Annotated in this window: 51 protein-coding genes, 2 tRNA genes and 5 pseudogenes (2 of these 58 cut by a window edge); 26 read left to right on the top strand and 32 right to left on the bottom strand. The window is 56.1% G+C overall.

Features of this window, described 5'->3' with window-relative positions:
- The 5 genes from J7655_RS13400 to J7655_RS13380 form a co-directional block, all read right to left on the bottom strand.
- Window positions 1-336 carry the 5' portion of a cytochrome b gene (locus J7655_RS13400; RefSeq protein ID WP_230924869.1) on the bottom strand. The gene continues 213 nt to the left of window position 1, outside the view, so the window shows 336 of its 549 coding nt (coding positions 1-336); it begins with the start codon at window positions 334-336; its stop codon lies beyond the left edge, outside the window.
- A 136-nt stretch (window positions 337-472) separates the two neighbouring features.
- A tRNA-Met gene (locus tag J7655_RS13395) sits at window positions 473-549 on the bottom strand.
- Between the two features lie 114 nt (window positions 550-663).
- Window positions 664-740: transfer RNA gene (locus J7655_RS13390), tRNA-Met, on the bottom strand.
- A gap of 197 nt (window positions 741-937) precedes the next feature.
- Complete coding sequence (locus J7655_RS13385) at window positions 938-1786, bottom strand: SDR family oxidoreductase (RefSeq protein WP_230924868.1); 849 nt, start codon at window positions 1784-1786, stop codon at window positions 938-940.
- 17 nt (window positions 1787-1803) lie between these two features.
- A complete protein-coding gene (locus J7655_RS13380) occupies window positions 1804-3189 on the bottom strand; it encodes a flavin-containing monooxygenase (RefSeq protein WP_230924867.1) in 1386 nt (461 codons plus the stop codon).
- 155 nt (window positions 3190-3344) lie between these two features.
- Here J7655_RS13380 and J7655_RS13375 point away from each other — a divergent pair, with 155 nt between their 5' ends.
- The gene (locus tag J7655_RS13375; RefSeq protein WP_230924866.1) at window positions 3345-4409 is read left to right on the top strand and encodes an AraC family transcriptional regulator; all 1065 of its coding nucleotides are present in this window, start codon (window positions 3345-3347) and stop codon (window positions 4407-4409) included.
- A gap of 396 nt (window positions 4410-4805) precedes the next feature.
- The gene (locus J7655_RS13370) at window positions 4806-5975 is read left to right on the top strand and encodes a tyrosine-type recombinase/integrase (protein ID WP_230924865.1); all 1170 of its coding nucleotides are present in this window, start codon (window positions 4806-4808) and stop codon (window positions 5973-5975) included.
- Window positions 5976-5986: 11 nt separating this feature from the next.
- On the opposite strand, the gene J7655_RS13365 is transcribed toward J7655_RS13370, so the two are convergent.
- Both J7655_RS13365 and J7655_RS13360 read right to left on the bottom strand, forming a co-directional pair.
- Window positions 5987-6184: a helix-turn-helix transcriptional regulator gene (locus J7655_RS13365; protein ID WP_230924864.1), complete on the bottom strand. Its 198-nt coding sequence runs from the start codon at window positions 6182-6184 to the stop codon at window positions 5987-5989.
- Between the two features lie 537 nt (window positions 6185-6721).
- Entirely contained in the window at window positions 6722-7702 is a 981-nt protein-coding gene (locus J7655_RS13360; protein ID WP_230924863.1) for a tyrosine-type recombinase/integrase, read from the bottom strand.
- Between the two features lie 578 nt (window positions 7703-8280).
- On the opposite strand from J7655_RS13360, the gene J7655_RS13355 reads away from it, so the two are divergent.
- From J7655_RS13355 to J7655_RS13330, 6 genes are all read left to right on the top strand, one after another.
- Window positions 8281-9318 (top strand): IS630 family transposase, encoded by a 1038-nt coding sequence (locus J7655_RS13355; RefSeq protein WP_230924862.1) that lies wholly within the window; start codon window positions 8281-8283, stop codon window positions 9316-9318.
- 2768 nt (window positions 9319-12086) lie between these two features.
- A complete protein-coding gene (locus J7655_RS13350; protein WP_230924861.1) occupies window positions 12087-13073 on the top strand; it encodes a competence protein CoiA family protein in 987 nt (328 codons plus the stop codon).
- On the top strand, window positions 13070-13720 hold the full coding sequence (locus J7655_RS13345) for a UvrD-helicase domain-containing protein (RefSeq protein WP_230924860.1): 651 nt from the start codon (window positions 13070-13072) through the stop codon (window positions 13718-13720). The genes J7655_RS13350 and J7655_RS13345 overlap by 4 nt, the downstream gene beginning before the upstream one ends.
- Window positions 13660-14091, top strand: a complete 432-nt coding sequence (gene tnpA, locus J7655_RS13340; RefSeq protein WP_230924495.1) for an IS200/IS605 family transposase — start codon at window positions 13660-13662, stop codon at window positions 14089-14091. The genes J7655_RS13345 and tnpA (J7655_RS13340) overlap by 61 nt, the downstream gene beginning before the upstream one ends.
- A gap of 76 nt (window positions 14092-14167) precedes the next feature.
- On the top strand, window positions 14168-15703 hold the full coding sequence (locus tag J7655_RS13335; RefSeq protein WP_338052652.1) for a UvrD-helicase domain-containing protein: 1536 nt from the start codon (window positions 14168-14170) through the stop codon (window positions 15701-15703).
- A 545-nt stretch (window positions 15704-16248) separates the two neighbouring features.
- A complete protein-coding gene (locus J7655_RS13330; protein ID WP_230924859.1) occupies window positions 16249-16896 on the top strand; it encodes a hypothetical protein in 648 nt (215 codons plus the stop codon).
- A 1655-nt stretch (window positions 16897-18551) separates the two neighbouring features.
- Here the strand turns inward: J7655_RS13330 and umuC are convergent.
- Window positions 18552-19799, bottom strand: coding sequence for a translesion error-prone DNA polymerase V subunit UmuC (gene umuC / locus J7655_RS13325; protein WP_230924858.1), 1248 nt, complete (start codon window positions 19797-19799; stop codon window positions 18552-18554).
- A gap of 4 nt (window positions 19800-19803) precedes the next feature.
- Window positions 19804-20235, bottom strand: coding sequence for a LexA family protein (locus J7655_RS13320; RefSeq protein WP_230924857.1), 432 nt, complete (start codon window positions 20233-20235; stop codon window positions 19804-19806).
- A gap of 204 nt (window positions 20236-20439) precedes the next feature.
- On the opposite strand from J7655_RS13320, the gene J7655_RS13315 reads away from it, so the two are divergent.
- The 5 genes from J7655_RS13315 (at window position 20440) to J7655_RS13295 (ending at window position 23598) form a co-directional block, all read left to right on the top strand.
- Window positions 20440-20886, top strand: coding sequence for a hypothetical protein (locus J7655_RS13315; protein ID WP_230924856.1), 447 nt, complete (start codon window positions 20440-20442; stop codon window positions 20884-20886).
- A 36-nt stretch (window positions 20887-20922) separates the two neighbouring features.
- Complete coding sequence (locus tag J7655_RS13310) at window positions 20923-21330, top strand: hypothetical protein (RefSeq protein WP_230924855.1); 408 nt, start codon at window positions 20923-20925, stop codon at window positions 21328-21330.
- A gap of 146 nt (window positions 21331-21476) precedes the next feature.
- Window positions 21477-22319 (top strand): hypothetical protein, encoded by an 843-nt coding sequence (locus J7655_RS13305; protein ID WP_230924854.1) that lies wholly within the window; start codon window positions 21477-21479, stop codon window positions 22317-22319.
- Window positions 22320-22567: 248 nt separating this feature from the next.
- Window positions 22568-23083: a hypothetical protein gene (locus tag J7655_RS13300; protein ID WP_230924853.1), complete on the top strand. Its 516-nt coding sequence runs from the start codon at window positions 22568-22570 to the stop codon at window positions 23081-23083.
- Window positions 23084-23130: 47 nt separating this feature from the next.
- Entirely contained in the window at window positions 23131-23598 is a 468-nt protein-coding gene (locus J7655_RS13295) for a hypothetical protein (protein WP_230924852.1), read from the top strand.
- A 186-nt stretch (window positions 23599-23784) separates the two neighbouring features.
- Here J7655_RS13295 and J7655_RS13290 read toward each other — a convergent pair.
- Both J7655_RS13290 and tnpB (J7655_RS13285) read right to left on the bottom strand, forming a co-directional pair.
- Window positions 23785-24354 (bottom strand): annotated as a pseudogene (locus tag J7655_RS13290) (transposase domain-containing protein); the annotation flags it as partial.
- 19 nt (window positions 24355-24373) lie between these two features.
- The gene (tnpB, locus tag J7655_RS13285; protein ID WP_058151328.1) at window positions 24374-24733 is read right to left on the bottom strand and encodes an IS66 family insertion sequence element accessory protein TnpB; all 360 of its coding nucleotides are present in this window, start codon (window positions 24731-24733) and stop codon (window positions 24374-24376) included.
- 392 nt (window positions 24734-25125) lie between these two features.
- Between tnpB (J7655_RS13285) and J7655_RS13280 the strand changes: the two genes are divergently transcribed.
- The 6 genes from J7655_RS13280 to J7655_RS13255 all read left to right on the top strand — a co-directional run bounded on the left by J7655_RS13280 (window position 25126) and on the right by J7655_RS13255 (window position 32180).
- Window positions 25126-25392, top strand: a complete 267-nt coding sequence (locus J7655_RS13280) for a metal-sensing transcriptional repressor (RefSeq protein ID WP_083431603.1) — start codon at window positions 25126-25128, stop codon at window positions 25390-25392.
- A 437-nt stretch (window positions 25393-25829) separates the two neighbouring features.
- Window positions 25830-27230 (top strand): cytochrome ubiquinol oxidase subunit I, encoded by a 1401-nt coding sequence (locus tag J7655_RS13275; protein ID WP_230927724.1) that lies wholly within the window; start codon window positions 25830-25832, stop codon window positions 27228-27230.
- Window position 27231: 1 nt separating this feature from the next.
- Entirely contained in the window at window positions 27232-28233 is a 1002-nt protein-coding gene (gene cydB / locus J7655_RS13270) for a cytochrome d ubiquinol oxidase subunit II (RefSeq protein ID WP_074915894.1), read from the top strand.
- Window positions 28217-29902, top strand: coding sequence for a thiol reductant ABC exporter subunit CydD (cydD, locus tag J7655_RS13265; RefSeq protein WP_230924851.1), 1686 nt, complete (start codon window positions 28217-28219; stop codon window positions 29900-29902). The genes cydB and cydD overlap by 17 nt, the downstream gene beginning before the upstream one ends.
- Window positions 29895-31565 carry a thiol reductant ABC exporter subunit CydC gene (gene cydC / locus J7655_RS13260; protein WP_230924850.1) on the top strand — a complete coding sequence of 557 codons (1671 nt, stop codon included), beginning with the start codon at window positions 29895-29897 and terminating at the stop codon, window positions 31563-31565. The genes cydD and cydC overlap by 8 nt, the downstream gene beginning before the upstream one ends.
- Before the next feature lie 198 nt (window positions 31566-31763).
- Window positions 31764-32180, top strand: a complete 417-nt coding sequence (locus J7655_RS13255) for a DsrE family protein (RefSeq protein WP_074915891.1) — start codon at window positions 31764-31766, stop codon at window positions 32178-32180.
- An 83-nt stretch (window positions 32181-32263) separates the two neighbouring features.
- On the opposite strand, the gene J7655_RS13250 is transcribed toward J7655_RS13255, so the two are convergent.
- The 7 genes from J7655_RS13250 to J7655_RS13220 form a co-directional block, all read right to left on the bottom strand.
- Window positions 32264-32731: a Dps family protein gene (locus J7655_RS13250; RefSeq protein WP_275948867.1), complete on the bottom strand. Its 468-nt coding sequence runs from the start codon at window positions 32729-32731 to the stop codon at window positions 32264-32266.
- 213 nt (window positions 32732-32944) lie between these two features.
- Window positions 32945-33133, bottom strand: a complete 189-nt coding sequence (locus tag J7655_RS13245) for a YgaP family membrane protein (RefSeq protein WP_179572903.1) — start codon at window positions 33131-33133, stop codon at window positions 32945-32947.
- A 42-nt stretch (window positions 33134-33175) separates the two neighbouring features.
- The gene (locus J7655_RS13240) at window positions 33176-33715 is read right to left on the bottom strand and encodes a rhodanese-like domain-containing protein (protein ID WP_179572904.1); all 540 of its coding nucleotides are present in this window, start codon (window positions 33713-33715) and stop codon (window positions 33176-33178) included.
- Between the two features lie 13 nt (window positions 33716-33728).
- A complete protein-coding gene (locus J7655_RS13235) occupies window positions 33729-34109 on the bottom strand; it encodes a rhodanese-like domain-containing protein (RefSeq protein ID WP_230924849.1) in 381 nt (126 codons plus the stop codon).
- Window positions 34106-35887, bottom strand: a complete 1782-nt coding sequence (locus J7655_RS13230; protein WP_230924848.1) for a SulP family inorganic anion transporter — start codon at window positions 35885-35887, stop codon at window positions 34106-34108. The genes J7655_RS13235 and J7655_RS13230 overlap by 4 nt, the downstream gene beginning before the upstream one ends.
- Window positions 35884-37626 carry a bifunctional protein tyrosine phosphatase family protein/NAD(P)/FAD-dependent oxidoreductase gene (locus tag J7655_RS13225; RefSeq protein ID WP_074915882.1) on the bottom strand — a complete coding sequence of 581 codons (1743 nt, stop codon included), beginning with the start codon at window positions 37624-37626 and terminating at the stop codon, window positions 35884-35886. The genes J7655_RS13230 and J7655_RS13225 overlap by 4 nt, the downstream gene beginning before the upstream one ends.
- 10 nt (window positions 37627-37636) lie before the next feature.
- Window positions 37637-38500, bottom strand: coding sequence for an MBL fold metallo-hydrolase (locus J7655_RS13220; protein ID WP_074915880.1), 864 nt, complete (start codon window positions 38498-38500; stop codon window positions 37637-37639).
- A gap of 187 nt (window positions 38501-38687) precedes the next feature.
- Between J7655_RS13220 and J7655_RS13215 the strand changes: the two genes are divergently transcribed.
- The gene (locus J7655_RS13215; RefSeq protein ID WP_074915879.1) at window positions 38688-39320 is read left to right on the top strand and encodes a LysE family translocator; all 633 of its coding nucleotides are present in this window, start codon (window positions 38688-38690) and stop codon (window positions 39318-39320) included.
- Window positions 39321-39507: 187 nt separating this feature from the next.
- Here J7655_RS13215 and J7655_RS13210 read toward each other — a convergent pair.
- The 4 genes and pseudogenes from J7655_RS13210 to J7655_RS13195 all read right to left on the bottom strand — a co-directional run.
- Window positions 39508-39984 (bottom strand): annotated as a pseudogene (locus tag J7655_RS13210) (IS3 family transposase); the annotation flags it as partial.
- A 34-nt stretch (window positions 39985-40018) separates the two neighbouring features.
- Window positions 40019-40375, bottom strand: a pseudogene (locus J7655_RS13205) (IS66 family transposase); the annotation flags it as partial.
- Complete coding sequence (locus J7655_RS13200; protein ID WP_230924847.1) at window positions 40344-40577, bottom strand: transposase; 234 nt, start codon at window positions 40575-40577, stop codon at window positions 40344-40346. The gene J7655_RS13200 and the pseudogene J7655_RS13205, both read right to left, overlap by 32 nt.
- Window positions 40578-40611: 34 nt before the next feature.
- Window positions 40612-41315: pseudogene (locus J7655_RS13195) on the bottom strand (IS3 family transposase); the annotation flags it as partial.
- A 296-nt stretch (window positions 41316-41611) separates the two neighbouring features.
- Between J7655_RS13195 and katG the strand changes: the two are divergent.
- Window positions 41612-43786 (top strand): catalase/peroxidase HPI, encoded by a 2175-nt coding sequence (gene katG / locus J7655_RS13190; RefSeq protein ID WP_420850880.1) that lies wholly within the window; start codon window positions 41612-41614, stop codon window positions 43784-43786.
- Window positions 43787-44010: 224 nt separating this feature from the next.
- On the opposite strand, the gene J7655_RS13185 is transcribed toward katG, so the two are convergent.
- A complete protein-coding gene (locus J7655_RS13185; protein WP_230924846.1) occupies window positions 44011-44307 on the bottom strand; it encodes a DUF4198 domain-containing protein in 297 nt (98 codons plus the stop codon).
- A 485-nt stretch (window positions 44308-44792) separates the two neighbouring features.
- Here J7655_RS13185 and J7655_RS13180 point away from each other — a divergent pair, with 485 nt between their 5' ends.
- The 4 genes from J7655_RS13180 to J7655_RS13165 all read left to right on the top strand — a co-directional run bounded on the left by J7655_RS13180 (window position 44793) and on the right by J7655_RS13165 (window position 48941).
- Window positions 44793-45623, top strand: a complete 831-nt coding sequence (locus J7655_RS13180) for a motility protein A (protein ID WP_230924845.1) — start codon at window positions 44793-44795, stop codon at window positions 45621-45623.
- The gene (locus J7655_RS13175) at window positions 45604-46386 is read left to right on the top strand and encodes an OmpA/MotB family protein (protein WP_230924844.1); all 783 of its coding nucleotides are present in this window, start codon (window positions 45604-45606) and stop codon (window positions 46384-46386) included. The genes J7655_RS13180 and J7655_RS13175 overlap by 20 nt, the downstream gene beginning before the upstream one ends.
- 383 nt (window positions 46387-46769) lie before the next feature.
- Window positions 46770-48116, top strand: coding sequence for a metal-dependent hydrolase family protein (locus J7655_RS13170; RefSeq protein ID WP_230924843.1), 1347 nt, complete (start codon window positions 46770-46772; stop codon window positions 48114-48116).
- A 39-nt stretch (window positions 48117-48155) separates the two neighbouring features.
- Window positions 48156-48941, top strand: coding sequence for a hypothetical protein (locus J7655_RS13165; RefSeq protein WP_230924842.1), 786 nt, complete (start codon window positions 48156-48158; stop codon window positions 48939-48941).
- 322 nt (window positions 48942-49263) lie between these two features.
- Here the strand turns inward: J7655_RS13165 and J7655_RS13160 are convergent, their stop codons facing one another.
- The 7 genes and pseudogenes from J7655_RS13160 to tnpA (J7655_RS13135) form a co-directional block, all read right to left on the bottom strand.
- Window positions 49264-50031: an EAL domain-containing protein gene (locus tag J7655_RS13160; protein ID WP_476748519.1), complete on the bottom strand. Its 768-nt coding sequence runs from the start codon at window positions 50029-50031 to the stop codon at window positions 49264-49266.
- Entirely contained in the window at window positions 49928-51448 is a 1521-nt protein-coding gene (gene tnpC / locus J7655_RS13155) for an IS66 family transposase (protein ID WP_230924840.1), read from the bottom strand. The genes J7655_RS13160 and tnpC (J7655_RS13155) overlap by 104 nt, the downstream gene beginning before the upstream one ends.
- Before the next feature lie 19 nt (window positions 51449-51467).
- A complete protein-coding gene (gene tnpB / locus J7655_RS13150) occupies window positions 51468-51827 on the bottom strand; it encodes an IS66 family insertion sequence element accessory protein TnpB (RefSeq protein WP_058151328.1) in 360 nt (119 codons plus the stop codon).
- A gap of 69 nt (window positions 51828-51896) precedes the next feature.
- Window positions 51897-52037, bottom strand: coding sequence for an EAL domain-containing protein (locus tag J7655_RS21100; protein ID WP_420850879.1), 141 nt, complete (start codon window positions 52035-52037; stop codon window positions 51897-51899).
- A gap of 29 nt (window positions 52038-52066) precedes the next feature.
- Window positions 52067-53293: pseudogene (gene tnpC, locus J7655_RS13145) on the bottom strand (IS66 family transposase); the annotation flags it as partial.
- A 61-nt stretch (window positions 53294-53354) separates the two neighbouring features.
- The gene (gene tnpB / locus J7655_RS13140; RefSeq protein ID WP_157831713.1) at window positions 53355-53690 is read right to left on the bottom strand and encodes an IS66 family insertion sequence element accessory protein TnpB; all 336 of its coding nucleotides are present in this window, start codon (window positions 53688-53690) and stop codon (window positions 53355-53357) included.
- Window positions 53687-54004 (bottom strand): IS66-like element accessory protein TnpA, encoded by a 318-nt coding sequence (tnpA, locus tag J7655_RS13135; protein WP_230924839.1) that lies wholly within the window; start codon window positions 54002-54004, stop codon window positions 53687-53689. The genes tnpB (J7655_RS13140) and tnpA (J7655_RS13135) overlap by 4 nt, the downstream gene beginning before the upstream one ends.
- A gap of 507 nt (window positions 54005-54511) precedes the next feature.
- On the opposite strand from tnpA (J7655_RS13135), the gene dinB reads away from it, so the two are divergent.
- Complete coding sequence (gene dinB, locus J7655_RS13130) at window positions 54512-55597, top strand: DNA polymerase IV (RefSeq protein ID WP_230924838.1); 1086 nt, start codon at window positions 54512-54514, stop codon at window positions 55595-55597.
- 191 nt (window positions 55598-55788) lie between these two features.
- Here the strand turns inward: dinB and J7655_RS13125 are convergent, their stop codons facing one another.
- Window positions 55789-56187 (bottom strand): META domain-containing protein, encoded by a 399-nt coding sequence (locus J7655_RS13125; RefSeq protein ID WP_230924837.1) that lies wholly within the window; start codon window positions 56185-56187, stop codon window positions 55789-55791.
- Window positions 56188-56190: 3 nt separating this feature from the next.
- Window positions 56191-56361: the end of a hypothetical protein gene (locus J7655_RS13120; RefSeq protein ID WP_143509038.1), read on the bottom strand. The gene runs 261 nt beyond the window's last position; only the last 171 of its 432 coding nucleotides appear in the window; its start codon lies off the right edge, out of view — the gene reads right to left on this strand; it ends in the stop codon at window positions 56191-56193.

Below are 56361 nucleotides of genomic sequence, written 5' to 3'. Positions count from 1 at the left end.
GAGGATCAGCCAGCCGGCCAGTGGTGCGCCGATCATCAGGGCATACAGCGCCGCATGCATCAGCTGGGCCGGTATGGCCTGCCAGGCAGGCAGTGCTGGTTCAATCCGGGGTGTTGGAGCGATCAGGCGAGCCAGCAGGCGCAGCCAGACCAGTGCAAAGACGCTCAGACCAAGCATGAAGTGCCATTGCTTGAGCAGTTCACGGGTGTCGCTGCCCTTGGGGAAATTCCCTTTGAGCTCGATGCAGGCATAAACGGCGGCGATCAGAAGCAGCATCAGCCAGTGCAGGGCAATGGACAGGCTGCCATAACGTAAGGGGGTGTTCTTCCAGTTCATCGGGGTTTCCTCGGTCAATCCGCTGCAACTGAGGCAGGTGCGTTGAGCATAGGCCCGCTTGGCTGAGGAGAAACTGAGGAGGATCAATGATCGCAAACGAAAAAGGCCACTCGATTGAGTGGCCTTTATCTGAAGGTGGTTGCGGGAGCAGGATTTGAACCTACGACCTTCGGGTTATGAGCCCGACGAGCTACCAGACTGCTCCATCCCGCGCCGGCCATTCTACGCTTGCTTAATATCTTGTCAATCGATTTGTTTCGTTTGATCGAAAAAGTTAATTCTCGCCAAAGCAAAAAGGCCACTCATTGAGTGGCCTTTTCGTGAAGCTGGTTGCGGGAGCAGGATTTGAACCTACGACCTTCGGGTTATGAGCCCGACGAGCTACCAGACTGCTCCATCCCGCGTCTGTGGGGCGGCATTCTACAGCCAGAAGCTGCGCTGTCAACCGCTAATTGCAAGAAAAGTGTTTTCAACTCAGGTGCTTAGCGTTAAACGTGCGTTGGGTTTTATGGCTCCAGACTAGGCCGCACGGGGTTCACAGCTGTGTGCTGAGGCGTGCCAGGTATCTGGTTTCGGCACGCCTTGGCCTTTACACAGCGCTTCATTTGAGCCACCACACGCCATCGACTTTCTGCGTCAAACCGCGCTCGGCCAGTGTATGCAGATAGCGCTGCATGCCTTTCTCCCCGCGCTTCTGCAACAGCCGAATGCTGCGCGGCAACAGGTTGGGAAAGAGCATGGCCAGGCTCGATAGCCAGGAGTCGCTGGCCTTGGGTGAGCGCTCCAGGCAGGGTTTGTCGATCATCAAGGCGACTTGCTCGGCAACATCCTCTGGTTGTTGGGGGGCGGTCATGAACTGCAAGGCATTGCCGCCGTCGATAGCCTCCTTGCGCAGCATCGGCGTATCGGTTGCCGACGGGTGGATGGAGCAGACATGGATGCCCTTGGCCTGCAGATCCAGGCCTATCGACAACATGGCGCCACGCAGGCCGAACTTGCTGGCGCTGTAGATGGGCGACTCGGGGGTGGGGAAGATACCGGCCACCGAGACCGTGGAGATGACCCGCGCATTGGCCGAACGCTGCAGCAGCGGGATGGCCAGGCGGGTCAGCACCAGCGGTGCGATCAGGTTGATGTTCAGCTCGCTGACGATGCTCTCCACCGAACGGCTGTCGAAGGGTTCGACCCGTACCACGGCCGCGTTGTTGACGAGAATGTCGAGACGACCAAATTTCGCCTCGACGCTGGCCAGCAGATGGGCGAGGGCGTCCTGGTCGGTGAGATCGGCGACGAAGGCCGTGGCTTTGTCGCCGAATCGCTTGGCCAATTCCAGCAAGCGTTGTTCCTGAACATCCACCAGTACCAGGTGCATGCCGCGTTGGCTCAGGCGTTCGCAAATGGCCTGGCCGATGCCACCGGCAGCGCCGGTGATGAGTACGACTTCATTCATGACAATCTTCCTCGGTGCTAGGCGGTTTGTGGCAGATCGACTGGCACGTAGCCGCTGTGTTGGCGCAGAACGCTGTAATAGCCTTCTTCCAGGTCGCTCCAGCCCATTTGCTGGCGCACCTTGCGCAGGTGTTTCTTGAAGGCATGCACCTCCAGGTACACCTCATGGCGCTGTGATTTGACGAAGTCGATGCCGCCGGAAAGGTCGGGATCGTCGTGGGCGATCAGTTGATCGAACTGGCGGGCGCGCTCGGGATGATGTAACTGGTCGCGCAGGTAGCAGGCAACGGCGTGGGCTTCGTTATCGAACAGCTTGTAAGCGCTGGAGTTGGTTTCCAGATAGCCGATGCCGAACAGGTTGTGGTGCTGGCGGCTGAAGATCGACAGGTACAGTTGCGGTCGCCCGCCTTTCCATTCGAAGTAGTCGGCGGCGTATTTGCAGCTCCACTTGTAGCCGGTGGCGTAGAGCACCAGGTCGAGCTGCTCGCGGCTGCCGTCCTTGAACACCACATGGTCGCCGTCGTAGTGCGAGACGTCCGGTTTCACCTGAATATCGCCATGCTGCAGGTAATGCAGCAATTGCGCATTGAGCAGCGGGTGGCTCTCGAACAGTTTGTGATCGGGTTTGGGCAGCCCGAAGCGGCGCACGTCGCCATTGATCACCCGCAGGATCAGCTGGAAGGCGATACGCGTCAGCCAGATCGGCAGTTGCGGGCCTTTCTCGCTGATCTCATCGACGGGCAGGCCGAACAGGTGCTTGGGAATCATGTGGTAGCCACGGCGCAGGCTGATGAAGGCTTTCTGCGCATAGGTGGCGGCGTCGCAGGCGATGTCCGCGCCGGAGTTGCCGGCACCGATGATCATGACCTTCTTGCCCTTGAATTCCTCGGCCTTCTTGTAGGTGACCGAGTGACGAATCTCGCCATTGAACTGGCCTTTGACCTCCGGCATGTTCGCATCCCAGTTGCAGCCGGTGGCGCAGACCACGGCGCGATACAGGCGTTGCTCGCCGCCGCTTAGGGTGACCAGCCAACGGCCATCGTCACGCTTGAACACCTTGTCTACCGAGGTGTTGAAGCGGATGTTGGCATACAGGCCAAAGGCATGGGCGAATGAATTGACGTACTCGAGGATCTGCCGGTTGCTCGGGTAGTCCGGGAAGTGCTTGGGCATCGGATAGTCGAGAAAGCCCGGGAGGTCGCGCGAGGAGATGAAGTGCGCGGACTCGTACATGGGGGTGCCCGGGTTGTCGATGTCCCACACGCCACCCACGCCGCTGTGGCGCTCGAACTGCTCGTAGCTCAGCCCCTGGCGCTTGAGGGCGCGGGCCATGCACAGGCCGCCGGGGCCAGCGCCGATGATGCAAACGGCATCGCCGCAGTCATGGATCTTCTCGTCATTCATGAGGGATATCCTCTGTTGGTCACTGTGGCCTCAGGTTATCCGTGCCTGAAATCTGCCATCAGGGCGCTGCTGGACAGCAAAGGGGGGCGAAACGGACAGCCTTTTTGTCGTTTATCATCGGCGCAGTTCGACGCTGCGATCAGGAACTCGTCGCCATGAAAGAAATTGCCGATCCCCGCTTTTCCAATGCCTCGGCTCCGGCTCACGTGTCACGCGCCTTGCTCAGGATCGTGGCCGAGCGTCAGGGCGATGCCGAGCGTGTCTGCCTGGGACTCGGCTTCATTCCTGCGGATCTGTTGCGCCCTGGCTTTCGTCTGTCGCATCGGCAGAGTTATCTGCTGGTGCGGCGGGTGATGGAGCAGGTCGGTGACAAGGGGCTGGGCCTGGCGGTCGGTGCGCGGCAAAGCGCGGTATCGCTCGGCCTGGTCGGGTTGGGCATGCAGGCCTGTGCGACGCTGGGGGATGCGCTCGAATTGGGCCAGCATTATCAGCGTCATGCCGGGGCCATGCTCGAACACGGCATGGAGGTGCAGGGCGATGGTGTCCGGGTGCTGCTGGCACCACTGTTCTACGAGCCCGATGTGCTGCCGTTCTACATGGAGGAAGCGTTCTCCAGTGCGCTGAGCATCGTGCGCCATCTCAGTGGCGCAGCCCTCAGACCGCGCCGGCTGCGCCTGGAGTACCCGCGCCCAGCGCATGCCGAGTTGTATGAGCGGTTCTTCGAGTGTCCGATGGATTTTGGCGATAGTGTCAATGCCATCGAGTTCGACGCGTCCTGGTTGGCGCTGCCGCTGGCGACAAGGGACGATGCCGTAGCTGCTGAGGTGGTCGAATTGCTCAAGGAAGCGCGCTGGATCGATCAGGAGCGTTCCGAGCTGATCGAAGGGCTGCAGCGTGAGGTGCGCAAGCAACTCGAGGCGCCGCCTTCGCTGACGCAATTGGCGCGCCAGCTCAATATCAGTGAGCGCACCTTGCGTCGGCGTATCGAGTCAGCAGGGCTGAGCTATCAGGGCATCATCGATGAAATGCGCCGCGCTCGCGCGCTGACCCTGCTGGCGCGCGCCGATCTCGCGCTGGCCGACGTGGCCCGGCAAACCGGTTTTGGTGATGTGCGCGATTTTCGCCGCGCCTTCAAACGCTGGACCGGCGTCGCCCCGCGCGAGGCGCGCAAGGCCTTGCTGCTGCAACTGCTCGAGATCGGAGCAGGCTCGCCTGGATGATGAGGCCGGTATTCAGGAGACGGCGGGGTGTATTGACTGGATGCCGGTGTATAAGACAGCGATCGTGCCAGCGGGCGTCGGGACGGATAACATGTCATCGGTTCAGGCGCTGATCGGCAGAAGCGCCCCCTGCAAGGCTAATGCTGCGCCTGAACGAGTGAGGTCAGGCGATTATGCTTTTTAAGGCTTGTGGCGTCAGTTTTGTATGAAGCAAAGGAAAATCATCCACGTTGACTGTGCATGTCGTGCGCTCTCATTTTTTCACGTTCGTATTACCCCCGCAGGGCGCTGGCTTCGGGCGATTTGGGTTCGCGGGTGTTCGCTGGTGTGCTGGGTCAGTCAGTGATAAAGCGGGTATTAAAGCGGGGGATTTTTAAAGTATGAGTGATACCCGCTATGCCTCTAACCGATGTCCAGATTCGCCAGGCTAAGCCCGGCGAAAAACCCCGCAAGCTCTCGGATAAGCGCGGGCTTTACGTTGAGATTCGTCCGACCGGCGCTAAGCTCTGGCGCTACCGGTACAAGATCGAGGGTAAGGAGAACGTGTTTGCCCTGGGAGAGTACCCCGAGATGAGCTTGGCCGAGGCCAGGACTGAGCGGGACAAAGCCCGTGGCCTGGTCAAACAGGGTCGACATCCTTCTCATGTACGGAACACCGCGCGGGCCAAGCAGACCCTAGAAAACCGCTCATCGTTCAAGGAGGTAGCGCTGGAGTGGATATCCAAAAAGAACGGCATCAGCGACAGCTACCGTGATCAGTTGACCCGAGCGTTCACCAAGAATCTGTTTCCTTACATCGGTCGGCTGCCCGTGCGCGATGTAACTTCAGCGCACCTGTTGGACTGCCTGCGGCGGATGGAGAAGCGGGGCGCGACTTACTATGCGATCTCACTCTGCAATTGGTTGTCGCAGATGTTTCGATTTGCGGTGCGAACATTACGTGCTGACGTGGACCCTGCAGCTGCGTTGTATGGTGCTTTTGTCCGGAAGCCGGTGGAACACAGTCAACCGATGACCCCTGAAGAGATAGCGCGGTTCCGCCGTGGGTTGGCTGGGTATGGTGGCTTTCGCACAAACACCATAGCCCTGGAGCTTATGCAGTTGCTGTTCCTGCGTACCGTGGAGATCCGGCGTGGGCGCTGGGAGCATGTCGATCTGGAGGCCGCAATTTGGGATATCCCGCCTGAGCTGATGAAGAAGCGGCGTCGTCATCTGGTGCCATTGCCTCCACGCGCTGTCGAGCTGCTGGTCGAATTGCGCACCATTACCGGTGGGCGCGGGCTCATGTTTCCTGGGCTGCGCCATCCAGACAGGCCGGTGGATGGCTCGACTTTCAACCGTGCGCTGGAGCGGCTCGGGATGAAGGGTTTCACCTGTCACGATTTCCGCGCAACTGCTTCAACCCATCTGTATGAGTCGGGCCTGTTTCGCAGCGAGGTTATTGAACTGCAGTTGGCCCATGCCGAGGACAACCAGACCAAGGCCGCGTACAACCACGCACAATATGTGCCTGAGCGAATAGAAATGATGCGATGGTGGCAGGATTTCTGCCTGGCTTGTGAATGAGTGAGGGCTGCCTAGGCAGCCCTTTTTCCTTTCTGTTCCTCAATCCACGCCTGTATCTCCAGTTGAGACCAGCGCGAGTAGCGCCCCAGCTTGATGGGCGCTGGAAATTCCTCGAACTGAAGCATCTCGTAGATCTTCGTCCTGCCCATGCCAACTTGGCTGATGACCTCCTTGATCGTGATGAGGCGGTCGAGTGGCTTCTGGCTCATAGGCCTTTCCCCCCCTTGCGATTTTTCATTTTCGTGGCTAGCTGGCTGAGCAGATGCTTATGGATGCAGCCAGCCAGTATGCTCTCTGGTAGCAGGTAATCTGTGGTCACCAGCGCGCCCGCGATATCGGATCGGGGCATTGCTAAGGCGCTTTTGCTGTATGTTGTCGGCATGTGGTACACCCGTTTATTAGAAACCGACACCCATTAAATAGCACTGCGAGCGTTCTTGGACGCGCTATCTGACCAGATCTTGGTCAGCATTAGGATTTGGTAGCGCCCGGGTGGGATTTGATTGAGTAGCCAAACAAATGTCACCAAGCGACACCAGAGCCCTTATGCCTCTTGGGTTGGCTGCTGGGGAGATAACCTCGCGTATTTGATACACGAAAGGATGGCCGCCATGACACTCGTACACGCCGTGACGGGGATTGTTGTTTTTGTAGTAGTAGTCGGAATTATCGGCTATGCCTTGGCCGACTATCTGGACAAAAAATACGGTACGGATCACCGCTAGCTGTCACCCTGCTCCCCGACCTCAATACCGCACCTTGAAGCTCGGAGAGTCCTCTGGTCGTAATCCGCGCCGGTCGTAAATTTTCGTCGTACTGATGTTGGCGTGTCCCAGCCACTGCTGAACTTTGGCGATGTCGGCCTCATGTTCCAGCGCGTTGGTAGCAGCCGTCTCGCGAAGCCCATGCACACCCAGTCCCGCGACCTCGATGCCAGCAGCTCGCGCATAGCGCCCAACCAGGGCATAGATGCCATCGGCACTCAGGCCTGAGCCAGTAGCTTTGCCGCGCAAAGGCATAAAGAGCGGTGCCGCCGGCCGCTCCAGGTGATGCCCAGAGACTTCCAGGTATGTGTGGATGCGCTCTAGGGCGACGGGATGCATGGGCAGGTAGCGCAGCTTTCCGCCCTTGCCATGGACACGCAGGTGCTTGATACCCCGACGCTCCTGGATGTCCTGGATGGTCAGGCGGGCCGCCTCCTCACGGCGAAGACCGTGGTAGAGCAACACCGCCAGAACAGCGCGATCACGCAGCCCCTGCAGGGTGGCCGGGTCCGGGGCTTCAAGCAGCGCCTTGGCCTGATGATCACCGAGGGCCGGCGTCTTACCTTCGTTACTTTCAATCTTCGGACGCTTCACCCCGTGCACAGGGTTTCCGCCTGCGACAGCGTTGGCATCGAGCAGGTGATCGAACAGGCTGGCCAGTGCCGCCAGCTTGCGGCGGATGGTGGCACCGGACAGACCACGCTGTTCCTGTTGACTGCGCCAGGCGAGGACATGGGCGCGGGTAACCGCGCGGAACTGATCTGGCGCGTGGATGCCAAGGAAGCTGCAGAAATCTTCGATGTCACCCTGGTAAGCGCGGCGGGTGCGCGGGTTGTCCAAGTTGGCAAACCACTCGGCTGCGGCCGGTACCTCAGCCAGACCCTGGAACTCGGCTGCAGTCAGCCGGCGCTCAGCGAGGGCAACATCCGAGGTGTGCCGGGGAGTAGGGAGCAGATAATTCATCCTGGAAGCCTTCAGTTAGCGGTGGCGGGAAGCGTGGTTTGTTAAGCATTGATAGCTCAACCACTTCTGCCAGCCTCTGACGAAAACACAAATACCGGATGCATCATTGGCAGCGGACGTATCGATCCCCACGAGCGCGCAATGAGCCCATCGCGGAAAAGGCAGAGAGAACTACCCGAGGATATCGCTGGGTCTGAGTTATCGCTCTCCCTGGATGGGAATCCTGTCGAGCGCATCTTTTTGAGGGGCACATATTAACGATAACGGTTTTTATCGTTAATTAATGGCTGGAGGCTACTGTTGGCCTGTTTTTGGAATGACTATCTGATTCCTACCAGGCGTGGCTCTGTGCTTTCAGTTAGGGACAGATCTCGTAGGTACTGAGCGTTGTTGTTAGGTTCTGTATGAAAAGTCGTCGAGCGAAGGTCAGGCGAGGCAAAAATGGGTGAGGAAGCGGAGTTTACGAGTTTACTTATACCGCCCGGCTATAGCGATATTTTTGCGATTTAGACACTTTGCAAGTCAGGTGATTCTATTAACCTGGCAAATAAATAGGGCATATCGGATAATCTGTCTCCATGAAAACAGATGCCCGCAAACTCAGCCCCCAAGAACAGCGTGAAAAGCGCGCCACGGCCCTGCGCATGCGTGAGCAGGGTTACACCTACAAGGCTATTGGCGAAGCGGTTGGTGTTCACCCCCGCACCATCGCTCACTGGGCGCAGGTCGCAGAACACAAAGGCGAAAAGGCTGCCATTGCCGGCGGCCAGCGCGGTGTGCGCCAGGGTGATCGCCGCAGTTTGAGCCCCAGCCAGGAAGTGCTGGTGCGCACCTTGATGACCGATAAGATGCCCGACCAACTCAAGCTCGGCTTTGCACTCTGGACGCGTGATGCCGTGCGAGAACTGATCCGCCAGCGCTGTGGTTTTCTCATGCCGGTTCGAACGGTTGGTGAATACCTCAAGCGTTGGGGCTACACCCCGCAGCGACCACTGCATCGGGCTTATCAGCAGAAACCTGAAGTGGTTCAGCGCTGGCTGGATAATGAATATCCACGCATCGCACAGCGGGCCAAGGCCGAGAATGGTGAGATTCAGTGGGGCGACGAAACCGGTATGCGCAGTGACAGCCAGGCTGGCCGCAGCTACGCCCCTATTGGCGAAACGCCAGTGCGCCAGGTCAGCGGCAGTCGCTTTTCCACCAACATGATTTCCACTGTGACCAATCGGGGCAAACTGCGCTTCATGCTGTATCGGGAAACGCTGACAGCCCCAGTGCTGATTCGCTTCCTGAGTCGCCTGATTCGCGATGCGCAGGGCCGCAAAGTGTTCTTGATTCTCGACAACCTGCGCGTACACCACAGCAAAAAGGTGAGCGCCTGGGTCGCTGACCGCAAAGAGCAAATCGAACTGTTCTTCTTGCCGGCATACGCCCCGGAGTTGAATCCTGACGAGTATTTGAATTGTGATTTGAAACATCAGATCTGTACGGGCTTGCCAGCGCGTAATCAGGACGAACTGGAAGGGCGTGTTCGCTCGGTCATGAGACGATTGCAATTACGCCCCCAAAGAATCCGTTCTTATTTCCGGCATCCACGTATCGCCTACGCGGCATGATTTGGTGTATTTGATTGCCGGGTTAATACCTCGGCTGCTGGGCAACAGGCTTCGAGAAGCTATCTGAGCATAATAGTGCGAATCATCTAGATGATTGTGACCCTATCTATTGTGATTGCATTAACTGAGGGCAATGCGGTCACTTTTCTCTGCAGCCGAGCAAAAACGGGTTTTTTCCGGTCACTCAAAAATCTCAAGGCCAGAAACCACGGGGCTTTAAGCGACTTTCCGGTCATTTTTTTCCGGTCACTTCAGCGTTTTTCCGGTTACCCCCGGGCAGTAGCTTTTAGATCTGGCCAGAAAGCGGTTTTTTTCCGGTCACTTCAAAATCTGAAAGCCAGGAGTGACGCGGGCTGCAGCCATTTTCCGGTCTATTTTTTCCGGTCACTTCAGCGTTTTTCCGGTTACCCCCGGGCAGTAGCTTTTAGATCTGGCCAGAAAGCGGTTTTTTTCCGGTCACTTCAAAATCTGAAAGCCAGGAGCGACGCGGGCTGCAGCCATTTTCCGGTCTATTTTTTCCGGTCACTTCAGCGTTTTTTCCGGTCACTTTTACCTACACCCCCCAAAAAAGCGGTTTTTTTCCGGTCACTTCAAAATCTGAAAGCCAGGAGCGGCGCGGCCTGCGGCCATTTTCCGGTCTATTTTTTCCGGTCACTTTTGCAACTGCGCACATATAGTCACAACCTAAAAAAGGCATACCTTCCCGCATATAATTATAAGAAAACGGCTTTTTTTGAGTAAAACCCCGTGTCGCGCAGCGTAGTGATGCTTTTCAGGATGGTGCCACGGTGTTGAGGCATGGGCTTGGGACTTTTGCTTGCTGGGGGATGATATTCGTGTGAATACCGGAGCAAGGCGGGGATGGTTATGAGTACAGCACATTTGCTCGGTGGGGGTCTACTTTCTCTCCTTGGATGTCTTGGGGTTGTGTGGGTGGTGTGTAAGGCCTACGGCTGGATCTTGGATGATGTCCGGTCTGACCTGAGGTCTGTTGCTGATCTGCATAGGCGGCTTCGAGGAGAAAAGAACTGATGGTGGAGGTTTACTGGCTGCCTCACGTTGGACCGTGGACGGATGCGGTGCATGGAGCGGTAGCGACGGGGATTGTCGTGATAGGAGCGGCCTGCGCTTTCGGTCTGGCGGTGCGTGCTTACCGCCTGGGTCTTCAGGCCCTGGTATGGATTCTTGGCAAATGATGATGGGTGAAGACTTGCTGTTTCGAGAGATAAGGCCTGGTGAGTATTGGCCGCCTGTGTTGCCGAACGGCAGATTCCGCGCTGTGCCCAAGGGTGCCCAGGGGGTGCTTGAGATTTTGGAGGTGACGGAAGATGGTTTGCGGTGCGAGGGTGTTAGTTTTGCCTGGTCAGAAATAGAGGGGATATCGATCTCTGGTGATCTTGTCTGCCTGCTGAGCACTAAATACATAACTGGCGGATTGAAATTTCACATTTCGATATGTTCTTTCATTGATAGACTTGGGAGTGTCTACAGGTTGATCAATGGTTACTCTGTTGGGTATTGCTTGATGAATAGGATTAAATTCGAACAGCAGGGTTGTTTGTATGAGCTTGTGTCGCGCAGCGGAAGAAATTAGATGTATAGTCCTTAGGTTTGATAATTTGCTTGTTTCCATAATGGTCGCCGCCCTACAAATCAACAGTAAACATCATGGATACAACAACGCAAACGCTCATTTTTTTCATCTGTTTAACGCTGGGGGTGATTGCGGTTGCCACAGCAATTGGCCTAGTGGTGGCCCAGAGCCTCGACGCCGAGTACCCGAAGAGGCGATCTATTGACTGATGACATGCCAGTGGATGATGGACGCGCTACCCCGCCTGATCCTGACTGAGTCGATTTGAGCTGAGGTCCGGTATGAGGCGCCGATCGAGTGCAAGAACGGCTGATTTGCTCGGTTTTTGTCAGGTGATGATTCTATCCAGTCCTGAATCGATTATTTTTTGGCCCCGTGATGCCATTGCTTTGGGCGCTTCAAGAAAGGCCTGCAGGGCCTCTTGCTGAGGTTTTGGCGATGAGCCTGTTGGGCGGGAGGGGTTGCCATAGAAATAACGACTGTGGGGCTCCTGTGGTGTTCTTCAAAAATCTTCGGCTCGATGCCTGGCGGCGAGTGTTGCAAATTTGAAGATGATCGAAAGACATAAAGTCGCCTCGACGCGAATTGATACCTAACTGAAGGCGTTCGCTCGACACGTAGAGATGGCGTCAGTAGGGTGTATCCGATTCCTGAGATTGGGGTTTATGCCAGTAAGGGACTGAGTTCAGCCGCCGCCATGATTAGGCTAATGCTGCTGCCCAAGGGAGCTACCATGCTGGGGCGTCACATTGAATCTGTAGCCGACGACATGCAGTCTTTTGTGGCGCTGTCGTAGTCTGGAACCATCGTGCTGCGGACATAGATCTCCGCAAAACGCGGCCTGCTGATTTGCCGCAACGCACAAAAGACGGCTGGGTAATTGCGCAGACTTGCCTACCCAATTGCATTCGACCTGACCAGTCATTTGCATTGAATTTGACCGGCATGCTGGCAGTGAACAACCAATGCAGCAGGTAACGATAGGCGGCTACCGGCCAGAAGCAGCCAGTCGGAGGTATCTAGAAAATGCGGGGAATTCACATCAGTGGTTTGTTGAGCAGGCGAATAGCCTTTTCACTAGGCCGCTGTACACTCGACAGCCTCAAGAAACACTACTTACCACTTGCCTGCCGTAAGGTCTGTCCTTAGCCGGATTTTTGGGAGGCACGCAGTCATGACAACTCAATTTAGCTCAATACAGTACGCTTACGCTCTAAATGGCCAGGGCACACTCACGCACATTAACGATGCCCTGCGCTCACACACTTACACTTGCCCAGGTTGCAAAAGCCCCCTCACCCCGGTATTAGGCGAGATCAACGCTAAGCACTTCCGTCACGCGGAAGAATGCTGCGCTCTCGAAACATACCTTCACAAGTGTGGCAAAGAAGCATTCTTCTATCGCTACCAGCAAGCTCTCAGCCAAGCTGTGCCAATTAGCTTAGAGTTAGAGCGAAGGATTTCCTGCAATGGTGCCCGTTTAGCCTTAGTCAGAGACAAAACAAGTCAATGCTTAAAATCAGTGCCCGCACGCTACAACATTACTAAGTTTTTCGATCTGGCAGAGTTGGAAAAACGCGATAAGACTACCGGTCTGCAACCAGACGTGATGTTGCGTGATACAGCAGGAAAAAGGCGCTGTTATATAGAGATTTGTGTTACGCACCCCTGTTCTCAGGAGAAGATTGATACCGGAATCCCCATACTTGAGTTTAAGGTTCAATCTGCCGCTGACATCCAGATGTTGCTTAGCGGGTCATATTCAATCAAGGATAAGCGCCTAAGCGTATTCAACTGGCGTCCGTCATCAAAAGTAGTGGATAGCTGTAGCGGTCTCTGCTCAATTGGTGACGTAGGGATGTCCGTCTGGAGCCTGAGTGATTCCGGCCGACTAAACGAAAAAATGATGCCTCTCGCTGAAGTGGACTTATTAACCAGCTCATACGTTAACACATGGCCTAGATCGCTAGGGGGGGCTGAGATGGCGGAGAACCTACGAGCTTTTATCCGTCATGCCGATCCTCGTACGCTATTTCCTAACTGCATTACGTGCCAACAAGCTGGCCGATGGGAGGACGGCTATCTGCAATGTCGCAGTAAAGCAAAGCAGGTTCCTTATACCGAAGCGCGTCAGTGCGCCAGCTACAAGGTTGAAGCATGACCAAAAGGCTGACTTGGGAGCAGAAAAATATTGTCAGCCATGACACCGGACATGCGTTGGTTAAAGCCGTACCTGGTAGCGGGAAAACAACTACCCTCGTAAAGCGCGTTGAACGGTTGGTCAAGACGGGGGCTGACCCTCGTTCCATTCTGATCCTGATGTACAACAAGTCTGCGCAGCTAGGCTTCACCGAGAAGTTGAAGACGGCATTGAAGTCGACCGCTATTCCAGAAGTTCGCACATTCCACAGTTTAGCTTTGAAAATCGTTGGTTACGGAGAGCGGCAACAGATAATCAAGAAGAAAGACCTCCTTACTCCGGGCGACTACCGCTATGAGCAACTTGTTAAGCAGGCTTATCGCCATGGCTTTGACCATGAGGCTAGTTACATTGCTCCCAGCGAAATTGAAAACTTCGAGCTGTTTATCGCACGTTGTCGGGCGGCAGTTGTAACTCCAGTTGATGCAGCTACAGATCCTACTTTCAGCAACATCAAGCGGGAGTTTATTTTCCATCGAAAGGTTAAAACCACCGGCTTTCAGCCGGTGAGCTTTAGCGCCACCATGCGGGGCTGGAGGGCAAGCGCATGGATTACAGATACGGCAGTCATACGGTCTACCAGATCGAGTATCACTTTGTTTGGGTGACTAAGTACCGATACAAGGTGCTCAGCGGTGAGGTTGCTGAGCGAGTGCGAGAGCTGGTGAGACAGACGTGCGAAGCATTTGAAATTCGGATTGTGAAAGGTGTGGTGAGCAAGGATCACGTGCATATTCTGGTGAGCAGTCCGCCGAATTTGGCGCCGAGTGAGATCATGAGGCGGATCAAGGGGCGTACGGCGAGCAAGATTTTCGAGGAGTTTCCCCATCTGAAAAAGCGCTATTGGGGGCAGCATTTTTGGGCTCGCGGGTACTTTTGCGCGACGGTTGGGCAGATGACGGAAGAGATGATCAAGCAGTATCTGGAGCATCATTTTGAGCCGAGCCCGAACGATAATTTCAGGATGGAGCCTGACTGATCCGACGCGTCGTTCAGTCGACGCGTATCCGGACTTTCAGTCCGTAAGTCACTAACCCACCGACTTCAGTCGGTGGTTGTTGAGTCGCGCCTATAGCCGCTATTGCGAGTTGCTAGAGGAAAACAGTCTGAGAACCCTTGATGACTGTTTGACTGAGGCGGCCTCAGTGTTGCGTAATGACACCAGCCTTGGAGCCCACTACAAACACATCATTGTGGATGAATATCAGGATGTTAACCTGATACAGCATGACATAACTCGCTTGCTATCTAAATCAGATGCGTCAGTTATGGCTGTTGGTGATATTAACCAGTGTATATACGAGTGGCGCGGTGCTCGACCAGACTTCATCGGTGGTCTGTTCGAGAAGCATTATGAAAATACAAAAGTGTTTCAACTTTCATGCACGTTCCGATTTGGGCATGAGCTTTCCTTGATGGCCAACTCGGTAATTCGGCGAAACTCTATGAAGCTGACTAGGCTCTGTGTCAGTCATCCCAGCGCCCCAAAAACAGAGGTGAGATTACACCTTGATAACTGTTTATCCGAAGTGTTATCAAAACTTTCGGTAAACCGTGGCACACAAGCTATCTTGTCTCGGACCAAGGCGAGTCTTGCCGAGGCCGAAATAACTTTACGCCTTTGCGGACTCCCTTATCGCTACCTCAATGGCTCAACTTCATTACATGCCCGCACTGAAGTCGGGATGTTGGTGGTAGGCGTATTATTGTGTGTTTACGGCAACCTGCAACAACTCGAAAACCACCCCGCCAAACAGGCTATGGTCTACGGCTTCTTAAAAGAGGCTGGTTTCAATTGGCAGCAGGGACAATTCAAAACTGCACTTAACTGTTTGATGGCTCCCCATGCCAATCTATGGTCTGTTCTGGGGGATCTATTCGAAGGCTCACACTACCAAAAGGATCGATTAGAAAGACTCGCTACAATCTGTCAGAAAGATGGAGAGGAAACGCCTGCTTTTGATGTGCTGAGGCGTCTGAGTATGGCGGGCTTCACTGATTGTATCGGTTCAGCGGGAGTAACACGCACTGGTTCAAACGATCTAAAACGAGGAGTTTTGCGGATTGAAGCGCTACTAGAGTCGAGCAAAATTGATTCCCGAAAGTTTTTAAATCTTATCCTGGATCCAGTGGAGACTTCGACTGACCGCGAACCCTTCATTCTTTCAACATTGCATGGCTCCAAAGGTTTAGAGTGGGATAATGTGGTGCTGATCGGTCTGAATGAGAAAGAGTTTCCTGGCGGCAAGCCCGATGATGTTTATAACGTGCACACATCGGTGCATAACCCTCCGACCGAGGAAGAAATTGAGGAAGAGCGTCGGTTATTTTATGTCGGAATCACTCGCACAAAACAGCAACTTAATATGATTACCCCTTTTGATGAAGGGCTGGCTTTGTGGCTTGACAAGCGCTGGGATAGCTCCCCGAAGAAGTCACCTATAACTACTCGGTTCGTCTATGAGGCTGGATGTAGTGCTTGTGCGGTTACCAGTGATGCGATCTATAACAACGCAGCAGAAAAGCAGACGCTAGAATTCAGCAAATTTCACCAATGGTATCTAAGAGATCTTAAGCGGCTAAAAGTCTAGGACTGAATCGCCCCTGGTTTCGTAGTCACATCTGACTGGCCGCTTCTGAGTAAAACCTATCTAGTAGTGCTAAGAATGGATGACCCAATAGCCCTGCTTTAATGGCTGCTTCTGGCCGGCAGTTGCCGTCCGCGTAAGTCCGCCCTCGGCCAGAGGCGGGCATCAGCCATAACCTGAAAATTTTAGACACTCAGGCGCCCTGCGCGTTAAGTTCAGGAGATTAGGCAGTCCTGTCGGTCATATATCGAAGAAAATGTCACATAACCATCACCCCCTGTGGGCGAAATTTTTAGGAATAGAGCTACAGGCTAGGCTATATTAAGTGCTCGGCACCGGCGAAGAGCCGCAATATCCCAGCGAAATTCAACTACCTTAATAAAAAAGGCACCAAGATGTACACGCTAATTGGACTTGCAATATGCGCAATTCTTGCCATTCCGACTTATGGTATATCATTAATAATATACTTTATTATTAAGAACTGGTTCGACAATTTGGCCGCTAGAAGTCTGCTGGCAGCTGCAGTCACGAGTATGAAGACTGACATGGAAGAGCAACGCTTTCATATAAATCAAGCAGCAATTCGAAAAATATTCTCCCGTTTCTCGGACGCACCGCCACAGGTGAGTTATTTGTCGAGCGAGCGAGTGACAATCTACTGGGGAGTTGTACAGCATCCGATGATCAACAATGATCACTATTTCTCGGTGAGATTCATCTATTTCCCACGCATGGGAACCAAGAATGCCGTATTTATCTCAGCAGCGCCTGGTATAGATCCTCTCACTCTCAGTTTCCAGATGGATGGACTCCTGAAGCTGAAAGACGAGCCGATTGAGTTCGTCTACCCGGGCCGCGGCGGCGATGACTGTATTCATGAGATCATCAGCAAGACCGCGAATTCAAATGTCTCGAAATGTTATTGCCCAAACATCCAGTATGGCAGAATGAGAGATTTCATTTACCAGTACTGCGGCGGCATGGACTATTTTGCATCGAATGGCGGACGATTTTGCTACCAAAATAGCGTTATCAACTGCCTTGTTAATATCTGGATGATTGATCAGAGCAAGGGCGATCTCAGTGGGGTGATCATCGCAACGCAAGGTGTCCGATCTATTGAAGACTACATGCGGGAAGTTGATGAGTTTCTTATGCAGGATGGCGATGACTTTCTTGAGAACTATACCTAAGGATGAACTGAAAAGTATCCCTCTGAAAAAGTCAGCCGAGCAACTTTTGGCATACTGACCTTCGCCTTAGTAACGCCTGGGCTTTTCAGTGATGCTGCAATTTTGGATTCTCATATTTAACAATGGCATAAACATGAAATATGAAGTTTCCCCTGTAACAGGCCAAAAAATAGATCGCAAAGAGCACAGCGATAATGCGCCAGCTAGTTACTCTTCCCCAAGCAGTCGTTACAAGCTGGCACTTAAAGTTCATGCTGCACCTAATTGCCCAAAGTGTTCCGGTACTGGCTATGTCGGAAAATATAAAGCCTTGGAGGGCGGCAGGTGCTTTGAGTGCCTTCCCGATAGGCTTTGGAATGACATGCGTGGCGAGTGCGTACTCATAGGCACAGATGATGTAACTGGCGAAATTAAATGCCATATCAGACGCGTAGCTTCAGGGGTTTATCCTAAGGGATGATATATTGTGACACCTCCTGATGAGCATCCACCTTTGATCCCCGCTATTATCTTTTCTACCGAAGAAGAAGCCTGTCGATATGCAAGTGCTGAGTACGGTATTTGATTGAGTCTATCGCCAGGCTGGAAAGGCCAACTAGCGCAAGGCTATTCCAAGCATGGGCCGGCTATGTCTACCTAGGCGGCGCGCACAGCCAGCCCCTTCGAACAGCGCATAAGTTATGAAATCCATACGTCCACTTGATTGATTATTCTAGCTGGCTTCCGCGGCAGTACGGGTGCAGTCATACTCCTGGAACGATAATGACCGCATCTGGCTCATGCTGTGTAAAAACACAATTGGCGATACATGACAGCGCGCAAGCCATTATTAGCAGCGCCAAGCGATCTCCAGGACGCCTGGTGATACCAATCAGGGCAACTCAGCTAGCTTTCCAAATTTGGTGTTCATAGCCTGCTTGATGAACTTTGGAAGACGTATCCCCGTCTTCAGTAACAGCTGGCTTTATAATCGAGCTTGAACAGTCAACACAGAGCTGTAAGAGAGCTGCCTGGTTTAGGCCAGTTACGACAGGCCGCTTTGGCCGAGGCTGCGTAAAAACGCGGGCACTGATCCAGCGCTCACGTTAGCATGTGAAATCTGCGGAGATTTTATCAGTTGGCTCGACGGGAATTCGCGAGAAAACCCGAAAATTGCGTGTTTTCTAAGCGAAGCTCAATCTCGAAAACGGTTTACACGCTATACACCCGCCTGACACGAAGTATTTAACACTCGCATATGCGTGAAGCCAATCAGCCTAGCTCTTGCACACAGTAATCTCTGAGTGGCCGCAATTGGCCGGTTTCTGCCGGTCGTCACTAGGGCGTGCGCTGGCCAAGACGAATGCATGCGCTTGGTCAGCAGGAATGCAATTGACTGGTCAGTGGTTGTGAAGGTTGGTGGTCAAATCACTGCAATTTCGTAATGGCCAAGTTCTCCAAGTGATTTGCTCTGGACTGAACGGCAAGTCCAATCAAATACACGAGTAGATTGCGCCGCTGATGTCATTGCATCTGGTGCAATTTGCACTGGAGCATGTCGCTGATGTGGTCTGGAGACACAGAAGATTTCGGCCAGTTTGCCTGCTCTAGATATTGGGAAAGGTGGGCGGCGGGGCGTGACTTGGCCCTGGCGCTGGCCGAGTAAGGCACATAGCTCAACACTTCACTTGAAGCAGCTCACTCCAGGACGTTGTAAATCGAGGGCTCAACCGCTCGCGTTTCATAGAAAATCCCTGATCCGCTGCGAGCCTGGCAGGTCTGATTGTTCCTTTTCCCTGATTGGCGTTTATCGTGTCGATAACTGCCATCAGCCGATCACTATTAGAACGTGGAACCGGTGCGAAAAGGTCCGGGGTAAATCGGCCTGGCTCAACGAAGTCCATCAGGATTACGCCAGCCTTGGCATAGGCTGGTCCAGGCCTGAATATGGCCTGCAGCCCAGCCAACGACGCGGCTACCAGATCGCGAGTATCGGCTGATGGGTACGGCAGCGCGACGCAGGTGGCGCGACTGTATGGCTCGCCCCGTTGATCGAACGGACTAGAGCGAATAAAGACCTGAATCGCCTGGCATAAATGCCGCTGGCCACGCAGCTTTTCCCCCGCCCTAGTGGCGTATCCTGCGACAGCTTCCTGAAGCTCCTGCAGGGTATATTTTCGCTCTCCAAACGACCTGGTACAGGCAATCATCTGCTTGGGTTCCGGCCCTTCTTCCAAGGCGAAACATGCCTCCCCAGCAAGCTCACGGGCGGTGCGTTTGAACATTCTGCGCAGGGTTTTGCGATCATAGTCAGCCAGCTGCAGGGCGGTAGACACGCCCATAGTGTTTAAGCGGGCCGATATTTTGCGACCGATTCCCCAGACCTCACCGACCTCGGCCAGGGCCAGCAGTCGGCGCTGCCTGGCTGGATCGCGTAGATCAACAACACCGCCCGTTGCCGGCCACTTTTTTGCTCCCCAGTTGGCCAGCTTCGCCAGGGTCTTTGTTGGCGCGATGCCCACGCCGACTGGAATACCCACCTCACGCAATACGCGGGCGCGTATCAGGCGGCCCAGCACCTCAAGGTCACCCTGAACACCCTGCAAATCGAGAAAGCCCTCATCGATGGAATAGACCTCGATGCGCGGGGCCATGGTGCGCAGCGTGCGCATCACCCGCCCTGACAAGTCGGCATAGAGTGCGTAATTGCTGCTGCAGGCGATCAGGCCGTGGCGCTCCACCAGCTCGTGCAGCTGGAAGTACGGCTGGCCCATCTTCACGCCCAGGGCTTTGGCCTCATTGCTGCGGCTCACTGCGCAACCATCGTTATTGCTCAGCACCACCACAGGCCGGCCATGCAGCTCCGGGCGGAATAGCCGCTCACAACTGACATAGAAGTTGTTGCAGTCAACCAGGGCGAACATGGAATCAGCGCCGGCGCAGTGAGTGCAGGTTATCCGTAACGACGCCCCAGATTTCGAGTGCTTCGCCATCCTGGAAGGTGATCGAGGGGTAAGCCGGGTTAGCGGCCTGCAGCACTGGCCGGCCATTGGCGTCATAGCTCAGCACCTTGGCAGTGAACTCACCCCCAACCAGGGCGATCACCACCTCCCCCTGGTTGGCCACAGCGGCCTTATCGACCACCAGCACGTCACCGTCATAGATACCGACACCCGTGAGGCTGTCACCGCCTGCGCGCACCAGGTACACGCTCGGAGCCCTCACGTTCACCAGCTCATCGAGCGACAGGTATGTCTCGGCATAGTCATCTGCAGGGCTGGGAAACCCTGCGCTGACGCGCCCCTCGATCATGCGGACGCGGACTGATGAGGGCCGGATGCGGCCGAGGATAGTGGTCATTCTGTGTTGCCGTAATACTGTATGGATATACATATTACTGCAGCTGGAGAGTGAAGCAAGCCTGCCTATATCGGCAGCCGGGCCGTCGCAGAGCAAACGTCTAACACCTGTTTGGACAGTCAGCAGTAAGTTCTCACCTGCACAAAGTTTGGGTTTTTTCAGGCACGGGCGACGCTGGAGGTACTCATAACCAAGGAGCCAGCCATGAACCTTTTGAGCAAACTTGTCAGCCTGTTTACATCCATCGTGCAGCCAGTCAAACCGGCGTACACGACCATCATCTATCCCATCCAGGGAAAAGCGGTAGTGGTGCACGACGGCCTGGGGATACGCCATGAGCCGCGCTGGCAACATAGCCTGGAGCCGCTGCTGCAAGCGGTTGCTGATACCAGTTCGCCTTTTGGTAGCCTTATCGCGGATAACCCCTTCTGGAGCGATTCCGCCATTCATTTGGATGTCGGTGATTCACTGTCGAATTTGTCCGCTGTCGATATTTCTATGGCTGACTCAATTCAATGGGTTAATCCTGCCAATGGATTGCCCTCGTTGGATGGCTGCATCGACATCATGGGGAATCCGATGGGTATGGATTCAACGTTTGGTGACTGCTGGAGTGATTATTCCGGCTGCTCAAGTTTTGACTTTGGTTGAACCGCTGATTGGTATCTGGAAAGAGAGGTGGAAATCATGTCGATACTGGGCTTTGCGGTGCTTTTCATTCTGAGTTTTGCTATCGGAATCTCCTGGCTGGCTCTGAGCGTTGATGCTCGCCTTGGGCGGAGCGGTCAGGCGTATCAATTACCCTTGCCGTTTGATGTTCTGGGTTATGAGCGATTCCAGAAGCGTCGCACAGGCATTCGGCCAGTAGGGGTGGTAGCAGGGGGAATGCTGTTGTTCTTTGCGGCCGTGGGAGCTGTTGTATTAGGACGTCTGGCCAGCATGCCACCCGATACGGCAGCACCAGTTTTTCACGCTTATGCCTGGTTGCCGACTGTCTGGCAGCCGCTTATGGCTGTGGGACCAATAGCATTTGTCATAAGTGCGGCGCTGGGAATGTTTTGCCTCGGCAAGGGGCTCGATGCGATAGGGCGCTGATGGCGTTGCCGTTTGTCATCCGATTTGGCAACAGGCTGATGCTAAGTAGTCTGATTACCCCATAGCTGTTCGGCTGCGTTGCCAAATCACCTCCATTTTGGCAACGGTGACCGTGTTTATCAGCTTCAGCAAAAGGATCATTCTTGATGAAATTTTGCGTCTCATTCGTTCGTAACTGCCTTGGCGCCGGGCAGATCGTCGCCCTTTTGGCTGGGTGTGCCTCTGATCCATCGATACCCTTTGAGCAACTGCAAGATCCGTTGACCACGCCCAGGGAAAAATGGTCAGACGCCATGGTGGTGGCAGATGCCATGCGATTGAGCGGGCTTCGTGATATTCCGCGGGAAGTCGCGGAGGCGCATGGCGCAACGAGCTCGTCCAGCGCCAGTGTGCAAGGGGCTGCAGGTGATGCAGTCAGCGCGGGTATCGGCTATGCATCGCCCCCTACGGGCTTTAGCAGTGGGGCGGCCTTGGGTGTCGGGGTCGGGCTCATGCTAATCGGTGGCGGTGGTGGCGGACCTGCCAATATGACCCAGGTTGCTGCTTGGGTTCCCAGTGACAAGGCCGCGACCCCTGAAGAGGCTGCCGCGTATGCGCATAAGGTCTATGAAGACGTGAGGGCCGAGCTGTTTGCGAAGCGCTCAAACGTCAAGAGCCAAGTCGGACGATACGCAATGGGGTCTAGCCGAAGCTTCGCGACATTGGCGGATATCGCCAAGGGGCGGCCTGTTGAGTTCGACCTGGAGGCGAGCCAGTCCCCCTCGTTTATCGAGGCCCCTGAGTCATATGGGCCAATCTATATCCGTGAAACCCAGTTCATGGTGGATGCCATAAAGAACGACCTTACCTGGACTGAAGCCATACGCATGACTTCAGAGAGGCTGCCGGCCTGGTTCTATATCTACCAGCCCGGTCAGAAGCTGCGCAGAAATTCGAGGCCAACGGTTATCTACAGCCAGGGACGGGCGATGTATTTCATCGGGCGGTAGGTAATTGCGATGTCCTCATAGACAGCTGAGCGATCTCGAACCTTTGGGGTTGACAGTACGGCGTGATCTCTCGTGCACAAGTTTAGGTGGCGATTGATTGCATGCTGGGCGCACCACTCGTCTGGAGATACCTCATGAGTGGTGGAGGTTAAGCCATTCTTGATGGCAAAATAATGGCGCCAAAATTTTATCGGATCTCGATTTGTGAAACTTACAGGCCCAATCCTAGGGCTGCTTAAGGAGTTTATATGAAGAAAGTATTCTTCCTGTTTGCAGGAATGTTATTTAGTTCGATGGCTTTTTCTGATCCGGCTTTGTTTGAAATGAGGCTGGGTGGAACTACAGAGTCAGAGCTCAAGTCCGTTTACAGTGCTCAGCTCTTGGGAGTTAGCAAGTATAGTGGCGGGAATACGTACTCGGTGCCGGTTGCTGAGGTGAATTTCGAAGGATTGCAGAAAGTTACTGCGGTTTTCGATAAGGGAGGGGTTTTAGTAGCGGTTTTTACCGTTTTTCCAAAGACTAAGTTTGACTATTTGAATCGTGCATTAGACGATAAATACAAGCTGATCTCGCAAAAAAATCCTCATGTCGGCAATAAGTCAGCAAAGTATCGAGAAGGCAAAACAGATATTTTGATTGAGGCGCCTCATATGAGTTTTGAAATGTATATGAGCTATGCGAGGGACGAATTTACTCAGGCATATAATGAAGTTGTTCAGTCAGAGGCGCGTGAGAAGCAGAGTAGGGAATCGTCTCAGCTTTGATGTTTGCTCTTGCTTTTAAATTATATTAATTTTCTGGGTTGGTAATTATGTTTCGTTCAGTCTTCGTTGTTGTTCTTTTAAGCTTGGTTGTAGGTTGTACGACTTTTGAAACTGTTAAGCCTGATAGCGTTGAGGGTATGGAGATTTTGAAGTTTGAAGCGCCGGCTAATGGTGCAGCTCTTTACGTATATCGTGACCGTGGTAGTCACTACGGTGGATTTGAGATGATTTTGGATGTGAATGAGGTTGAGGTTTCGTTGGCGCCTTCATGTTTTAAGCGTGTTGAACTATCTCCTGGGTCCTATCGTCTCAATGCGAATCATCCGGATTTGCTTGGTGGTGAGCAAAAGTTAGAGCTTGTTGTGGCTGTAGGTGATGTACGAGTTTTGGAGTTTAAGCCAATCTCGCGTTTTGCCATTCCTGGAGAGTCTAAATTGATTCCTAGGACGGTAGAGGAAGCTCGTGCTGCTATAAGCGCACAGACGCTTTGTATGCAGAGCACAAGCCGTATTTAATCGTTCTCAATACATCGCGCGCGAAGATTTTAAATCTTAACGCGCGTTGCTATTGGCAGCTTTCTAGAATCTGCCATTCACTTATGTGGCGGCTGGCTTATAAGGCGGCTGTGAAAAGTCTTTGTGGCAGACTAACGGGTATTTTTGGTGCCTTGGGAGCGTCTCCCAGGGCACTCTTTATGTTTACAGCGGGATACCGTCGGCGTACTTGGTGGTCAGCAGCATCGCCAGCACGCTGGGGCTGGCCAGGCTCTTCTCGATCAGTTGCGCCGGCTTGTCGGCGGTGACTGGAGCCCTTTCACAGGCCTTGCAGGCATAGGTCTTGCGGACATGACGGATCACCCGCACCTGCATTGGGATGATCTCCAGCTGCTCGCTGGTCTCTTCACCGATGACCTGTTTGCAGGCTCCGCAGGCGCAGGTCAGTTCGTGCTCGGGCAGTTCATGGATGACGTCGACGCGCGGCAGATTGGCCGGCAGTGGCTTGCGCTTGCCACGACGCTTGACCGGCGCAACGACTTCTTCGGCTTCGGCTTCGGCTTCGGCTTCGGCTTCGCTTGGCGCGTCGGCTGCGTCGATCAGCTCTTCGGCCTCGTTGAACATGGCCAACTGCGGTGAGTCAGCATCTTCAGGGCTGCGCTCAGACTTGGGCGAGAACAGTTTGTGGCGCAGCAGGGCGTTCTCTTCCTGCAATTGCAGAATCAGAGCCTTGAGCAGGACGAGGTCGTCGGGAAGGTTGTCGGCGCCAAATTTCATGGCGCCGGATTATACCGGCTCAGGCCACGAAGCGTGGCGTCAGAACCTGATGCGGACGGTTACGCCACAGGTCGATGCCGTCGAGTAGCCAGTTCAGCTCGTCGACCGTCAGTTCGATGGCCTCGTCGCCAGCATCAGGTTTGGTCTTGAAACGCTCGGCTTCCAGACGCTTGAGCCACAGGCAGAAGCCGTTGCGTTCCCAGTAGAGAATCTTGACCTGACTGCGGGTGCGATTAAGGAACACGAACAGCACGGGGTTGAACACTTCCACCTTGATGTCCAACTCGACCAGGGCGGCCAGGCCGTTGATGGATTTGCGGAAGTCGACGGGCTTTGGGTAGAGGTAGACTTTTTGCACCTTGGCGTCGGGACGCATCATGGCGGGGCTCCACAGGGAAAAACAGGGAGCCCAGCATCCGGAAACGGATAGTTCAGTTGAAGGTGGGGTTTATGGAGCGCTTACATCGTTCTGGAGTCATGGCTTGGCCTGTTACTGAGCCCCGCCAGGGTAGTCGGGGTTGGATGAGGTGGTGTCCCGCTCCGACACTGGGACGAAGCTTATTCTTCAGTGTTGAATATGTTCTCGGTGAAGGAAACTGGGCGCGATCGAAAAATTCTTTGCCCTCTACAAAGAAAATCTTTGTGGGAAGACCTCGTCCCAGGTGATCGGATTGAGGCAAACTCTTCATCAATGGTTTGGCCAGCGTATTTGCTCTGGTTTAGGCGAAATGCCCTTTTCAAAGCAGGGGCTATTTATTGCGGGAGCAGGGTATGCAAGAGCAAAATTTTAAAAGTCGCGATGCCATTCTCAAACGACTCGCTCGGGTGGAGGGGCAGATACGGGGTATTCAGGCAATGATCCGTCGAGGTGACGAATGCGAGGGTATTGCTCAACAGTTCAGTGCAGCACGTAAGGCCCTAGACAAGGCCTACCAACAGATGCTGGTGTGTTTGGCCGAGGATGCCATTCTCAGCCCTGATCATAGCAACAGTGAAAAACTGGCTCAGGTGCGCGACATCTTTACAAAGTACACCTGAGGCATCTTGCATAGGTCTCTCTCATTTTTTCTGCAGATATAACCAGCGGTGATTCTGCTGAAAAGATGCTTCCTAATGGTGTGATTATCAGGCTTCTTGCTTTGAATGGGCTAAGGTGTTCGCGATAGTGCTGTTGCGTTGTTACCTGGGTGCGGCAATAGGCCTACATACCCCCGGGGGTTTGCTGGGCTACACTAGAATCTGTACGAAAAGTCGCAGAACGTAGGTCAGGCGATACGAATGGTGACTCCGTAAAAACGGGTGTGGAACGGATCGGGCTCGCACCAGAGTTTACAATCGGCAGATGAGCATTCCGAACCCATTTTCAATGAAGCATCACCGAGCACAGGCACTTTTCGTACAGAGCCTAGATCGCGTAAGCAAAGGCTGTGCCTAGCTTCGTTACCCCGTCCCTTCCACTTACAGGGCATGCTCAGATGGAATTAGACCCGCTTTTCCTTTCCCGGCTGCAATTTGCATTTGTAGTCTGCTTTCATGCGATTTTTCCCGTATTTACCATCGGCTTGGCCTCTTTTATTGCATTTCTAGAAGGTATGTCCTTCCGTACCGGTGACCCTGCCTGGGAGCGCCTGTCGAAGTTCTGGATTCAGGTGTTTGCTGTGGTGTTCGGCATGGGTGTGGTCTCTGGCATCGTCATGGCCTTCCAGTTCGGCACCAACTGGAGCAATTTCTCGTATGCTGCATCGAACTTCCTCGGCCCGGTGCTGAGCTATGAAGTGATTACGGCCTTTTTCCTTGAGGCGGCCTTCCTTGGCGTGCTGCTCTTTGGTCGCGGCAAGGTGCCTCAGGGCATGCATCTGCTGTCTGCCTGCATGGTGGCGTTGGGCACTTTTATTTCGTCGTTCTGGATTCTCTCTGCCAATAGTTGGATGCAGACTCCTGTGGGTAGCGAACTGCGTGACGGTATGATCCATGTGCTTTCTTGGTCAGAGGCGCTGTTCAGCCCATCCTTCCCCTATCGCTTCATGCACATGGCCCTGGCTTCCTTCCTGACCGGTGCCTTTGTGGTGGCCGGGGTCAGTGCCTGGTATCTGCTGCGCCAGCGTGAAGTGGATCTGAACCGCAAGGCGCTGTCGGTGAGCCTGTGGCTGATCCTGCTGATTGCCCCGACCCAGGCAGTGGTAGGGGATTACCACGGCCTAAATACCCTAGAACATCAGCCAACCAAGGTTGCGGCGATGGAGGGCAACTGGCAGCGTGGATCCGGCGTGCCGCTGCTGCTGTTCGCCTGGCCTGATCAAGAGGCGCAGACCAACCACTTCGAGATTGCTATCCCCAAGCTGGCCAGCTTTATCCTGACCCACGACTGGGAAGGTGAGCTGCCGGGTATCGCCGAGGTGCCGTACGAAGAACAGCCGCCGGTGTGGATCGTGTTTTGGTCGTTCCGGGTGATGGTCGGTATCGGTCTGCTGATGATCGCCTTCGGCTTGACCGGCTTGGTATTGCGCCGAGGTGGCCGCTACTGGCGAACCCCCTGGTTCCTCAATGGCATGCGCTGGATGAGCATCACGCCTTTCCTGGCAGTGCTGGCCGGTTGGGTGGTGACCGAAGCGGGGAGGGCGCCCTGGTTGATCTATGGGGTGATGACCCATGCCGAGGGCCTGACGCCCTCGCTGACCGGGGGCATGGCGCTGTTTACCCTGATCGGTTACATCCTGGTTTATGCCGTGGTCTTTAGTGCCGGCCTGTATTACCTGATGCGCGTGCTGCAGGACGGTCTGGAAGAAGACCTGAGCGCCGAGGCAACCCATGAGGTGGAGCGGGCATCGCGTCCGCTATCGGCAACCCACGTACGTCTGGAACAGGGGGAGCACTGATATGGTGCCGTTTGATCTTTCCATGATTTGGGCGGTGATCATCGCCTTCGGCATCATCATGTATGTGCTGATGGATGGCTTCGACCTGGGGGTGGGTATTCTGTTTCCCTTCGCCCCGGACGAGCAGGCCCGCGATGTGATGATGAACTCGGTGGCACCTGTCTGGGACGGTAACGAGACCTGGCTGGTGCTCGGCGGCGCTGGGCTGCTAGCGGCCTTTCCGCTGGTTTACTCGGTGCTGCTGCCAGCCATGTATATCGGTGTCTTCCTGCTGCTGGCGGGTCTGATTTTCCGCGGCGTGGCTTTCGAGTTCCGCTTCAAGGCCAATACCTCGCGCTACCTCTGGAACTGGGCCTTTGCTGGTGGCTCGATTGTCGCCTCCTTTGCCCAGGGTGCTGTGGTGGGGGCCTATATTCAGGGCTTCAATACCGAAGGCTTGGTGTACGTGGGTGGCCCCCTGGATTGGCTCACGCCCTTTACGGTACTCACCGGCCTGGGGCTTCTGGCCGGTTATGCGCTGCTAGGTTGTACTTGGCTGATCATGAAGTCTGAAGGCTATATCCAGGACTGGGCCTATAAGTTGGCCCCCAAGCTGCTGACCGCCGTGCTGACAGTGTTTGTTGCCATCAGCGTCTGGACTCCCTGGGTCGATCCGTCCGCCTACGCCCGCTGGTTCTCGTCCATCGGTCTGATCTGGATATTCCCGCTGCTGGCCGGTTTGTGTGCGCTGCAGATTTTCCGCAGCCTGCGCAAGCGTCGTGAGGCCATGCCCTTTATGGCGACCATGGGGTTGTTTGTCTTCACCTATCTGGGCCTGTTGGTAACCAAGTGGCCCTATATCATCCCGCCCAACCACACCATCTGGGATGCAGCCTCGGCGCCGGAATCGCAGCTGTTCCTGCTGCTGGGCCTGTTGTTTGTTATCCCCATCGTGCTGACCTATACCGCCTGGACCTACTGGGTATTCCGCGGCAAGGTGCGGGCGGGTGAAGGCTATCACTGACCGCGCGCGTAAACAGCGCAGCCGTCGCTGGCTGGCCCGCCACCAGCGAGCGGTACGCCCCCTACTGCTGGGGGCCGTAGCGGCGGGCCTGCTGGGAGCACTGGCGATTATCCTGCAGATGGGCCTGATGGCCGCTCTGGTGCACGCTCTGTTGATGAAGGCCGCCGCGCCGGCCAGCCTCTGGCCGATGATGTTTTGGCTGGTACTGGCGGTGTTGTTGCGGGTGGTGGCCCAGGCCGTGCAGGAGCGCCTGGGCCAGTATGCCAGTGCCCGTGTGCGGCAGCGGGTACGCGCTGAGCTCAGTGCCCTTTGGGCCAGGCTCGGGCCGGTGCGCCTGGCAGCTCAGCCCAGTGCCAGCCTGAGTAACCAGTGGGTCGAGCAGGTGGACGCCCTGGATGGTTTTTATGCCCGCTACCTGCCGCAGCAATGGCTGGCCCTGCTGGTGCCTTTGTGCCTGTTGGCCGTGGTGTTCTGGCTCGACTGGCTGGCGGCCTTATTTCTCCTGTTCGCCGCGCCGCTGATTCCATTGTTTATGGCTCTGGTGGGGATGAGTGCGGAGCGCATCAGCCAGCGTCATGTACTTCAGGCTGGGCGTCTGGCCGGACAGTTTCTCGACCGGGTACGTAACCTCACCAGCCTGCAGCTGTTCGGCCAGGTTGGACGCTCGATTGCCAGTGTCGAGCAGGCTACCCAGCGTTATCGATCCATCACCATGGAGACGCTGCGCGTGGCGTTCCTGTCCTCGGCGGTGCTGGAGTTCTTTGCCTCGGTGGCCATTGCCTTGGTGGCCATGTATATCGGTTTCGGTCTGCTTGGCTATATCAGCTATGGCCCTTCGCCTGCGCTAAGCCTGTTCAGTGGCCTGTTTATCCTGCTGCTGGCCCCCGAGTTCTTTCAGCCGCTGCGCAGCCTAGCCCAGCATTACCACGACCGCGCAGCGGCCCTGGCGGCGGCCGATACCCTGGCCGAACTGGAAGGACTGGAGGCGCCCGCCACTAAGCTGCCGGCTGAGCTACGGACCGGGGACTGCGTGGGTATTCATGTGCAGGGGCTGAGTCTTGGCTATGTCGGGCGTGGCTCTATTCTGCGCGGGCTTGATCTGCATGTGGCGGCGGGGGAGGTGATTGCCCTGGTCGGCCCCTCGGGCTCGGGCAAGTCGAGCATGCTGCATTGCCTGGCCGGCTTTGTGCAGCCGGATGCCGGCACTATCAGCATCTTTGGCCATACCCCCGGTGCGCAGCCGCTGGCCTGGATGGGGCAGCGGCCGTTTTTGATCAAGGGCAGCTGGGCCGAAAATTTGCGCCTGACCGCTCCGGATGCGCAGCCAGCCGCCATGCATCAGGCACTGGCCGCGGTTGGCTTGGTTGAGCTGCTGACGGCTCAACCCAGTGGTCTGGACAGCCCGCTGGGTGAGGGTGGGCGTGGGCTTTCCGGAGGCCAGGCCCAGCGCCTGGCCCTGGCCCGGGTGTGGCTGAGCGATTCGCCGCTGCTGTTGCTCGACGAGCCCACCGCCAGCCTCGATGAACAGAGCGAAGCGGAAGTGGTCGAGGCCCTGAAGGGCCTGGCCGCCGCCGGTCGCACCCTGATCATGGCCACCCATCACCCGGCTCTGATAGGCATGGCCGATCGGGTGCTGCGCCTGAGCAACGGGAGCCTGACCGATGCGTGAGTTATGGCCCTGGCTGCAGCATATGCGCCAATGGCGTGGCCGGCTGCTGGTGGGCGCGCTGCTGATGTTGCTGACTGTGCTCAGCGCCATTGGTTTGCTGGCTCTGTCGGGCTGGTTTATCACTGCAACTGGGGTCACCGCATTGCTCTGGGCTGCAGGGGAGAAGGTGCTGTTCGATATCTATGTGCCGGGTGGCGGTATCCGCTTTTTTGCCCTGTCGCGCACCCTAGCTCGCTACTGCGAACGGGTGTTCAACCATAACACGGTACTTGGCTTGCTGGCGGATCTGCGCGTGCGTCACTTCAGCGCCCTGGCGCAGCTGGATGGTGCCACCCTGGGGCAGCTGCGGGCCGCCCAGTGGCTTAATCGCCTAACCGCCGATATCGATGCCCTGGACACCCTCTACCTGCGCCTACTGGCACCTCCGGCCGTGGCGCTGTTAGCGATTGGGCTGGTCTGCGCCTTGCTGGCGCTGGCGCACCCTGGGCTAGCGTTGACCCTGCTGCTACTCCTGCTGTCGCTGTTACTGCTGGTGACGGTTGGTATGGCCGTGGCCGGATTGCGCCTGAGTGCCAGGCGTGTCGAGCAGCTTGATGGCTTACGCGTGAAGTGCATCGAGCAGTTACAGGGGCTAGCTGAACTGTCGGCCGCCGCGTGCCTGGGGCTGCATCGGCAAGCCCTGCTGGAACGAAGCCAGCAACTGCTGGATGAACAGCTGACCTTGCAGGGGCGTGTGTTACTGGCCCAGTCATTGGTGCTGTTCGGTGTGCTGGGGGCGAGTCTGCTGGGTCTGTTTGCCGGGGTTTTTGCTTATCAGGAGGGGCTGCTCAGCGGGCCGTTTGTGGTGCTGATTGCCCTGGCATTGATGGCCCTTAACGAAGCTTTTGCGTCGTTGCCGGCGGCGTTTGGCCAATGGGGGGGCACCTGTGCAGCGGCGGCCCGCCTTAACCAGCAGGTGGCCCTGGCCGGACGCCTGCACAGCCCAGATAAACCGGATCCCATTCCTGAGAAAATCAGCCTAAGCTGGCAGGCGGTTGAAGTCGATCATGCCGGCATTGCCCAGCTCGATCTGCACCTGTCCGCCGGTGAGCGCCTTGCTGTAGTCGGGCCTTCAGGCTGCGGCAAATCTACCCTGGCGGCGCTGGCCGCGCGTCTGATTGACCCGGATTCCGGCCAGGTCAGCGTGGCGGGTATCCCCTTGCCCCGGTTCGATCTGGACGCCTGGCGTAGCCAGGTGGCCTACCTGACTCAGGAAACCGAGCTGTTGCATGGCAGCATCGCCGATAACCTGCTGCTGGGTAACCCAAATGCCAGTGATGAACAACTTTGGCAGGTTCTACAGATGGTTGCCCTGGCCGATACGGTGGAAGGCTTTGCCGCTGGCCTGAATACCTGGGTCGGGGAGAGCGGTAGGCAGTTGTCCGGTGGCGAAGGACGACGCCTTGCCCTAGCTAGGGTGCTGCTTCGCACTGTGCCTGTGGTGATCCTTGACGAGCCCTTTTCTGGCCTCGATCAGGTCACCCGCGAGCGCATCAAACCAGGCCTCGATACCTGGCTGCAGGGGCGCACGGTGTTGCTGCTCGGTCATAGTGCCGACGCATTGCCTACGGCTGATCGACTGCTGCGCTGGCATCAACTGGAGAGCAGGCATGTGTTGCTCTAATTATGGAGAAGATGTTTACGCTCGATCTAGGTGGTGGCTCATACAAGAACTTCGGACATTATGTCGCGGCTGCGTTACTGGGCACGGGGCAGCATAAAGTCTAGGATGAGCAATATACCCACGGGGGTATTGTGTGGTTAGTTACAGCAACTGGTCTGACTGACGCCACCGCATCTTTTTCTGATCAAGGAGAAACACATGAAAAAATTACTAACAGCTATTGCCTTGTCTGGTCTCACCACCATGGCCATGGCCGAAACCCAAGCGGTAACAGTCATAGTCAGTGACGCAAGCAATATGACCCAGGGTATGGCCATGGTACTGGCCAACCAGATGCAGGCGCAGGGGGCTCAGGTGGATATTCTGCTTTGCGACCAGGCGGGTGCTCTGGCGCTCAAGGAGGCAGGAGGTGAAGCCCTGAAACCCAATGATGTGACTCCGGCGCAACTGCTAAATGCCGCCATGCAAAAAGGTGCCACTGCGTCGGTCTGTGCGCTCTATTTGCCCAACACCGGTTATACCCAGGCGCAACTCAAGGAGGGTGTCTCAGTCGCCAAGCCTGACGCCATGGCAAGCGCCATGCTTGAAAAGCAGCGCAAGGTATTCAGCTTTTAACCAAGCTTGAGCACTTCAGCAGCCGGCTCAACCTGAAAGTAGTCGCCCTTAACCCTTATTTAGGCTAAGGGCGTCCATTTTTACTATTCCAGAAGGCTACGCAGCATCCATGCTGTTTTCTCATGAACTTCAATTCGCTGGGTGAGTAGATCAGCAGTCGGCTGATCATCTGCAGCATCGACCAGAGGGAACATCTTGCGTGCGGTTCGTGCGGTTGCCTCGTGAGCTGTGACTAAGTGCCGAACCATATCGTTAGACTTCGGCACTCCCTCAACTTCAGCAATAGACGCGAGTTGGATAAATGCTTTGTAGGTACCCGGTGCGGGATGCCCGAGTGCACGAATGCGTTCCGCAATCATGTCCAGAGCATTCCATTGCTCGGTATATTGCGTCATAAACATCTGATGCAGTCCGTTGAATTGTGGTCCGGTTACATTCCAGTGAAAGTTATGGGTCATCAAATATAAGGTGTAGCTGTCAGCCAGCAGCCCAGATAGGCCGTGCGCAATTTTCTCACGGTCACAGGCACTAATACCTATATTAATGGGCATTGATTCATTGGTTTCTATAGTCATTCTCTTTCCTGGTAAATGTGAGTTGACTCAGCACAACAATATACTTGGCCGTAGCAAGATCGGCAGAGTGACGAAGGGGGCGGCTATCAGGTTTCAGGCGAGCTAACAACTTTTCGTGAAAAGAAAATCTGAGACTTACTATCACTTTGATAGGCCGAGTCGACTTGAGAAGACGGCCCGGCAGTAGGTCTATTTCTTGACCGGGCAGGTCTTGATGCCAAGCAGAGTGTAAGCCGGGCACCACCCGAGTAGGCCGGTGGCCAATGGCAGGACACCGATCCAAGCCCATACTGGGCCGCCAAAGAATGTCCAGACGATCAGCGCGATACCAACCACGATTCGAGCAATCTTGTCGATGCCGCCAACGTTTGATTTCATGATGTATTTCCTCTATGTTTGATGGTTATTTTGGTGCCGACGTTATGGGCGGTACATCTTTTCCGGGTTCATCTTCGGACTCCACGGCAGACCGGAGTTTTGCCAGCCGTTCTGCAAACGAAAGCCTGAATGTGCGCCTTCCTTAATTGCCGAGCCCTGAAATCCATTGATTACATAACGAGCATTGGGAAAACCGTTCTCACGGAGAAAAGCCGCACTTGGTTCGCCCCGTTCGCTGCCGGAGCGACACATGGTGATGATCTCGGCATTCTCATCGAGGCCTCGTTTTTTCAACTCGGCACGGATTTCGGTAATGAAGTTTGGGTTTTGCGCGATTTTGTAAGTGCCACGCTGTTCGTCCCAGGCGCTGCGGTCAACCAGAAGGTAGGGAACATTGATATGCACGGCGTCGGTGAAGCCGACGAACATGATCTCAACTGGGTCGCGGACGTCGACGAACAGAACTTTGGCGTCAGCCTGCTGGACTCGAGCATGTACCTCATGGGCGGTGACGCCAATATCAGCGGCCTGCGCAGTAAGAGCGAGCAAGCTCAATGCAGTAGATAGCAACAATCGTTTCATTTATTTCTTCCTCTCAGTCAAAGGTCGGCAGGCTAGGTGTAGTCACGTCCTTGCCGGCAGCGAACCAAGCATCAAAACCACCCTCGATTGATTGCACCTGTAGGTAGCCCATATCGTGCAAGGAACAAGCAGCCAAGGCTGCCCGGCCACTCGTTTTGCAGTACAGCACAATCTTCATGTCACGAGCTGATAGCTTCGGATCGTTGCTCAGTTTGAATTCCAGTAAGCCGCGCGGAATGTTTATCGCGCCAGGTATGTGTCCTGCGTGGAACTCGTCAGCCTCTCGTACGTCTAGCAGAACGTCTGCTTCGTGGATTGCGGCGTCAGCGGCATCAATGTTGATTTCGTGGATGCGGGCCTTGGCTTCGGTGACCAAGTCATGCGCACTTTTCATGGGGTTTTCCTTGTGAACTGAACGGTTGAATCTGCTCTGTATGAGCCTTGCCCAAGTGTCTCAAAAGCGATCTGTGGGGCTAGGGCTTTTAGGGCCTGGAACTGGCTGATAAATACCTGGCCGCCAAACTGCTCGAGAAAACTGGAGCGGCGCAATTGATCCATCACCGGGCCCTTGACCTCTGATAGGTGCAACTGCACACCTGCCGTATGCAAGCGTTCGACTATGGCTTCCAGCGACTCCAAGGCACTAGCGTCGATCAGGTTGACCCCGGAGCACATCAGCACCAGATGGCGAACCTGGGGGCGGCTTGCGATCAGTTCGCCAATACGGTCCTCCAGGTAGCGGGCGTTGGGGAAGTACAGGCTCTCGTCGACCCGCAGCGACAGCACGCTGGGAGACTCGATGACGGCGAAGCGTTCGACATTGCGAAAATGCTCACTACCCGGTACCTGGCCGACCACTGCCATATGGGGCTGGCTGGTGCGCCAGAGAAATAGCAGCAGCGAGAGCGCCACACCTATCAGGATGCCGGCTTCCACGCCAATTAGCAGCACGCCGAGCAGGGTGGCCAGCTGCGCAGTGCCGTCCTGGCGCGAGTAGCGCCAGGTGCGGCGCAGCGAGCTCGGGTCGACCAGGCTAAGCACCGCGACGATGATGGTGGCGGCAAGTACGGCCTGGGGCAGGTTGTGCAGCAGCGGGGTCAGGAGCATTACGCTCAGGGCTATGCCGGCGGCGGTAAAGACCCCGGCCATGGGCGTCTGCGCGCCGGCATCATGGTTGACCACCGAACGGGCAAAGCCGCCAGTAACCGGGAAGCCACCGCTGAAGGCAGCGCCGAGGTTGGCAGCGCCGAGGCCGAGCAGCTCATTATCCGGCTCGATGCGCTGGCGGCGTTTGGCGGCCAGAGTCTGGCCAACCGAGACCGATTCTACAAAGCCCACGAGGCTGATTAGTACCGCTGCCGGCAGCAGTTGCAGGGCCAGGTTCAGGTCGAGCGTGGGCAGGGTCAGGCCGGGCAGGCCCTGGGGAATGGCGCCGACCACCCTGACTCCAAGCTGGTCCAGCTGCAGTAAGGTGACGGCGACTATGGCCGCCACTATTGCCAGCACCGGCCCGGCCTTGGCCAGGTTGCCAGCGCTCTGTGCCGATAGCCCTAGGCGCTGCAGCAGCGCCTTCAGCCGGGCCCTTGACCACCACAGCCAGGCCAGGCTGAGCAGGCCGATCAGCAGGGTGGGCCAATGGCTTTTCGGCAGGTTCTGCCAGAGCTGCGGCAGGATTTGCGGCAGGCTTTCCCCGGAGGCCGATACCCCCAGTAGATGCTTGAGCTGGCCTACGGCAATCAGAATGCCCGAGGCACTGATAAAGCCGGAAACCACCGGATGGCTGAGGAAGTTGGCGAGAAAGCCTAGGCGCAATACCGCCATCAGTGCGAGCAGCAAGCCGGACATTAGGGCCAGCAACATGGCCGCGCCGATATACTCGGCACTGCCAGCAGGAAATAGCGGGGCCAGTGATGCTGCGGTCATCAGCGAGACTACGGCCACGGGTCCGACCGCCAGGGTGCGGCTGGAGCCGAACAGGGCATAGGCCAGCAGTGGCACTATGCTGGCATACAGGCCCGTTACCGGCGGCAGCCCGGCAAGCATGGCGTAGGCCAGGCTCTGGGGAATCAGCATCAGTGTCACGATCAGTGCCGCCAGACCGTCCTGGGCGGCGCTGCTGCGGTCGTAACTTTGGCTCCAGTCGAGGCATGGCAGCCAGCGGCTTAGTTTCATTGGCCGGCGTCCTTCTCGAAGTTGCAGGCCGCTGTGGCTTCCACCGGCATGGGTTCATGGGGTAGGTGCTTGGGTTCTGCCAGCCACTCGCGGCCACGCAACATCATGTCGAAGTAGATACTCGGCATCATCTTCACCTTCAGCTCCCAGGCCAGGCGACGCGGCACAGCGGGATCAAGTGGGAAGGTGGGCAAAAGCGTGCCGCCGTAGCCGAATTCGGCCAGTACCACCTTGCCGCGCTCAACAGTGAGCGGGCAGGAGCCATACCCATCATAGAGGGCACGTGGCCCTTTGCCGGTCAGCACGGCGATCACGTTCTCGGCCACCACCGGGGCCTGTTTGCGAACTGCCGCTGCCGTTTTCGCATTGGGTGCGGCGCACACATCGCCCAGGCTGAAGATGTTGCCGTAGCGCGGGTGGCGCAGGGTTTCATGGTCGGCCTCAACCCAGCCGTCGACATTGGCCAGAGGGCTTTGGCGTATAAAGTCCGGTGCATGCTGAGATGGCACGGCATGAAGAAAGTCGAAGTCTTTTTCGATGATCTGGCTGTTGCCGGCCGCATTGACTTGTTTGAACCAGGCTTTTTGTGCAGGGCCATCCACTGCCGTAAGGGTGGTGTTGAAATTGAGACGGGCGTTGTAGCGCTCGACATATTTCATGAGCGGCGGCACGAAGGTCGGTACGCCGAATAGCACGGCGCCGGCCGAGGAGAACTCCACCTCGATATCCTTCAGCACGCCTTCTTTGCGCCACCAGTCGCAGGACAGGTACAGCGCTTTTTGCGGAGCACCGGCGCACTTAATCGGCATCGGTGGTTGGGTGAACAGGGCGAGACCGCGGCGCAGGTTCTGCACCAGTTGCCAAGTATAGGGGGCAAGTTCGAACTGGTAGTTGGAGGTGACGCCGTTCTTGCCTAGGGTCGCCTTGAGGCCCTCGACCGCATCCCAGTCCAGGCTCAAGCCTGGGCATACCACCAGGGCGCGGTACCCAATGCGGTTGCCATCTTCAAGCACGATGCATTGCTTCTCGGGCTCAAAGCCAGCCACAGCTGCTCGAATCCATTGCGCTCCATTGGGGATGCAACGAGCCATTGCGCGTTCTGTGCGGGCGCGTTCAAAAATACCAGCCCCCACCAACGTCCAACCAGGCTGGTAGTAATGCTGGTCGCGGGGTTCAACCACGGCAATGCGCAGCTCTGGCGATCGGCGCAACAAGCTGGCGGTGACCGCACAACCTGCCGCACCGCCGCCCACCACTACGACGTCGTAGCGTTGGGTGGCTGATGCGCTGCTCTGCGGCTGGCTGACGGGCGCTTGCTGCCAACGCTGTTCAAGGCGTGGGGCCAAGCCGCTGAGGTCGTAGCCATTGCCCCGCGCAGTATTGAGTAGTACCAGCGGGTCAAGATGATGTGCCTCGCTCAACGCCCACAGGCTTGTGGAACGGGTGCCGGTGCGACAGAAGGCCAGAACCGGGCCACGAACCTGGTTGAGCAGCGCGGTAAACGCGGCGATGTTTTCATCGCTGATCTGCCCGGAAAGCACCGGCAAGTAATGGTACTGCAGCCCACTGGCCAAGGCTGCCGCTTGCATCTCGGCGGAGCTGGGCTGGTTTTCCCCTTCAGCGTCAGGACGGTTGTTGATTACGCATCGAAAGCCGGCAGCGGCCAGGGTGCCCATGTCCGCTGGCTGCAATTGCGCGGCTACGGCGATAAATGGGCTCAGGTGCTTTAGGGTATCCATGGGCAGTTCCTCAGAGCACGTCGAGGGGGATTTTCAGGTAACGGGTCCCGTTGTCCTCGGCGGGAGGCAATTGGCCGGCGCGCATGTTCACTTGCACTGACGGAAGAATCAGGGTCGGCATGCCCAGGGTGGCATCACGGGCGCTGCGCATGGCAACAAAGTCAGCCTCGCTGATGCCTTCATGCACATGCACGTTCAGCTCGCGTTGTTCAGCAACGCTGGTTTGGTAGCGGAAGTCATCACGCCCCGGTGCCTTGTAGTCGTGGCACATAAACAGGCGCGTTGTGTCGGGCAGGGTAAACAGCTTGCGAATCGACTGAAACAACGTGCGCGCATCACCCCCGGGGAAATCGCAACGTGCGGTGCCGTAGTCGGGCATGAACAGGGTATCGCCGACAAAGCCGGCATCACCGATCAAGTAGGTCATGCACGCCGGGGTATGGCCCGGGGTATGGATGACGCGGGCCTCAATACTGCCCAGATTGAAGGTATCTCCATCCTTGAACAGGTGATCGAACTGACGGCCGTCGGTAGCAAATTCGGCGTCGGCGTTGAACAGCTTGCCAAAGGTGTCTTGAACTATGGTGATGTTTTCGCCGATGGCCAGCGTCCCGCCCAGTTCGCGTTTCAGGTAGGGAGCAGCGGAGAGGTGGTCAGCGTGTACATGGGTTTCCAACAGCCAGTCCACCTGCAGTTGCTGCTCGCGCACATAGGCAATCAGGCGATCCGCGCTCTTGTAGGAAGTACGCCCCGCGGCGGGATCGTAGTCGAGTACCGAGTCGATGATGGCGCAGTGCTTGCTCGCCAGGTCGGTCACGACGTAGCTGTAGGTGTAAGTTGCTGGGTCGAAAAAAGCTTCTACATGAGGCTGCATGATTACACTCCGGAGCTATACCCGTGGGGGTATTCATTTAAGCTAGAGCGTAACTGTTATTTGGTTCTATGCTTAGAATAAAAAAGAATATAAAGAAGTGATGATCTTGCGACTCGCAATAAATATCTGTAACTGATTGATATGTAATGACTTATCTGGCTGCTAGGCGAAAGTCGCGGGAGGCGTGATGGCTGATTTATGGATGTTTGTCGGGGCGCTGGTGGTTGTCTATCTGGTACCGGGCCCAGATATGGTGCTGATGTTGCAGACTGCGGCTACCCAAGGGCGTGCTCATGCCATGGCTGTTGCCGCTGGCCTGGGATTGGCCAGAGGCGCGCATGTGCTGATAGCTGCGTTGGGGCTGGGGGCGTTGCTCAAGTCTTCGCCCGAGATCTTCGAGGTGCTGCGCCTTATGGGCGCCGCCTATCTGGTCTGGCTGGCTATCAGGATCTTTCGGGCGCCGTCACTGATAGCAGCATGCCCTGTAGGAAACAGCCGCAGTGATGTGCAACTCTGGCGCGCTTCATTGTGTAAGGGATTGATCACCAACATAAGCAACCCCAAGGCACTACTGTTCTGCTCGGTTCTATTACCGCAGTTCATTCGCCCGGAGGAGAGCGCAGTCGCCGGGCAATTTGCCCTTCTCGGTATCGTGCTGGTATTCACGGGGCTGTGCTTCGATTTGCTATACGCCTCTGCAGGCGCCGCGCTCAGCCGCTGGCTGGCACAGCGACCACTGGCCCAAACCCTCCAGCGCTGGCTGTTTGCGTCCATTCTGATTGGCTTCGGTGTACGAATGGCTCTGGCGGGACGGGCCTAGGGGGCTGTGCGAGAGCAGACACACCTACTGCGGAAACCCCGAGTTTTAATTATTCCGCTCATTTTTGTTGATTTGATTTGAGCGACTATTCGCGAGGCAGCACCGCTGCAAAAGAGCGTAAAACCGCCACAATCGGCTTTCCCTCGCGATGATCCCTACTCTGGCACAGCATTCCAGAATGTAGTGGTCAACCCATCCCGGACAGTGGGTTAAGTTTTTCTTCGGCAGCGGCGGGCGGCAGCCCGTCGTTGAATTGATGTGGCCTGATCCAGTTGTAGCGGTGCATCAGGTAATGACTGATGTCTCGCTGAGCCTCCTGAGCTGTCAGTTAACCGGTCGGCGGAACCCACTCCGACTTCAGACTCCGGAACAACCGCTCCATCGGTGAATTGTCCCAGCAATTACCTCGACGGCTCATGCTCTGTTCCATCCGATATCGCCACAACCGCTGCCGAAACAGGCGGCTGGCGTACTGGCTGCCCTGATCGGAATGAAACAGCACCTGCTGCGGTTTGCCTCGTTGCTCGTAGGCCATATCCAGCGCCTTGATGACCAACTCCGTATCCGGCTTGGCGGAGAATGCCCAGCCAATTACTCGCCGTGCATGCAGATCCAGCACCACCGCTAATTAATTCCAGCGGCCTTGCGCCCAGATGTAGGTGATATGTAAGCGAACGGGCATCACACCTTGCCGGTGGATAAGCCCAGACGTAAGCCCGCTGGGTCTTCTTTGTGCCCGGGGCAAGCATCTGCACTGGGGTTTCGTCGGCGAGGATGACGTCCTGCTGGAGCAGGCAGTCGCGCAGGGCATCGACCAGAGGTTGCAGCTGGACGCCGCAAGCGCCGACCCATTGCGCTAGGGTGGAACGCGCGATGGCCAGCCCGGCGCGGGCGAAGATCTTTTCCTGGCGGTACAGCGGCAGGTGATCGGCGAACTTGGCCACCATGACCTGAGCCAGCAGCCCCGCAGTCGGGATGCCCTTGTCGATCACCTGCGCAGGCACTGGGGCCTGGATCAACGTTTCACACGCGGCGCAGACCCACTTGCCACGGATACTGGCGGCGAATCCACTTGTGCACGAGATTGGCGTTGAGGCCGTGGCTCAAGGCCACGCCGGCAACCGAGGCGCCGGGCTGGGTACACTCCTCGACGACCTGGGCCTTGAAGGATTTGGGATAGGAGCGGCGTTGGCCTGGCACGGGAGATCCGCCGCAAGGGGCTTGAAATGGTGTCCACCAAAAACAGGTGGACACCATGCCGCTAGCTGGAAGAACCGGGGAGGTGTGTTGGCCAGACGCTTACGGTGATATCGCCGCACCAGACCTGGTTGGGTCGTTCGGTGGCGAACGCACGGTTCAGCCGGTTCGGGATATCTGGCCGTTCAACCGTAGCCTGCTTGTACGCATGCGAGCCTGGTTGTTTGCTGACCAGGCCCAACTCGCGCATTAACCGACGCACGCGAAAGCGGCCAATGCTTACGCCATCCTCACGCAGCATGCCCAGAATGCTTCGGCTACCAGCCGATCCTCGACTCTGGTTGAACAGCTGGTTGACCTGACTGCGCAGGGCAACCCGGCGTTCATCAACACGGCAGCGTCGTAGACGATGGGCGTAGTAGCAAGACCGCACCACGTCGAAGGCTGAACAGACCACTTCCACCGACTCCCGCTCGCTCAATTGCTCTATCAGCGCGTACGATTGAACTCGTCCGACATCAAGAGAGCGGTAGCCTTTTTTAGGATCGCTTTCTCCCGTTCCAGTCGGTCGATCCTGGCTTCCAGCTCTTGGATTTTCTGCTGTTCGGGGGTCAATGCTTTGCTTTTCGGGGTGACGCCGAGGCGCTCTTCTTGGAGCTGTTTCACCCAGCGGCGCAATGCCGAGTCCACGACGCCCAGCGAACGGCAGGCCTCGATATGGCTGTAGCCTTGATCCAGCACCAAGGCCGCAGCCTCTCGCTTGAACTCGGCAGAAAACGTACGTCGTTGCTTATGCATCGAACACCTCTTAGTGGCGAGGATTTTCGCCTAAATTGGTGTCCGGGATCAGTAGACCACTACAGAAGCCATGCTTTCTCGCCTGAAGTATTTCCTCAAGTGACGCCGCCAGTAGGCGAAGTAATAAAAAACCTACAGCGCTTATAGAAAGTTTGAATACCCCGGGGAGTACCAATGCGCTCATTTTCAGCTATGGTTAGTGGCGATCATGAACAGTTGGCCAAGCGCCAGCTGTGAGCCCGATCAGCTTGCGGCGTACGTTGCGTGCTGGTTTACACCAAGCCTTGGAGTATGAGATGGATCCGAAAAGTCAGAAATCTGCAGGTCAATGTCCTGTGATGCACGGAGGCAATACATCTGTTGGTAAGTCGAACATGGAGTGGTGGCCGAACGCCCTGAATTTAGAAATCCTGCACCAACATGACACTAAGACCAATCCGCTGGGGCAAGGCTTCGATTATCGAGAAGCCGTCAAAACACTAGACGTGGCGGCTCTAAAGCGTGATCTCACGGCACTGATGACGGACAGCCAGGACTGGTGGCCGGCTGATTGGGGGCACTATGGTGGTTTGATGATTCGAATGGCTTGGCATGCGGCAGGTTCTTATCGGATTGCGGATGGGCGCGGTGGTGCCGGCACCGGTAACCAGCGTTTTGCTCCACTGAACTCTTGGCCGGACAATGCCAATCTGGACAAGGCGCGTCGGCTACTTTGGCCTATCAAGAAAAAGTACGGCAACAAGATCAGTTGGGCTGATTTGATCGTGCTGGCTGGCAACGTGGCTTATGAGTCCATGGGCCTGAAGACCTTCGGTTTTGCTTTTGGTCGTGAGGATATTTGGCATCCCGAGCAGGACACTTACTGGGGCTCAGAAAAGGAATGGCTTGCCCCCACTGGTAGTGAAGGTAGCCGCTACTCTGGCGAGCGTGACCTAGATAATCCATTGGCTGCAGTAATGATGGGACTTATCTATGTCAACCCTGAGGGTGTTGATGGCAAACCTGATCCACTTAAGACCGCCCATGATGTCCGTGTTACCTTTGCTCGCATGGCAATGAACGATGAAGAAACCGTTGCGCTTACTGCAGGTGGGCACACTGTAGGTAAATGCCATGGTAACGGTAATGCCAAGAATCTTGGTCCTGAACCGGAAGCCGCAGATGTTGAAGAGCAAGGCCTTGGTTGGAACAACCATGTTACCCGGGGCATTGGCCGCGATACGGTGACTAGCGGTATTGAAGGTGCTTGGACCACCCATCCTACTCAGTGGGATAACGGTTATTTCTATCTGCTGCTCAACTATGACTGGGAGCTAAAGAAGAGCCCCGCCGGAGCATGGCAATGGGAGCCCATTAATATCAAAGAAGAAGATAAGCCGGTAGACGTGGAGGATCCAACGATCCGCTACAACCCAATCATGACTGATGCCGATATGGCCATGAAAATGGATCCTGAATACCGCAAGATTTCCGAGCGATTCTACAAGGACCCTGCGTACTTTTCGGATGTTTTTGCTCGTGCCTGGTTTAAGTTGACTCACCGAGATATGGGCCCGAAAAGTCGGTATATCGGACCGGAGGCGCCACAAGAAGATCTGATCTGGCAAGATCCAGTTCCTGCTGGTCGGCGTGATTATGACGTTGCTCTAGTAAAATCAAAGATTGCAGCCAGTGGTTTGTGTATCAGTGAAATGGTCAGCACCGCCTGGGACAGCGCGCGAACCTTCCGGGGCTCTGATAAGCGTGGCGGTGCAAACGGTGCACGCATTCGCCTGACTCCGCAAAAGGATTGGGAAGGCAACGAGCCAGAGCGTCTCGCTAAGGTGCTTACCCTGCTGGAGGGCATCGCTGCACAAACGGGGGCTAGCGTTGCTGATGTAATAGTGCTGGCGGGTAATGTGGGGATTGAGCATGCTGCCAAGGCGGCTGGTTTTGCGATCAGCGTACCGTTCACGCCGGGCCGTGGTGATGCCAGCCAGGCGATGACTGATGTCGAATCCTTTGAGGTGCTGGAGCCGGTTGCCGATGGATATCGCAACTGGATGAAGAAAGACTATACGGTGAGTGCGGAAGAGTTGATGCTTGATCGTACCCAACTACTAGGTCTGACTGCGCCTGAAATGACCGTGCTAGTTGGTGGCATGCGTGTGCTGGGTACTAACCATGGTGGAACCAAGCATGGAGTATTTACTGACCGCGAAGGCCAGCTGACCAATGACTTTTTCGTCAACCTGACCGATATGGCAAACGTGTGGAAACCGGCAGGTCGTAATTTGTACGAGATCCGTGATCGCAAAACAGGTGCGTTGAAATGGACAGCAACGCGTGCAGACTTGGTGTTCGGTTCCAATTCGATTCTGCGTGCCTATGCTGAGGTCTATGCTCAGGATGATAACCACGAAAAGTTTATCAGTGATTTCGTCGCTGCATGGGCGAAAGTTATGAATGCTGATCGCTTTGACTTGAATTGATTCCATAGTCTTATTCAGATAGCAATTCAGGCAGGCAGCCATTCATATGGCTGCCTATTTTTTTTCGCAAAGTGTGTGGCCTATTTAACTGGCAGTAAATAGGCGAAGTGGTTGGATAAGATGGTCATTGCGAAACTAGTATGTCTTCTGGATTTATTTTAATAAGCATACTGGTATTGGCCTCGTAACGCGTGCTACGCGCATCTACTTCATCGATATGGTGCCTACTGCGAATGACCCATGACCCATGACCCAGTTGCAGGCAATTGCAGATTGGCGACACCTTTGGCGTCAGTATGCGCCACCGGGCAATCCTGCTTTGGTGCAACGGAAGCCGCTCGAGCATTGGACAATGGTTGGCCATCGAATAGCACTGTGTCGCGAAGGGTATCGCCGTGGCTCTGCTCTGCAAGGTTAACTAATGGCGCCAGTTCCAGTCGATCAACCGAGCGCAGGGTGTAGGCCTCTCCTGATCTTTGCGTGATGATGAGCGCTTTGGCGAAGGTCTCTATACGCAGCATCTTGGCCTTGTCTTTGGTCTGTTGACCTTACTCAAGGGCGCGATAGCGCGGCTGCGACGGCGATGGCACTGCTGGCCGGCGTCGGGACTTCGCTGATGAGAGATTTGGCCGTTTCTTAGGCGCGCAAGGTGATGTCTTGCTGTCCTTTGGTGCTGAGCAATCGCAGCTGACTTCGCTGCTATTGAGTAGGGAGGGTGTGCAGAATTTTGTATAACCGGGGCTGGGGTTACTAGTGCGGCAGCCTATCTTCGTAGCTTGTCGTAAAGCGTGTCAGCGCCGCCTTCCGATCATGGATCGGCATTGTCCATTTCTTGCTGATGTTGATCCCACTGCCTAGATCGATCGTTCGGAACGCGGCAATGTGCGTCTCATCGATTGCTGCAACGATGACAATTCAGTCGTTTGGCTACTATCCATCCTGATACGCCTGTCACTAGACTGGATGCTGTGGCCACCTTGCTTCCACATTTCCACACGGAGCTTGCATGAATCCCTCCACGCTTATCGGCATGCTTTCGGGCATTCTGCTACTCGCGACTGTTCTGATTTTTTCTACAGAAGATCCATCGCTTTTCCTCAATTTGCCTGGCTTAGGCATTGTGTTGTTCGGAACACTGGCGGCCACCTTTATCAGCTACCCATTCCGAGAAGTCGTGCGTATCTTCAGCTTGCTTGCGACGGTTATGCGCAACGAACGTCTGTATGCAAAGCATGACATTGAGGAGCTGATCAAGCTTTACCGCATCTGGATGTCTGGCGATCTGAAAGCAGTCGAAAACGCTTTGAGTCAAGTGGCCAATCCATTCCTTAAGACCGGTGTGCAACTGGTAGTGGACATGACGCCTGAGGAAGATGTGATGGACTTACTGCAGTGGCGCATTGCACGTCTTCGCGCAAGAGAGCACGCCGAAGCACAGCTTTTTAGAATTATGGCGGGCTATGCACCGGCATTCGGTATGGTTGGAACACTGGTCGGCCTGGTTAATCTGATGTTTCTACTGGGGGACGGTGATATCACCAGCATCGGCCAACAAATGGCGATTGCTCTGATTACAACGTTCTATGGTGTATTGCTCGCCAACCTCATATTCAAACCGGTGGCAGTCAAATTAGAGCGTCGCACAGAAGACCGGGTCGTGCTGATGAACACGATCATGCAGGGAATTTCGATGATGAATCGTAAGTGCAGTCCGGCTTTGATGCGCGAAATGCTCAAATCGTTCATGGTCCACTATCAGGACGAAATCAACGACGGCAGCAAGGGAAAGTCTGGTCAGCGTAATGATGAGGCGCAAAATGACCGACGCACACGGTGAGGACGAATTACAGCGCAGGAAGCTGCTTGAAAAGCAGCTGAATATTCTTCAGCTTGAACTGCAGCGCGCAAGTCGCTCAAGCGACATCAGTCGGCATCGGCTGCGACGACAACAGGTCACGCATGCCGTATATGAAAACAGTGAGGAGGAGGGCTGGCTAACCGTTTACCTCGATCTGCTCACCCTGATACTGGTGTTACTTGTGGTTATGCTGTCGTTTGCAGGTAACAACCACGAATCAAAGCCCGCAAGCCCAGTTGCTAGCCTGTTGAGTGACCGTCCTGACCCGCTGCAGGTGCTCACACCTCCGATTCCGGCACCTATCGAAACAGCGCCGCAAGCTGACCCGCTGTCAGGTCTTGATACAAGCGCTCTGGGTGATGATATTGAGGTCATTGTTAACGAGCAAAGCGTGAGTTTTCGTATCAGCAGTGAAATCATTTTTGCGCCAGGCCAAGCGGATCTGAGCCTTGAAGGCCTGGCAGTGTTGCGCAAGCTGCTACCTGTTCTTCGCCAAAGTGAACATCGAATCACTATTGTCGGACATACCGATAACGTGCCTATTCGCAGCTTGCGGTATCCATCCAACTGGGAGCTATCCGGTGCGCGAGCAGGCAGCGTGGTTCGCTATCTAGAAGCCAACAGCATACCCAGCCAGCGGCTGAGCGCCGTCGGTTACGCAGACACACGCCCATTGGCCACAAATGACACTGTCGAAGGACGGGCAAGTAACCGCCGTGTGGAGCTGATCCTTGAGAAGTAGAAATTTTTAATAGCCACATACATACACCCGGCCGTGGATTTACCACGGCCGGTGCACTCTAGCCCGAGGGGGCTGGATAGCAACCTACTATGGCGTACTTGGTTGCGAGGTGGAGCAGCACAGTGGCTAGGTGGAAACCATCTATTTTCTTGACTTTGAGGGCAAGAATTCCTGTTTTCAAACATGGAAGATCATCACCACGTGTAGTCACAGCAACGAGCTTCTTCAATTATCTACTGGCCGGAGTCGGCCAAAGCGGGTGGTTCAGCCATTGAGCACGTTGAAGCTTAAAGGCGCGCCACATTGGGTGCCTTACGTTTCTGATGTAAGGTGTGCTTTTAAATAGCCAAGCTCATTACCGGGCCAATCAATTGGTACCCAGCATGAAGAATAAAATCCTCAAGCCTGCCTCAGCTCTGATTATCGCCTGCGCAATGGTGACCCAGGCCATTGCTTCAGAAACAGCCGTTCTCATCAATAACGTTCATGTCTTTGACGGCAAAAGCAGTAAGCGAGCTGAAAAAACAGTCAATGTTCTGATTGTTGATCATGTGATTCAGAGCATTTCTGCAGCCGCACTTCCTGTACCTGAAAATGCATCGCTCACACTCATTGACGGTGAGGGGCGAACACTCATGCCAGGGCTGATTGATGCCCATTGGCACATGATGCTTGTCGGTCAGTCCCTTACAGATGCGATGACCAGCGAGGTTGGCTACACCAACCTGCGGGCAGCCCAGGTTGCCGAGGCAACACTGATGCGCGGGTTCACCAGTGTGCGTGATATGGGAGGGCCGGTGCGAGGTCTGCGTCGTGCTATTGAAGAAGGCCAGTATCCAGGGCCTCGGATATTTCCTTCCGGCGCAATGATTTCCCAGACGGGGGGGCATGGTGACTTCCGCCTTCCACACGAAATCCCCAGAGCACCTAATGACCCACTCAGTCACACCGAACAGACGCGAACAGCCGCGATTGCTGATGGCTCGAATGAAGTCCTACGCCGTGTGCGCGAGCAACTGATGCTGGGAGCCACTCAGGTCAAACTCATGGCAGGCGGCGGCGTAACCTCCGTTTATGACCCGTTGGATGCCACTCAGTACACGCCGGAAGAAATCCGTACCGCGGTGGTGGCGGCTGAAAATTGGGGCACATACGTTACTGTGCATGCTTACACCAGCCATGCAGTAAAAATGTCCATCGAAGCCGGCGTCAAAGCCATCGAGCATGGCCAGTTGGTGGATGAAGACACGGTGAAATTGATGGCCGCCAAAGGTATCTGGTGGTCACTGCAGCCCTTTCTGGACAACGAAATCGCCAATAAACAAAAGGGGCCTAGCCGGGTTAAACAGCTTATGGTTGCAGCCGGTACTGACCGTGCTTACGCACTCGCGCGCAAGCACAACGTCAAGGTCGCTTTCGGCACAGACATTTTATTCTCGGGGGATAACGGTGAAGTGCAGAACGCCCGCCTGGCGTCACTGGAGCGTTGGTACTCGCCTGGCGAAGTGCTGCAGATTGCAACCGGCAACAACGGTGCCTTGCTCGCGCTGACAGGCGAGCGCAACCCATACAAGAAGCCGCTTGGTGTTATTGAAGAAGGGGCACTCGCAGACCTGTTGTTGGTTGAAGGTGACCCGACTGCCGACCTGGCCCTGATAAAGGACCCCGCAAAAAACTTTGTCGTGATCATCAAAAACGGTCAGATTTACAAAAATCTCCTTAACCCATAATCAGGTTTTACCTTGATCAACTTGGTATCAGGTCGCGTAATGAAAAACAGAATGTTCCTGAATGGAGTGATCGGCGCCTTTCTGACCGCTCTGACGCCGCTAGCTGCCTCGGCTTATGAGACCACCGACTATGACCGCATTGATGAAAGCCAATGGCGTTATCGCGTCACCCCTTACCTATGGGGCGCTGGTCTGGAAGGAGAGGTGGGTAAATTTGGCCGCAGCGCAGATGTCAGCAAGCGCTTTAGTGATGTACTGGAGGGCCTGGACGCTGGCGTCATGCTGGCATTCGAAGCAAGGTTGGGGCGCTACGGGGTATTCACCGATTTGCTGTATGTCAGCCTCAGCGAGTCGAGCAGCATTCCCACGCCTATTGGCATTGATGTAGAGGCGAATGCAAAGGTTCGTGCAAGCACCTTCATGCTGTCAGGGCAGTATCGTGCTTTCGAAGACAAATGGGGCTACATCGATCTTGTGGGTGGTGCCCGCTATTGGGGCTTAAGAACTGATATAAACGTTAGTCTGGGCACTCTGTTTTCGGTAGATGGCAGTGATAAAGAGCGCTGGGTGGATCCGGTTCTTGGCCTAAAAGGTACCTACCACCTTGGCGAACGAACCTATTTCACCGGATGGGCCATGTTTGGTGGCTTCGATGTAGGCTCTAGATTCAGCTCTGACTTAATGGGCGCACTGGGTTACAAGTTAACGGATCAAAGCGCTCTTCTGCTGGCCTACCGCAGGCTAGAGGTTGACTACACCTCATCTGACTTTGTCTTCGATGCTACTCTTCAGGGGCCTGCAATTGGCTGGGATTATCGTTTCTAAGTGCAATTGCTCCAGTCTCTGTTACATTCAGCTACTGCAATCATCCTCTATTAGCTTTGCCGACCATTATACTTCAGGGACATCAGCCAATACTACAACTGTGTCAGGTCAGATCAATTCAAAGACGGGCTGCCGTGTGCTGTTAACGAAGAAAAACTTAACCAACTGTCCGGGATGGGTTGACCACTACACAGCGTTAGTCGGTCTGTCAGGGTGCCTACTGTTGAGATGGTATAGTGATATGTTGCCGGCTTGAAGTAATTAACGGTGATGTTTCTGAACCATATATCTAGAAAGAATTAATTTACGATTTTTGTCAGACTCATCTAACCGCCGCTGGCGGTACTTCCATTATCGGCATCCATGTACTCTCGAATGCTTCTACTTCCATCGGGCGGCCGAAAAGATAGCCCTGGAAATGCTTGCAATTGCTATCGGATAGTGTCTGGCGCTGCAACTGATCCTCAACGCCTTCAGCGATCACCTCCAGGTCCAGGCTCTGCGCCATGGCCAAGATCGCTCGAACAATCACCTGGCTACTGTAGTTGTCAGGCAGGTCGCGGACAAATGACTGGTCAATCTTCAACTGATCTAGTGGCAACTGTTGCAGGTAAGCCATGGATGAATAGCCAGTGCCAAAATCGTCAATGGAAAATCGTATACCCATCGCGCGCAGCGCCTGCATGCGCAGTACTGCCTTGTCCTTGTCGTTGAGTAGTAGCGATTCAGTGATTTCCAGCTTCAGCAGCTGCGGGCAGGCCTTGGTATCCAAGAGGATCTGTTCGATGAGGTCGACAAAGTCGTCCTTGTAGAGCAGCCGGGCGCTGATGTTGATAGCCAGGCTCAGGTAGGCCATCTTCGGCAGTCTGGCCCAGCGAGCCAGCAGTTCACAGCCTTGGCGCAAAGTTAGCAGATCGATCTGCTCTATTAGGCCGCAACGTTGTAACCGCTCCATAAACCCACCTACTGCTGATGGGGCGGGTCTGTCAGGATGCGCTCGCTGGCGAGCAATTCCACGGCAGCAGCGCTTCGTAGTCCTCGACGCTACTGGCGGTCGGCAGGCGGTCGAGGATGTGGCGCAGCCAGGCATAAGGCTCTTGGCCATTGGCTTTGGCGGTTTCGATCAAGCTATAGATCTGCGCGCTGGCCGCAGCGCCCTTGGGCGTGTCGCTGAACAGCCAGTTCTTGCGCCCGATGACGAACGGGCGGATGGCATTCTCGGCGCGGTTGTTGTCGATCGGCAGGTGCCCGCCCTCGACGTAGCGCACCAGCTTGCTCCAGTTGCTGGCCAGGTAATTCACCGCCTTGCCCAGGGCCGTCTGACCGGCGACCTGCTGCTGGGTCTTGTCCAGCCAGGTCTTGAGTTGATCGAGCAGCGGCTGGCTGCGCTGTTGACGGGCGGTTAGACGCTCGCTGTCGCTGGCTGCTTTCAGGTCGCGTTCGATGCCGTAGAGTTTGTTGATCAGGTTCAGTGCCATGTCGGCACGGCCGGTCTTGCCCTTGGGCTGCACCTTCTGCGCCTCGACGAACTTGCGCCGCGCATGCGCCCAGCAGGCTAGACGTTCGATGCCTTCTTGCGTGGACACGGCGTTGTAGCCGGCGTAGTCGTCGGTCATCAGGTAGCCGCGATAGCCATCGAGCAGGCGCAGCGGCACCTCCTGCGCGCGGCTGGTGCTGTAGTCGAAGAGGATTACCGGCTTGTCCGGCGGCCCCCCGCTTTGCACCCACATCCAGGAGTGTGCAGTGGGATCGCGTCCCGGCTCATGCAGCACCTGCAGGCGGGTTTCGTCGCAGTGCAATACCGGGTAGTCCAGCAGCTTGTCGCGCATCAGGTTGAGCAGCGGCTGCAGTTGTTCACCGCACTGGATCACCCAGCGCGCCAGGGTCTGGCGCGGGATCTCGACGCCGTGGCGACTGAGCATTTTCTCGAAGCGGTACAGCGGGATACCGTCGGCGTACTTGGTGGTCAGCAGCATCGCCAGCACGCTGGGGCTGGCCAGGCTCTTCTCGATCAGTTGCGCCGGCTTGTCGGCGGTGACTGGAGCCCTTTCACAGGCCTTGCAGGCATAGGTCTTGCGGACATGACGGATCACCCGCACCTGCATTGGGATGATCTCCAGCTGCTCGCTGGTCTCTTCACCGATGACCTGTTTGCAGGCTCCGCAGGCGCAGGTCAGTTCGTGCTCGGGCAGTTCATGGATGACGTCGACGCGCGGCAGATTGGCCGGCAGTGGCTTGCGCTTGCCACGACGCTTGACCGGCGCAACGACTTCTTCGGCTTCGGCTTCGGCTTCGGCTTCGGCTTCGCTTGGCGCGTCGGCTGCGTCGATCAGCTCTTCGGCCTCGTTGAACATGGCCAACTGCGGTGAGTCAGCATCTTCAGGGCTGCGCTCAGACTTGGGCGAGAACAGTTTGTGGCGCAGCAGGGCGTTCTCTTCCTGCAATTGCAGAATCAGAGCCTTGAGCAGGACGAGGTCGTCGGGAAGGTTGTCGGCGCCAAATTTCATGGCGCCGGATTATACCGGCTCAGGCCACGAAGCGTGGCGTCAGAACCTGATGCGGACGGTTACGCCACAGGTCGATGCCGTCGAGTAGCCAGTTCAGCTCGTCGACCGTCAGTTCGATGGCCTCGTCGCCAGCATCAGGTTTGGTCTTGAAACGCTCGGCTTCCAGACGCTTGAGCCACAGGCAGAAGCCGTTGCGTTCCCAGTAGAGAATCTTGACCTGACTGCGGGTGCGATTAAGGAACACGAACAGCACGGGGTTGAACACTTCCACCTTGATGTCCAACTCGACCAGGGCGGCCAGGCCGTTGATGGATTTGCGGAAGTCGACGGGCTTTGGGTAGAGGTAGACTTTTTGCACCTTGGCGTCGGGACGCATCATGGCGGGGCTCCACAGGGAAAAACAGGGAGCCCAGCATCCGGAAACGGATAGTTCAGTTGAAGGTGGGGTTTATGGAGCGCTTACGCAACGTTCCGCAATCTCGATGAAGTTACCGGGCCCGAGCAAGCCCTGCTGAGGATGCTTCCAGCGTATCAGAGCCTCCGCGCCCTCCAAGGCGCCATGAGCACCGACTTGTGCCTGCAGGTACAAGATAAATTCGCCTTTGGCCAGTCCACGGCCAAGGCTTTCGCCGTGGCCGATCCGTTGGGCACAAGATCACGCTGGGCCAGCATCCAGTCATGCAGTGTATCGAGGATCGGTGAAGCCTTTTCCTGCCGTATTCGCCAGCGTTCTTCATCGCTCATGTCCCGTGCTTGCCGTTCGATTTCGTACAAGCTGCCCATCGCGTGCAGTGCTTGTTCGGCCAATTGGCTTTTGTTTGCCGCGTGCAGATCGAAGAACTTGCGGCGGGCGTGGGCCATGCAGCCGATTTCGGTGATGCCTTGCTCGAAGCTGGCCTTGTAGCCTGCGAAGTCGTCGCAGACCAGCTTGCCGTTCCACTGGCCAAGAAAATTGCGCGCATGCTCGCCGGTACGGCTGGGACTGAAGTCGTACACCACGGCCTTAAGATCGGCGAAGGGTGTGGTGCTGTAGGCCCAGACGTAAGCCCGATGGGTTTTCTTCTCGCCTGGGGTGAGCATTTGCACCGGGGTTTCGTCAGCGTGGATCACGCGTTGGCCCAGCAAGGCTTCGCGCAGGGCATCGACTAGCGGCTGGAGCTGCACGCCGGTTTGTCCGACCCACTGCGCCAGTGTCGAGCGAGCGATGGCCAGGCCGGCACGACCAAAGATTTTCTCTTGCCGATATAGCGGCAAGTGGTCGGCGAATTTGGCCACCATCACGTGAGCCAGAAGGCCGGCGGTGGGGATGCCCTTGTCGATCACCTGGGCCGGCACGGGGGCCTGGATCAGTGTTTCGCACTGGCAACAGGCCCATTTCCCACGCACGTGCTGTTCGACGGTGAACACGCCCGGCGTGTAATCCAGCTTTTCGCTGATGTCTTCACCGATGCGTTGCAGCTGGCAGCCGCAGGCGCATTGGGTGTTCTCCGGTTCGTGGCGGATCACAGTGCGCGGAAATTGTGCCGGCAGCGGTGTGCGCTTGGGCTGTTGGCGGGGCTCGGCTGGAGCAACCGGGGGATTGACGGCTTTCAGCTCCGCCTCGATGGCGGCGATGTCAGTGTCGAGCAGGTCGTCCAGCAAGCTACCCTGGTCAGGGCTCAGTTGCTCGCTACGCTTGGCAAACTTGTGCCGTTTGTACCAAGCGATTTCGTGTGTGAGCTGCTCAATGATGGTTTGATCACGGTGGATTTTCTTGCCCATCACGTCGACCTGCGTCAGCAACTGCGCGGCCAGTGTGCGCAGTTGCTCAGCTGTCAGTTGGTCGAGATTGGGCGAGGAGTTCATGCTGCTGATTGTGCCAGAACAGACGCTCTGCGCAGATACACCGATGGGCTAATGGCCGGTGCTACAGCACTGTGATCGCGCCGCCCGCACCGACCCGCTGCCAGGGCAGCCCCAGTACCAACGCCTGAAGTTGCTCGGTGTCGAGTTCAACTTCCGAGCCGTGGCGGATGCCTGGCCAGTGAAACTTGCCCTGGTTCAATCGCCGCGCGGCCAGCCAGATACCCACGCCGTCATGCACCAGGACTTTCATGCGGTTGGCGCGGCGATTTGCGAAGAGATAGGCACAGTGCGGCTTCGCCGCACCGAACACCGCAATCACACGGGCCAACGCGGTCTCGGTGCCGGCGCGCATGTCCATCGGTTCGGTGGCGAGCCAGATACTATCGATACGGATCACTGGGCGAGCCCCCGGACAAAGCGGGCGCATCCTTCAGGATCGGAAGCTGGCCATTTCACTGTGATCGATTGCTCGCCCAGCGGTAGCTCGATAATCACAGCTGGTTCAACTGGTCGTTTTGGCGTAACTCTCGCAGGAACGAACGCCGGCAACGCCGCTGGCAGTTGATCTCGATAAAGCGGTAGCCACTTGCGAATGACGTTGGCATTGATGCCGTGGTGGATGGCAACGCTGGAAACGGTCGCGCCGGGTTGCAGGCACTCCTGAACAACCTGGGCCTTGAACGGTTTGGGGTAAGAGCTTCGTTGGCGCATGGAAATCCCGGCGATAAGGGCTATCGCGTCCGCTTAAAAATACGCGGACACCATCGCCCTTAATGCTGGAGTTCGGAAGGTGTGTTGGCCGGACGGATACGGCAAACCATACGCCACTCTATGCCAACAGATGCCAATAAGGCGTCACATGGCTTTAGTGCTAGATAGTCTCAAGCCTAGTGAATGCGGGCTTCTCGTTAAAAACGCCCGTATACACCAGCATCATTGGGGTGTGCTTGGTGGTCTATGTGAATTTAGAGCGCCGGGTGCGCGTCTGCTCGTAGTAACGAAGCTGATGTGGCATTTTCGCGAAAGGGTGAACAGAGCTGCCCGGCGCGAGGTGCGTGTAGAGATGCGAATCTGGAGAGGTGGTGGTCGTGAGGGTATAATTGACAGAACCGAACGTAGTCGGCACCTATATTGGGGTCGGTTGATAGTCGGTTACCTGCTGTTTCGCAGTGAACGAAAAAGCGGGTATCAGAGCGGGTATCAAATCCGCAAACCCTAATGAAACCATTGAATAATCAACCGCTTACCCGCCAAAGAAAGATCATCCACGTCGATTGCGACTGCTTTTACGCCGCCATCGAGATGCGTGACGATCCGAGCCTCGCCAATCGCCCGCTGGCTGTGGGCGGTTCGGCGGATCGGCGTGGGGTGATCGCCACCTGCAATTACGAGGCGCGCGCTTATGGCGTGCGTTCGGCCATGGCGTCGCGGCATGCGTTGAAGCTGTGCCCGGATCTGTTGATCGTCAAGCCGCGTTTCGAGGTGTACCGCGCGGTGTCACGTGAGATTCACAGCATCTTTCGCCAGTTCACCGATCTGATCGAGCCGCTGTCGCTGGACGAGGCGTATCTGGATGTCAGCGACTCGCCGCATTTCGCCGGCAGTGCCACGCGCATCGCCCAGGAGATTCGTCGTCGCGTGGCGCAGGAGCTGCACATCACGGTGTCGGCCGGTGTGGCGCCGAACAAGTTCCTGGCCAAGATCGCCAGCGACTGGCGCAAACCCAACGGGCTGTTCGTCATCACCCCGGATCAGGTCGACGATTTCGTGGCCGAGTTACCGGTCAACAAGCTGCATGGCGTCGGCAAGGTCACGGCGGACAAGCTGGCGCGCTTAGGCATTCGCACCTGTCTGGATCTGCGCGACTGGAACAAGCTGGCGCTGGTGCGCGAATTCGGCAGTTTCGGCGAGCGCCTGTGGCGCCTGGCGCATGGCATCGATGAGCGCGCAGTGAAGGTGGACAGCCGTCGCCAGTCACTGAGCGTGGAGCACACCTACGATCAGGACTTGCCCGATCTGCAGGCCTGTCTGGACAAACTGCCGGCGCTGCTCGAGGAAATGAAGGGGCGCCTGCAACGCCTGGACGCCAGCTATCGACCGGACAAACCCTTCGTCAAGGTCAAGTTCCATGACTTTACCCAAACCACCCTGGAGCAGGCGGGCGCCAGTCGCGACCTGGACAGTTACCGGCTATTGCTGAGCAACGCTTTCGCCCGTGGCGACAAGCCGGTGCGCCTGCTTGGCGTCGGCGTCAGGTTGCACGACTTGCGCGGGCGACAGGAGCAACTGGAGCTGTTTGCGTAGCCCGGATGAAATCCGGGGTGTTCTTGAGCCTGAACCCGGATTGCATCCGGGCTACGCATGCAAGTACCTGCAAAGCGGCTGTTTGTAAGAGCCCCGCCTCGGGGCGAAGCCTTTCGATCCGACAGCGCCGGTGTTCGCGGCGGGGCGCCGCTCCTACAGGACAGTGTGCGTCCTGCAGGGCGAGCGTCGTGTCATTCTGCCCAGAGGCGAATTGGCTTGCCGCTGGCCGGCCACAGTTGCAGCTGGCCGATGGCATTGAAGTCCCAGCGCTGCACCTCGCCGAGCGCGGCGAGGAAGCGTTGTTCCTGCTCCATGAGGGCGGGGGCGCACAGCTTGCGGGTGCTGCCGGCTGGGTCGAAGCTGAGCGCCTGACCCTTGAGCGTATAGCCGGCGAACCAGTGGTTGCAGCCGGCATTGCCATGGGCGCGGCCGTCGGCAGCGAAGGTAATGGTCAGGTGGCTGCGGTCGATCAACGGCCGTTCACCGATCCATTCCACGCGGTAGCTGTGTTCGGTTTCCAGTTGCGGTGCATCACTGGCGCAACCGGCCAGCATGGCAGCGAACAGGGCGAGGGGCAGGGTACGGTGCATGGTTCAGGCCTCCTGGCAGGTGCGGCAGAGATGACGGCCGGCATCGTTGTGCCAGCCCAGTTCGGCGATGCGAGCTTCGGCTGCCGGGGCTTGTGCCGCCTTGCCGAGGGCCGCATCGACGGCAAATTCGAAATCCAGTTGCTTGCCGCAACCGTCGCAGTTGACCTGCCAGTT

It is taken from the genome of Pseudomonas wenzhouensis, assembly GCF_021029445.1.
Classification (GTDB): Bacteria; Pseudomonadota; Gammaproteobacteria; order Pseudomonadales; family Pseudomonadaceae; genus Aquipseudomonas; species Aquipseudomonas wenzhouensis.
This window is presented reverse-complemented; position numbering and strand designations above follow the sequence as displayed.

Excerpts from the sequence above, each read along its gene's own strand:
- J7655_RS13385 (WP_230924868.1), bottom strand. The coding sequence starts at position 1,786 with ATGAATGAAGTCGTACTCATCACCGGCGCTGCCGGTGGCATCGGCCAG.
- J7655_RS13380 (WP_230924867.1), bottom strand. The coding sequence starts at position 3,189 with ATGAATGACGAGAAGATCCATGACTGCGGCGATGCCGTTTGCATCATC.
- J7655_RS13375 (WP_230924866.1), top strand. The coding sequence starts at position 3,345 with ATGAAAGAAATTGCCGATCCCCGCTTTTCCAATGCCTCGGCTCCGGCT.
- J7655_RS13370 (WP_230924865.1), top strand. The coding sequence starts at position 4,806 with ATGCCTCTAACCGATGTCCAGATTCGCCAGGCTAAGCCCGGCGAAAAA.
- J7655_RS13365 (WP_230924864.1), bottom strand. The coding sequence starts at position 6,184 with ATGAGCCAGAAGCCACTCGACCGCCTCATCACGATCAAGGAGGTCATC.
- J7655_RS13360 (WP_230924863.1), bottom strand. The coding sequence starts at position 7,702 with ATGAATTATCTGCTCCCTACTCCCCGGCACACCTCGGATGTTGCCCTC.
- J7655_RS13355 (WP_230924862.1), top strand. The coding sequence starts at position 8,281 with ATGAAAACAGATGCCCGCAAACTCAGCCCCCAAGAACAGCGTGAAAAG.
- J7655_RS13350 (WP_230924861.1), top strand. The coding sequence starts at position 12,087 with ATGACAACTCAATTTAGCTCAATACAGTACGCTTACGCTCTAAATGGC.
- J7655_RS13345 (WP_230924860.1), top strand. The coding sequence starts at position 13,070 with ATGACCAAAAGGCTGACTTGGGAGCAGAAAAATATTGTCAGCCATGAC.
- tnpA (WP_230924495.1), top strand. The coding sequence starts at position 13,660 with ATGGATTACAGATACGGCAGTCATACGGTCTACCAGATCGAGTATCAC.
- J7655_RS13330 (WP_230924859.1), top strand. The coding sequence starts at position 16,249 with ATGGAAGAGCAACGCTTTCATATAAATCAAGCAGCAATTCGAAAAATA.
- umuC (WP_230924858.1), bottom strand. The coding sequence starts at position 19,799 with ATGTTCGCCCTGGTTGACTGCAACAACTTCTATGTCAGTTGTGAGCGG.
- J7655_RS13320 (WP_230924857.1), bottom strand. The coding sequence starts at position 20,235 with ATGACCACTATCCTCGGCCGCATCCGGCCCTCATCAGTCCGCGTCCGC.
- J7655_RS13315 (WP_230924856.1), top strand. The coding sequence starts at position 20,440 with ATGAACCTTTTGAGCAAACTTGTCAGCCTGTTTACATCCATCGTGCAG.
- J7655_RS13310 (WP_230924855.1), top strand. The coding sequence starts at position 20,923 with ATGTCGATACTGGGCTTTGCGGTGCTTTTCATTCTGAGTTTTGCTATC.
- J7655_RS13305 (WP_230924854.1), top strand. The coding sequence starts at position 21,477 with ATGAAATTTTGCGTCTCATTCGTTCGTAACTGCCTTGGCGCCGGGCAG.
- J7655_RS13300 (WP_230924853.1), top strand. The coding sequence starts at position 22,568 with ATGAAGAAAGTATTCTTCCTGTTTGCAGGAATGTTATTTAGTTCGATG.
- J7655_RS13295 (WP_230924852.1), top strand. The coding sequence starts at position 23,131 with ATGTTTCGTTCAGTCTTCGTTGTTGTTCTTTTAAGCTTGGTTGTAGGT.
- tnpB (WP_058151328.1), bottom strand. The coding sequence starts at position 24,733 with ATGATGCGTCCCGACGCCAAGGTGCAAAAAGTCTACCTCTACCCAAAG.
- J7655_RS13280 (WP_083431603.1), top strand. The coding sequence starts at position 25,126 with ATGCAAGAGCAAAATTTTAAAAGTCGCGATGCCATTCTCAAACGACTC.
- J7655_RS13275 (WP_230927724.1), top strand. The coding sequence starts at position 25,830 with ATGGAATTAGACCCGCTTTTCCTTTCCCGGCTGCAATTTGCATTTGTA.
- cydB (WP_074915894.1), top strand. The coding sequence starts at position 27,232 with ATGGTGCCGTTTGATCTTTCCATGATTTGGGCGGTGATCATCGCCTTC.
- cydC (WP_230924850.1), top strand. The coding sequence starts at position 29,895 with ATGCGTGAGTTATGGCCCTGGCTGCAGCATATGCGCCAATGGCGTGGC.
- J7655_RS13255 (WP_074915891.1), top strand. The coding sequence starts at position 31,764 with ATGAAAAAATTACTAACAGCTATTGCCTTGTCTGGTCTCACCACCATG.
- J7655_RS13250 (WP_275948867.1), bottom strand. The coding sequence starts at position 32,731 with ATGCCCATTAATATAGGTATTAGTGCCTGTGACCGTGAGAAAATTGCG.
- J7655_RS13245 (WP_179572903.1), bottom strand. The coding sequence starts at position 33,133 with ATGAAATCAAACGTTGGCGGCATCGACAAGATTGCTCGAATCGTGGTT.
- J7655_RS13240 (WP_179572904.1), bottom strand. The coding sequence starts at position 33,715 with ATGAAACGATTGTTGCTATCTACTGCATTGAGCTTGCTCGCTCTTACT.
- J7655_RS13235 (WP_230924849.1), bottom strand. The coding sequence starts at position 34,109 with ATGAAAAGTGCGCATGACTTGGTCACCGAAGCCAAGGCCCGCATCCAC.
- J7655_RS13230 (WP_230924848.1), bottom strand. The coding sequence starts at position 35,887 with ATGAAACTAAGCCGCTGGCTGCCATGCCTCGACTGGAGCCAAAGTTAC.
- J7655_RS13225 (WP_074915882.1), bottom strand. The coding sequence starts at position 37,626 with ATGGATACCCTAAAGCACCTGAGCCCATTTATCGCCGTAGCCGCGCAA.
- J7655_RS13220 (WP_074915880.1), bottom strand. The coding sequence starts at position 38,500 with ATGCAGCCTCATGTAGAAGCTTTTTTCGACCCAGCAACTTACACCTAC.
- J7655_RS13215 (WP_074915879.1), top strand. The coding sequence starts at position 38,688 with ATGGCTGATTTATGGATGTTTGTCGGGGCGCTGGTGGTTGTCTATCTG.
- J7655_RS13200 (WP_230924847.1), bottom strand. The coding sequence starts at position 40,577 with ATGGTGTCCACCTGTTTTTGGTGGACACCATTTCAAGCCCCTTGCGGC.
- katG (WP_420850880.1), top strand. The coding sequence starts at position 41,612 with ATGGATCCGAAAAGTCAGAAATCTGCAGGTCAATGTCCTGTGATGCAC.
- J7655_RS13185 (WP_230924846.1), bottom strand. The coding sequence starts at position 44,307 with ATGCTGCGTATAGAGACCTTCGCCAAAGCGCTCATCATCACGCAAAGA.
- J7655_RS13180 (WP_230924845.1), top strand. The coding sequence starts at position 44,793 with ATGAATCCCTCCACGCTTATCGGCATGCTTTCGGGCATTCTGCTACTC.
- J7655_RS13175 (WP_230924844.1), top strand. The coding sequence starts at position 45,604 with ATGACCGACGCACACGGTGAGGACGAATTACAGCGCAGGAAGCTGCTT.
- J7655_RS13170 (WP_230924843.1), top strand. The coding sequence starts at position 46,770 with ATGAAGAATAAAATCCTCAAGCCTGCCTCAGCTCTGATTATCGCCTGC.
- J7655_RS13165 (WP_230924842.1), top strand. The coding sequence starts at position 48,156 with ATGAAAAACAGAATGTTCCTGAATGGAGTGATCGGCGCCTTTCTGACC.
- J7655_RS13160 (WP_476748519.1), bottom strand. The coding sequence starts at position 50,031 with ATGCCTGGCTGCGCCACATCCTCGACCGCCTGCCGACCGCCAGTAGCG.
- tnpC (WP_230924840.1), bottom strand. The coding sequence starts at position 51,448 with ATGAAATTTGGCGCCGACAACCTTCCCGACGACCTCGTCCTGCTCAAG.
- tnpB (WP_058151328.1), bottom strand. The coding sequence starts at position 51,827 with ATGATGCGTCCCGACGCCAAGGTGCAAAAAGTCTACCTCTACCCAAAG.
- tnpA (WP_230924839.1), bottom strand. The coding sequence starts at position 54,004 with ATGCGCCAACGAAGCTCTTACCCCAAACCGTTCAAGGCCCAGGTTGTT.
- dinB (WP_230924838.1), top strand. The coding sequence starts at position 54,512 with ATGAAACCATTGAATAATCAACCGCTTACCCGCCAAAGAAAGATCATC.
- J7655_RS13125 (WP_230924837.1), bottom strand. The coding sequence starts at position 56,187 with ATGCACCGTACCCTGCCCCTCGCCCTGTTCGCTGCCATGCTGGCCGGT.